General features: G+C 48.9%; 32 protein-coding genes and 2 pseudogenes. 28 read left to right on the top strand and 6 right to left on the bottom strand.

The features are described from left to right. Positions 1–112 precede the first annotated feature (112 nt). Together LQV63_RS27990 and acnA are read right to left on the bottom strand one after the other, a co-directional pair. Positions 113–535, bottom strand: a pseudogene (locus LQV63_RS27990) (hypothetical protein); the annotation flags it as partial. Between the two features lie 238 nt (positions 536–773). After that, positions 774–3,500, bottom strand: coding sequence for an aconitate hydratase AcnA (gene acnA, locus LQV63_RS27985; RefSeq protein WP_233699175.1), 2,727 nt, complete (start codon positions 3,498–3,500; stop codon positions 774–776). A gap of 347 nt (positions 3,501–3,847) precedes the next feature. Between acnA and LQV63_RS27980 the strand changes: the two genes are divergently transcribed. The 15 genes from LQV63_RS27980 (at position 3,848) to LQV63_RS27910 (ending at position 20,213) form a co-directional block, all read left to right on the top strand. Further along, positions 3,848–4,843 carry an amidase domain-containing protein gene (locus tag LQV63_RS27980; RefSeq protein ID WP_233699174.1) on the top strand — a complete coding sequence of 332 codons (996 nt, stop codon included), beginning with the start codon at positions 3,848–3,850 and terminating at the stop codon, positions 4,841–4,843. 140 nt (positions 4,844–4,983) lie between these two features. Further along, positions 4,984–6,099 carry a D-alanine--D-alanine ligase gene (locus LQV63_RS27975; RefSeq protein ID WP_233699173.1) on the top strand — a complete coding sequence of 372 codons (1,116 nt, stop codon included), beginning with the start codon at positions 4,984–4,986 and terminating at the stop codon, positions 6,097–6,099. A gap of 257 nt (positions 6,100–6,356) precedes the next feature. Continuing rightward, positions 6,357–7,061 carry a response regulator transcription factor gene (locus LQV63_RS27970; RefSeq protein WP_233699172.1) on the top strand — a complete coding sequence of 235 codons (705 nt, stop codon included), beginning with the start codon at positions 6,357–6,359 and terminating at the stop codon, positions 7,059–7,061. Next, on the top strand, positions 7,058–8,536 hold the full coding sequence (locus LQV63_RS27965) for a sensor histidine kinase (RefSeq protein WP_233699171.1): 1,479 nt from the start codon (positions 7,058–7,060) through the stop codon (positions 8,534–8,536). Before LQV63_RS27970 ends, LQV63_RS27965 begins: the two co-directional genes overlap by 4 nt. Continuing rightward, positions 8,533–9,603, top strand: a complete 1,071-nt coding sequence (locus tag LQV63_RS27960; RefSeq protein ID WP_233699170.1) for a LolA family protein — start codon at positions 8,533–8,535, stop codon at positions 9,601–9,603. Before LQV63_RS27965 ends, LQV63_RS27960 begins: the two co-directional genes overlap by 4 nt. Before the next feature lie 27 nt (positions 9,604–9,630). Then, a complete protein-coding gene (locus LQV63_RS27955; protein ID WP_019421055.1) occupies positions 9,631–10,110 on the top strand; it encodes a PH domain-containing protein in 480 nt (159 codons plus the stop codon). Continuing rightward, positions 10,103–11,566 (top strand): PH domain-containing protein, encoded by a 1,464-nt coding sequence (locus tag LQV63_RS27950; protein ID WP_233699169.1) that lies wholly within the window; start codon positions 10,103–10,105, stop codon positions 11,564–11,566. The genes LQV63_RS27955 and LQV63_RS27950 overlap by 8 nt, the downstream gene beginning before the upstream one ends. A gap of 117 nt (positions 11,567–11,683) precedes the next feature. Beyond that, positions 11,684–12,598: an aminoglycoside phosphotransferase family protein gene (locus LQV63_RS27945; RefSeq protein WP_233699168.1), complete on the top strand. Its 915-nt coding sequence runs from the start codon at positions 11,684–11,686 to the stop codon at positions 12,596–12,598. A 358-nt stretch (positions 12,599–12,956) separates the two neighbouring features. Then, positions 12,957–14,183, top strand: a complete 1,227-nt coding sequence (locus tag LQV63_RS27940; RefSeq protein ID WP_233699167.1) for an acyl-CoA dehydrogenase family protein — start codon at positions 12,957–12,959, stop codon at positions 14,181–14,183. Between the two features lie 43 nt (positions 14,184–14,226). After that, the gene (locus LQV63_RS27935; protein ID WP_233699166.1) at positions 14,227–15,003 is read left to right on the top strand and encodes an SDR family oxidoreductase; all 777 of its coding nucleotides are present in this window, start codon (positions 14,227–14,229) and stop codon (positions 15,001–15,003) included. A gap of 77 nt (positions 15,004–15,080) precedes the next feature. After that, a complete protein-coding gene (locus tag LQV63_RS27930) occupies positions 15,081–16,166 on the top strand; it encodes a phosphotransferase family protein (RefSeq protein WP_233699165.1) in 1,086 nt (361 codons plus the stop codon). A gap of 123 nt (positions 16,167–16,289) precedes the next feature. Beyond that, positions 16,290–17,069, top strand: coding sequence for an enoyl-CoA hydratase/isomerase family protein (locus LQV63_RS27925; RefSeq protein ID WP_233699164.1), 780 nt, complete (start codon positions 16,290–16,292; stop codon positions 17,067–17,069). Between the two features lie 69 nt (positions 17,070–17,138). Further along, positions 17,139–18,824: a long-chain fatty acid--CoA ligase gene (locus LQV63_RS27920; RefSeq protein WP_233699178.1), complete on the top strand. Its 1,686-nt coding sequence runs from the start codon at positions 17,139–17,141 to the stop codon at positions 18,822–18,824. 125 nt (positions 18,825–18,949) lie between these two features. After that, a complete protein-coding gene (locus LQV63_RS27915; protein ID WP_233699177.1) occupies positions 18,950–19,513 on the top strand; it encodes a TetR/AcrR family transcriptional regulator in 564 nt (187 codons plus the stop codon). Between the two features lie 304 nt (positions 19,514–19,817). Next, positions 19,818–20,213 carry a DUF3221 domain-containing protein gene (locus LQV63_RS27910; protein ID WP_233699163.1) on the top strand — a complete coding sequence of 132 codons (396 nt, stop codon included), beginning with the start codon at positions 19,818–19,820 and terminating at the stop codon, positions 20,211–20,213. A 392-nt stretch (positions 20,214–20,605) separates the two neighbouring features. Here LQV63_RS27910 and LQV63_RS27905 read toward each other — a convergent pair whose 3' ends face one another. From LQV63_RS27905 to LQV63_RS27890, 4 genes are all read right to left on the bottom strand, one after another. Then, positions 20,606–22,666: a methyl-accepting chemotaxis protein gene (locus LQV63_RS27905; protein ID WP_233699162.1), complete on the bottom strand. Its 2,061-nt coding sequence runs from the start codon at positions 22,664–22,666 to the stop codon at positions 20,606–20,608. Between the two features lie 257 nt (positions 22,667–22,923). Then, entirely contained in the window at positions 22,924–24,117 is a 1,194-nt protein-coding gene (locus LQV63_RS27900; RefSeq protein WP_233699161.1) for a hypothetical protein, read from the bottom strand. A gap of 27 nt (positions 24,118–24,144) precedes the next feature. Then, on the bottom strand, positions 24,145–24,858 hold the full coding sequence (locus LQV63_RS27895) for a YiiX/YebB-like N1pC/P60 family cysteine hydrolase (protein WP_233699160.1): 714 nt from the start codon (positions 24,856–24,858) through the stop codon (positions 24,145–24,147). A 191-nt stretch (positions 24,859–25,049) separates the two neighbouring features. Further along, positions 25,050–26,312 (bottom strand): esterase/lipase family protein, encoded by a 1,263-nt coding sequence (locus tag LQV63_RS27890; protein ID WP_233699159.1) that lies wholly within the window; start codon positions 26,310–26,312, stop codon positions 25,050–25,052. A gap of 1,729 nt (positions 26,313–28,041) precedes the next feature. On the opposite strand from LQV63_RS27890, the gene hflX reads away from it, so the two are divergent. The 13 genes and pseudogenes from hflX to LQV63_RS31875 form a co-directional block, all read left to right on the top strand. Next, a complete protein-coding gene (gene hflX / locus LQV63_RS27885; protein ID WP_233699158.1) occupies positions 28,042–29,313 on the top strand; it encodes a GTPase HflX in 1,272 nt (423 codons plus the stop codon). Positions 29,314–29,434: 121 nt separating this feature from the next. Then, entirely contained in the window at positions 29,435–30,805 is a 1,371-nt protein-coding gene (locus LQV63_RS27880) for an MATE family efflux transporter (protein WP_233699157.1), read from the top strand. Positions 30,806–30,956: 151 nt separating this feature from the next. After that, a complete protein-coding gene (locus LQV63_RS27875; protein ID WP_233699156.1) occupies positions 30,957–32,234 on the top strand; it encodes a helix-turn-helix domain-containing protein in 1,278 nt (425 codons plus the stop codon). After that, on the top strand, positions 32,231–32,425 hold the full coding sequence (locus LQV63_RS27870) for a hypothetical protein (protein WP_233699155.1): 195 nt from the start codon (positions 32,231–32,233) through the stop codon (positions 32,423–32,425). The genes LQV63_RS27875 and LQV63_RS27870 overlap by 4 nt, the downstream gene beginning before the upstream one ends. 276 nt (positions 32,426–32,701) lie before the next feature. Then, positions 32,702–32,881, top strand: a complete 180-nt coding sequence (locus tag LQV63_RS27865) for an aspartyl-phosphate phosphatase Spo0E family protein (RefSeq protein WP_233699154.1) — start codon at positions 32,702–32,704, stop codon at positions 32,879–32,881. A gap of 33 nt (positions 32,882–32,914) precedes the next feature. Beyond that, positions 32,915–34,660 (top strand): hypothetical protein, encoded by a 1,746-nt coding sequence (locus tag LQV63_RS27860; RefSeq protein ID WP_233699153.1) that lies wholly within the window; start codon positions 32,915–32,917, stop codon positions 34,658–34,660. Positions 34,661–34,703: 43 nt separating this feature from the next. Continuing rightward, entirely contained in the window at positions 34,704–39,989 is a 5,286-nt protein-coding gene (locus tag LQV63_RS27855; RefSeq protein ID WP_233699152.1) for a polymorphic toxin-type HINT domain-containing protein, read from the top strand. Positions 39,990–39,999: 10 nt separating this feature from the next. Further along, positions 40,000–40,374 carry a hypothetical protein gene (locus tag LQV63_RS27850; RefSeq protein ID WP_233699151.1) on the top strand — a complete coding sequence of 125 codons (375 nt, stop codon included), beginning with the start codon at positions 40,000–40,002 and terminating at the stop codon, positions 40,372–40,374. A gap of 290 nt (positions 40,375–40,664) precedes the next feature. Beyond that, a complete protein-coding gene (locus tag LQV63_RS27845; RefSeq protein ID WP_233699150.1) occupies positions 40,665–41,174 on the top strand; it encodes a hypothetical protein in 510 nt (169 codons plus the stop codon). After that, the gene (locus LQV63_RS27840; RefSeq protein ID WP_233699149.1) at positions 41,175–41,474 is read left to right on the top strand and encodes a hypothetical protein; all 300 of its coding nucleotides are present in this window, start codon (positions 41,175–41,177) and stop codon (positions 41,472–41,474) included. It abuts the gene before it with no gap. A 359-nt stretch (positions 41,475–41,833) separates the two neighbouring features. Continuing rightward, positions 41,834–42,658, top strand: a complete 825-nt coding sequence (locus LQV63_RS32205) for a polymorphic toxin-type HINT domain-containing protein (protein ID WP_233699176.1) — start codon at positions 41,834–41,836, stop codon at positions 42,656–42,658. Between the two features lie 63 nt (positions 42,659–42,721). Then, positions 42,722–43,147 carry an SMI1/KNR4 family protein gene (locus LQV63_RS27830; protein WP_233699148.1) on the top strand — a complete coding sequence of 142 codons (426 nt, stop codon included), beginning with the start codon at positions 42,722–42,724 and terminating at the stop codon, positions 43,145–43,147. Positions 43,148–43,569: 422 nt separating this feature from the next. Continuing rightward, a pseudogene (locus LQV63_RS31875) lies at positions 43,570–45,783 on the top strand (polymorphic toxin-type HINT domain-containing protein); the annotation flags it as partial.

Here is a 45,783-nt window from a genome sequence, read left to right as displayed (position 1 = left end):
ACGTTGAGCACTTCTCTCTGCACTTCACCCAGATTTGGAATTATGCAAAATGCTCGTATTAAAAAGATTCCTTTGTTGGCGTTCGGTACCGCAAGCGGAGGCAGCCCTACGCTACGCGTATGGCTGCGGGCAGCAGAACAGCCCCGATTAGGGCGACTGCCGGTGACGGCCAGAAGAAGATGCTGATGACCATCATGAGGAGGCCCAGCGTCCAATAGGTCATCGCCGGGCCGCGCATCAGCTTCGTGAAAGGGGAGACCATCGTCTCATTGACGCCTGAAGCGAGCAGAACCCGGCTCATGGCTACGATAATAGATATGATGAGTATCGTGCCCAGCAACTCTTTTATGGCGTAAATAAAGCTTGTAAAAATACCGCTTACAGCCGAACTGATGGAAGAGGTTGCAAGCAATCCGAGTATGAATATCCCGGCCATGCAAATCATCGTCGTATCGCGTCTCATGACAAGAAAGCCGATGATGAGTCCGATAAACAGGAGGTACACCCAATGGATTCCGATTAAAGCAACACTCATCTTTTCACCTCCATAATGGGCTAAAGGCTTGGCGATTCGTGTTTTATCCTATGCAAGAGCCTATCCGTTGGGAAGCGGGATAAGTTCTGCCAACAGTGTTTTTTTGAAGTGGAAGCGGGCAAGCAACGGCTTGTCATGTTCGATAACATGTCAACCGTTTTTCACGTTAAAAAAGCACCCTCGGACCCAAGATCCGAGAGTGCTTTCGCAATTCCTATATTAAGGCTGTTCATTAGTATTACGCGTGCGAGCTCTCCTGTGCGATCATTTGGCGCAATACAGTTTGCAGAATACCGCCGTTATGGTAGTAGTCCACGTCTACCATGCTGTCGAGGCGGGCGGTGGCAGGGAATTCGAACGTCGTGCCGTCTTCGCGCGTCGCGATGACTTGCAGTGTCTGTCCGGGTTGAATGTCGTTCGACAGCCCTTGAATATCGAACGTTTCGCTTCCGGTCAGTCCGAGCGTCTTCCAGCCTTGGCCTTCCTGGAATTGCAGCGGGAGCACGCCCATGCCGACCAAGTTGGAACGGTGAATGCGCTCGAAGCTTTCCGCGATGACGGCTTTCACGCCAAGCAGGAATGTTCCTTTCGCTGCCCAGTCGCGGGAGCTGCCTGTTCCGTATTCTTTGCCTGCGAGGACAATGAGGTTCGTGTCGTCCCCTTGATATTTCATCGATGCGTCGTAAATGGACATCACTTCATCCTGCGGCAAATATTTCGTAACGCCACCCTCGGTGCCTGGAGCGATCTGGTTGCGGATACGGATGTTCGCGAACGTACCGCGCATCATCACTTCATGGTTACCGCGGCGGGAGCCGTAAGAGTTGAAGTCTTGACGCTTGACGCCATGGTCAATCAAATATTCACCCGCAGGGCTATCTGCCTTGATGTTGCCGGCAGGGGAAATATGGTCGGTCGTTACGGAATCGCCGAGCAGCGCCAGCACCTGTGCCGCCTTAATGTCCTTAATGTCGTTCAGCTCGGAACCGAGGTTCGAGAAGAACGGCGGATTTTGAATGTATGTCGATTTGGCATCCCATTCGTACAATTCACCTTCCGGAACCGGAATGTTGTTCCAACGCTCATTTTGCGTAAATACGTTCTCGTATTTATCGCGGAACATAGCTGGTGTAATCGCTTGGGCAACCGCCTGTTTAATTTCTTCGGAAGAAGGCCAGATGTCCTTCAGGTATACAGGCTGATTGTTCTGATCGAAGCCAATCGGCTCGTTCGCCAAGTCGATGTTAACTGTGCCCGCAAGCGCATAGGCAACGACAAGCGGAGGAGAAGCGAGGTAATTCGCCTTCACTTGCGCATGCACGCGGCCTTCGAAGTTGCGGTTACCAGACAATACGGCCGCCACCGTCATATCCTGCTCGGTAATTGCCTTGCCTACTTCATCTGGCAGTGGACCGGAGTTCCCGATACATGTCGCGCAGCCATATCCGGCAACATGGAAGCCGAGTGCTTCGAGAGGGTCGATTAGGCCTGCTTTCTTCAAGTATTCGGTTACGACCAGCGAGCCCGGCGTCAAGCTGCTCTTCACGTAAGCCGGCTTCTTCAAGCCGCGCTCGACCGCCTTCTTCGCCACCAAGCCGGCACCGATCATGACGCTAGGGTTGGACGTGTTCGTGCAGCTCGTAATCGCTGCGATGACGACCGCACCGGTTGTCAATTGGCTCGTTTCGCCGTTCGGGTGGGATACCGGAACTTTTTGTTCAATTTTGTCGTCGCTCAGACCATAGCCGCCTTTGTCGATCGGCGTGCGTACGATATCGAGGAACGCTTTCTTCATTTCAGTCAGCTCGACGCGGTCTTGCGGACGCTTCGGACCGGCCAAGCTCGGTACGATAGAGCTCAAGTCCAACTTGATGATGTCAGAGAAGACCGGATCCGGCGTGTCTGTCTCACGGAACATGCCTTGCGCTTTATAGTAGGCTTCAACGAGCGTGATTTGCTCATCAGAACGACCAGTTAATCGCATGTAGTTCAACGTTTCTTGATCGACAGGGAAGAAGCCGATCGTCGCACCGTATTCCGGAGCCATATTCGCTACGGTTGCACGGTCCGCCAAGCTGATGTTGCCAAGTCCGGGGCCGAAGAATTCGACGAATTTGCCGACAACGCCCTTTTTACGCAGTATTTGCGTTACAGTGAGCGCTAAGTCGGTCGCTGTCGCGCCTTCTGCCAAGCTGCCCGTCAATTTGAAGCCGATAACTTCAGGCGTGACGAAGTATAGCGGTTGTCCGAGCATTCCGGCTTCCGCCTCGATACCGCCGACGCCCCAGCCCACAACGCCAAGACCGTTAATCATCGTCGTATGAGAGTCGGTACCGACGAGAGAGTCTGGGAATACTTCGGTAGCGCCGTCGATTTCCTTTGTTGCGGCAACGGATGCCAGGTATTCCAAGTTAACTTGGTGTACGATCCCGGTAGCCGGAGGTACAGCACGGAAATTATCGAATGCCGTTTGCGCCCAGCGCAGGAAGCGATAACGCTCTTCATTGCGCTCGAACTCGACGTTCATGTTATATGCTAATGCATCCTTCGTACCGAAAGCATCGACCATAACGGAGTGGTCGATTACGAGATCAACCGGCACGAGCGGATTGATCCGTTTAGGATCTCCGCCTGCTTGCTTCACGGTATCGCGCATCGCGGCTAGATCCACGACGACTGGAACCCCGGTGAAATCTTGCAGCACGATGCGTGCGGGAATGAACGGAATTTCCTTATTCTCATCACGTCCATCCGCCCAGTTGGCGATTTGATTGACGTGTTCCTTCGTAATCGCGCGTCCGTCGAATTGACGAACTGCCGCTTCAAGCAGCACCTTAATGGAGAAAGGGAGTTGATTGACGGAACGGTAGCCTTGGGATTCCAACGCTTCCAAGCTGAAATAACGGTACGCCTTGCCGCCGACGCTAAGTTCGCGCTGAGCGGAAAATGCATCTGTTCTTGCCATAGAAAAAACCTCCTTCTTGGTTTTGCAGGTTTTGCTTCCGTAATATACTGCGTGATTGCATCTGGTTGTAAAGTAGTGTAGGTTGTTTCTCTTTCTGTCTTTGTTTCATTAGATGGAACACGATTTCATAATTTCTTCACACCTTCAGTATATCGTGTTCCAGTGAGGCCGTAAAGAGCTATTCCTGCAAAAAAATGCCCCATTTGTGGCTAATATAACTTCTAATTGCAAACGTTCGACATGTGCTTGATAGTTCCTGCATACAATGGATAGCAAAATGCCGCTGCTTCAAGACAGCCTGTCCAGCAAGTGAGGCTACGCGGCGTGTCGGACAAGGAGGCAGTATTATGCGGCAGGATTGGAAAAATACTCTCTATTTATATGTAGATCAGCATAATCGAACCGAAGTCGATGACAGACAGCATGCCGTCTCGGCCCCTATTGCGGATATGGATTATGTGCTTAAAGCGAGCGATCGGGCGAGAAGGCTCCAGTCATGGTATCAAGAGCGGGGCACATCCCCTTCGAAGAGCGAGACGAAAGCCAAGCTCATACGGACGCATGAAGGCGACGGGGAAGTGACAGTCGACGTCGAGTTCCACATTCAGCGCATTTGTGAGCAGCAGGGCGTGTCGCTCTTTGATGAGCGGATTGAAAGGGAACGTTTGACTTTAATGAAGGATGGCGACGGCTGGATTATCGGGCGTGTGGAGACGCCAGCGCTCGAGCGGCGCGGCAAGCGTCTCAATGGAGAGGCGCGCGAGTACGAGGAACGTGGATTTCGCTCCACGCCATTTTTGAACCGTGACGTTCTAGGCGGTGTCCGGACGGCCCGGGCTGTGCCTTACCGTCGCGATAAGGCAGTAGAATATGCTGAGCAGTGGTGGAATGAAGCGAATCCGCGTTTTCTTTCATTTGAAGTTGATTGCACAAATTATGTCTCCCAATGTCTCTTTGCAGGGGGGGCGCCTATGAACTATACTGGTAAAAGAGAAACGGGCTGGTGGTATAGAGGCATGGTGAACGGACAAGAGGCCTGGAGCTTCAGTTGGGCGGTCGCCGACAGCTTGGAACGGCATTTGACGAACAGCACAAGCGGTCTAAGGGCTGAACCGGTCAACCATGCAAGCGATTTGCAGCTGGGGGATGTTATCGCCTATGACTGGGATGGCAACGGCCACTACCAGCATAATTCGATCGTGACGGCATTTGATGTGAGCGGCATGCCGCTCGTAAATGCTCATACGACGAACAGCCGCCATCGCTATTGGGATTATCAGGACTCCTATGCCTGGACGGAGGCGACGCAATATCGCTTTTTTCATATTGCAGATGCTTTCTAGTCAGAATGCGTTCTAATTAGTGCATGTTCTAAAGGGCGATTTTTTGAACAGCTTCTAACTATACACTTTGACCTGTGGAGCGTTAGACCCGGATCTTTGGGAGAGGACAACAGGCGCTCGAAGCGCTGACGGAGGGAATTATGGGACAACAACAGAAATTGCGCGTCGGCTTGGTGTACGGCGGCAAATCGGGGGAGCATGAAGTATCGCTCTCGACGGCATTCGCCGTGATGGGGGCACTAGATTACGAGAAATACGAGATCGTTCCTTTCTATATTACGAAAATGGGAGAATGGCGTGTCGGCGAACTGCGCAGCGCGCCATTTCATGATAAAGCCGAGCTTGCGCTCGAATCTTGTGCAGGACGTACCGTGCATGCGATGGAGATACTGTTCGCCCGCTTGGATGGGGCGCGCGGTACGGCAGGCGAAGCGAACTGCGGAGTGGACGTCATGTTTCCGCTCCTTCATGGTACGAATGGCGAAGATGGAACGATTCAGGGCCTGTTCGAAATGGCGAATATGCCGTATGTCGGCGCTGGCGTGTTAGCATCTTCCGTCGGGATGGATAAAGCCGTGATGAAGCAAGTATTCGCTCATGCGGGTCTGCCGCAGTGCAAATATGTACATTTCATCCGGGCTGGCTGGGAGCATAATCAAGCGGATATTATCGCACAGATTGAGAATGAGCTCGGCTATCCGTGCTTCGTCAAGCCGGCTAATCTCGGTTCTTCTGTCGGCATTTCCAAAGCGCGCAATTACGGCGAGCTGATTCAAGCAATCGAAGAGGCGCTCCGTTATGACCGCAAAATTGTAGTGGAGGAATTCGTTGATGCGCGCGAAGTGGAAGTGAGCGTACTCGGGAACGACGAAGCTCAAGCATCCGTGCCAGGTGAAATCGTCTCATCTAACGATTTCTACGATTACAAGGCGAAGTACATTGATGGCAAATCGCAAATTGTCGTTCCGGCTCCGCTTGACGAGGAAATGCTTGATAGGCTGCGCAACATGGCGGTGCAGGCGTACCGCGCTATCGATGGCTCAGGTTTGTCCCGCGTCGATTTCTTCGTGCGCCGCTCGGATATGCGCATCTTCATTAATGAAGTGAACACGATGCCGGGCTTCACGCCATTCAGCATGTACCCGCTCATGTGGAAAGAGACGGGCATCGCCTATAGCGAACTGCTCGACCGTCTGATCCAGCTCGCGTTGGAACGCTTTGAAGTGAAGCAGCAGTTGAATTACGAGAGTGTGTAATTGTCATTATAAGTTATCATTCCGGGTGGTTGCCGTTATGCGGCAGCCGCCTTTTTCGTGCTGCGGGGAGAAGAGTATCGAATGATAGATGAGGAATATTGCGTTTCATGGCAATGGCGAACATTTACAGTTAGGCGGCAGCCGACTCGGCGAGATGAACACCTTATAATAGAAGAAACCCGTTTTATAAAGAAAGTATTAAATTCAGCGAAGCTTTCCCATAGAGCGATATACTGTAAAGCAAGGAGAGGACGAACATGTCAACACACCTATTGCTTGTTGAAGATGATAGAGAGATTGCCCGTATCGTGCAGGACCATTTGCGAAGACAAGGCTATAAAGTAACGTGGTCCTCCACGGGGTTGGAAGGATGGGAGGATTTTCACAGCGGCTCCTTCGACTTGGTTATGGTCGATTTGATGCTGCCGGAAATGGACGGGTTCACCCTGTGCAAAAATATTCGCCTGAGCAGCAATGTTCCGCTTCTTATCATAAGCGCACGCCACGAAGACGAAAGCAAGGTGAAAGGGCTGGAGCTGGGTGCAGATGACTACGTCACCAAGCCGTTCAGCCTATCCGAGTTATCAGCGAGAATCAGCTCGCACTTGCGGAGATTTCGCAGATATGAGAGTGAGGAGGTTCAGCCTCGCTTCAAAAAATACGAGGGCGGCCTCATTATTGACGAAGATAATCAACTCGTAACGTTGCGCGATCAACCGATTGCACTGACGTTGAAGGAATGGGCATTGCTGCAGCTGCTGGCCCAAAATCCGCAGCGGGCATTTTCAAAAAAGGAATTGTATGAGCATGTGTGGCATCAAGTGAACATCGAGGGCAACAACACGGTATCCGTTCATGTTAAAAGTCTCCGCACCAAGCTAGGCGAGGACATTCGCGACCCGCTATATATACAGACCGTGTGGGGGACGGGGTATCGCTTTATCGGCGAGTTGGCGACATGAAAATCAAGCATTGGCTGATGGTGTCTTTTCTCGTCGTCATGCTGCTGCCGGTCGTTGCCGGTCTCGTATTTTTTCAGCTCATTCAGGCCTATGACGAGCGCCAAGAATTCAAGGAATACGTAGAAGTGACGGGACGTCTGCAGGAGATAGAGCCGCTGCTGCAGGAAGCCGATCTGTACCGGGTTCAGCCTGCTGAGAGGTTCCAAGCTGTGCAGAATGCAGCGAGCAGCTCGCTGAAAATAACCTTGTACCGTGCGGACGGCATCACCGTATATTCTTCGATGGCGGATAACCTTGCTCCGAAGCTATATCGGGTGAAGGCCTCGATTCTGTACGAGCATTTATACGAATTGCGCAAGTCCCATCGTGCCTATACACTCAAAAAACCTTTTTTTCACCAAGATGATCTGATTGGCTTCTATGAGATTACGATAGTCCGGGATCAGTGGCTGGAGGCATTTCAACATCGCACGTTGCTCGTTGCCATCGGATGGGGACTGTTCTTTCTGCTCCTATACGGAGCGGCGTTGTACGTCATTCACCGCAAGCTGAATCGCCCGATGCAAAGGCTAATGAGGCAAATGACGGCGTTCGCGAAGGGCGAAGCCGTGCCGGATACGGTCAACATGACGAAGGATGAGATGGGCGAGCTCATCGCCCGTTTCCATTCGATGCGTGCCCAGATTGAACGCGCGCGCCAAGATATCGCGGAAGAACAGCGGGAAAGAGAGTATATGGTGGCCTCGCTGTCCCATGATTTGAAGACGCCGCTGACCTCGCTCCATGCCTATGCGGAAGCTTTGCAGCAGGAGGAGGAGTTATCTGAGGAAGAGAAGCGGGAATATTACGCCGTCTTGTTCGACAAGATCGAGCACATGAAGCGGATGCTGGACAACTTGACGATGTATACCGCGTTGAAATCATCCGCACAGCTGGAAGAACGGGTGGAAGTGGATGGGGACGAAATGTTCGACATGCTCTTTTCGGGATATGAAGAGTTGTGCACGCAGCGTGGCATCCGGCTTACAACCGAGTGCAAGGTAACGGGTTCTTACTTGATGAATGCGCAGCAACTGATTCGGCTCGTCGATAATCTTATGAGCAATGCGATCCGTTATACGGAGAGCAAACAGTCTATTTGGCTGGGGGCATATTCACCGTCCCATCCACTCCCGTCTTGGATATTCCCTACGTTAGCCGATGAGGTTCAAGAATGGGGAGGCGATAGTCTGCTCATGCTCGTGCAGAATCAAGGCGAAACGATTGCGAAAGACCAGCTGGAGCGGATATTTGCGCCGTTCTATCAGGCGGATTCCTCGCGGACGAAGGCTCATGCGGGCAGCTCTGGTCTTGGCTTGAGTATTGCGAAGATGATTGTAGAGAAGCATGACGGCAATGTCCGGATCTGGTCGGAGGCTCCATTCGGCACTCTCGTGGCATGTCGTTTTCAGGTAAATAAGGAGGTTCCATCATGATGATGCGTAGCGGACTGAGCTTACTATTAGCCAGCAGCATATTAATAAGCGGATGCCAAGGAGGGACCTTGGGCTTGCAGCTGTCCGGCGAGCAAATCGTCGACAAGGTGCTGGAGGAAGGGAAGGGCAAGATCTCTTATTATGCCGAGAGCACAAGCGTTACCTATGAAAATGGAAAGCGGCAAGACGAATTCCAGATGAAGGAGTGGCTTGACGCGAATACGGACAGGAAGCGGGTCGAGGTGACGACTAATCATGACAGCTCCGTATCGGTGAACGACGGCAAGCAGATTGTCGTATTGGACCGTACGAAGGGGGAAGCTTACCGCATGCAACTGCAGGATCAGATGCAGCCGTTGACGCAGCGGGAGCAAGTAAAGTCGCTGCTGGAGATGCTTCAGGGAACCCACAAATTTGAGACGATAGGGGAAGAAAAGGTTGGAGAATGGAATACGCTCCATTTCAAGGCCACTGCCAAGAAAAAGAGCGATCTCTTTCAGCGGATGGAGCTATGGATTGATCCGAAATCATGGATGGTATTGAAGAGCGTCTTTGAGAGCGGGCCTGTGACATCAGAAAATTTGTACACGAAGTTGGACCTATCCCCTGAATTCACTGACGATGTGTTCACATTAGAGATTCCGGATGGTGTCACAGTACGGGAGCTCGACGATATGAATCCGATGAAGAACGTTTCGCTTCCGGAAGCGAAAGCGGCGCTGGGTCAATCGTTTCTGCAATGGACACAGGCCGAAGGGAATCTGGCCGGCATCGAGCTTTACGACATGCAGGGGGAGTTGAAACGAACAGAGATTACGCTGAATTATTGGAAAGACGACAAGCCATATTTCATGATGAGTGTTTTCCCTGCCCCTGAAGATGAAGGCGATAAGGACGACAGTTATTACGGTGAAAAAGTGAAGGTCCGCGGCAAGACGGGAACGTACTCAGATACGCTGCGTTCGGTGACTTGGGACGAAGGTGGGCTGCGATACACCATTTATCCTGATCAAAATGGCATGACAAAGGAGCAGGTGCTATCCATTGCAGGCGAACTGAAGCAATAATACATCCGTCGTGAAGGAGCGTTTTTTATGTATAACAGACTATCACATAGGCTGCATCCCGATTACGTAAAGGTAGCGCGGATTCGCGCTTTTCTTACCCATCTTGTTCTTTTCGCCATGGTCGTGGCCTATGTTATCGTTGCGCGTGATCAAGGGTGGGTGTTGTATCCGGCCCGGATTGCATTGGTTCTATTTCTTATTACGTTTATATGGTACATTTTCATCTCGCCGGTGCTGACCTACAGCTATTTCAAATACGAGGTGCGGGAAGAGGAAGTGGAGATTCAGTCAGGCATCTTCTTCCGCAAGCATATCCTGGTGCCCATGACTCGCGTGCAGCATGTGGAAAAAGCAAGCGGACCGGTGCTGCGCAAATTCGGGTTGGCCAAAATATCGATCGCAACCGCGGCTACGACTCACGAAATTGAGGGTCTGCAGGCGGCTGCTGCCGAAGCGCTGAAGCAACGTATTGCAGTACTCGCCCGGGTGGAGGACGACGATGAATAAGGATACGCGCCTGCATCCGTTGTTTATTTTGTTTTCTTTGGCGGACACGGCAAAGAAGCTGTGGCCGGTACTGCTTATATTTCTTTTTAAAGGCGCGCAGAATCCCAATCGAATTCTAATTATAGGCGGCGGCGTCCTGTTTCTGTTCCTCATGGCAGACGTAATCAAGTGGCGCAGGTTCACCTATCGGATGGAGGCGGACAAGCTGATTATCCGTCACGGGTTGTTCATGCGGGACGAAAAGACGATTTACTTCAGCCGCATCCATTCGGTGCGGGTGGAGCAGCCGCTGCTGCAGCGCCTATTCGGCATGGCGCAGCTGAAGATTGAGACGCCGGGCGGCAGCGCGGAAGCGGACGGCGTCCTGCCGGCGTTGACGCGGGAGGCGGCTGACCAGCTGCGCAGCATGCTGATGCGGCAAGGCAAGGGAGCGGAGCCGTCTGGCGAAGCCGGAGACGCGGAAGCGGAAGCTCGGGAGCCGCGGGAAGCAGGCGCTGCTCCGCTTCCAGGCTATGCCGTCCGCATGACGACGGGGCAGCTGTTCGTCGCGGCGCTCAGCACGATGAACTTCGGGCTTGTGCTGGCGTTCTTTGCCGGAATCATCTCGTTTGCCGATGATATTGCGAAATTTATCATCCCGCGGAGCGTGTTCGATAAGCTGCTGCAATTTTACGAGACGAGCGTGTCCGGGCCAATGTCCATCCTCATTACAGTTGCGGGGACGCTGCTCCTATCGTGGCTCTTATCGACGGTGCTGTACATCGTCAAATATTATGGTTTTACGGCAGAGCAACGGGATGGGGACATCCTCATTACGAACGGACTATTCGAGAAAAAAATGAATATCTTCAAGCCGGAGCGCGTGCAGGCGATTGTCGTGAAGGAAGGCCTGCTCCGGCAGGCGCTGGGCTATGCTGAGATCGAAGTCCGAGTATTATCAGCAGATAAGAAGGAGGCGCTCATGCTGCATCCGTATGTTCCCGTTCGCCAAATTCCGGAGCTTCTGTCCCGGATCATTCCGGGCTTTGACATCGGCTCCGTGCAGCACTGCGCGCCCCGGCGGGCTTGGTGGTACTATTTCCGTTTCCGGCTGCTGTTCCTGGCACTGGCCTTCCTGGGACTGTACTGGTTCCAAGGGCCGTTGGCCTATTGGATGCTGCTGTTGCTTCCCGTGCTGCTGCTGACGGGCTACTTGAGCTTCCGCGACGAAGGGGTGGGACTGCAGGACCGGCAGCTTATCGTGCGGAACCGGATTATCGCCCGGAAGACCTGCTATGTGCTGCGTCCACAGATCGTGGCGCTGAAGCTGGGCCATACGTATTTTCAGGAGAGGAAACAGTTGCTGTCCCTGACGGCCCATCTGCTGAACGGCGATTCTTATTCGCTCACCTCTCTCGAAGAGCGGGATTTGCAAGAGGTATGGCATTGGTACCGCAAGAGAAAAGGTAGAGTGTAACGTGTCGTCGATCTCCAATCGCGTATGGGAAATATAGTGAATGAGAATGAATCGTTGAGCTAATGGATGCTATACTATATTTAACGGTTTTAAGAAATCGCGGGGAGGTATAGCAGGGTGAATAAAACCTTTAGCGAAATACCGGATGCCTGTACATGGAACATCGTAGAGGCTGTTCATAAAGGTTGGTCAAAAGACAAGAAATATTATATTAAAGCTATAGACGGCAGAGAATTGTTGCTTAGAATGGCGGATATATCCCAATATGAAAATAAGAAACGGGAATTTGAATCTGTAACTAAGCTTGATCATATTAATATTCTAATGTCCCGGCCAATTGATTTTGGAATTTGCAATAACGGTCAGTCCGTATACTCTTTATTCACTTGGGTCGAAGGAGAGGATGCGATACAGGTTATTCCTGCTCTAAGCGCTAAGGAGCAATATCGGCTTGGCGTTAAAGCAGGGGAATTTTTAAGCAAAATGCATCAAATCCCTGCGGAGAACAATCAAACGCCTTGGGCAGAGTATTATAATGGAAAAATAAATAAATATATAACGAATTATAAAGCGTGTGGTATTCATTTAGAGGGTGCAGATAAAATAATCTACTATATTGAACAAAATCGATATCTATTAGAAAACCGTTTCCAGTCTTTTCAACACGGTGATTATCATGTTGGAAATATGATTGTTACAAAATCTGGCGAACTGGGTATCATTGATTTTAATAGGTTTGATTATGGTGACCCATGGGAGGAATTCAATCGTATTACATGGTGTGCAGGCATGAGTGGAATATTTGCATCGGGCCGCATCAATGGATATTTTAATAACGATGTGCCCGATTTATTCTTTAGATTAATGGCTTTATATATTGCAAGCAACCAACTTTCAGCAATTCACTGGGCGATTCCATTTGGAAAAGAAGAAGTTGATATTATGCTGGAACGAGCCGGAGATGTTTTGAAATGGTATGATGAATTTCAAACATACATACCGGACTGGTATTTGCCAAACTATGCTGAATGAGCATGATCTTGATTAGTCACGAATCGGTTTTTTTAATAAATCGATGGTCATGTCTCTTTTCTTACGTAAATAAAATGGAAGTGTACAACAAGCGAGCCTTGGATCTTATCCGAAGGCTCGTTTGTTGTTAGGGGAGAGAGACGATAGTTCGAAATCGGGAGAGGATTAATAAAACGGGGGGATGTAAAAGAGTTTTTCACGTTTTTTGATATTGTGACGAGAAGAGCGTCACGTGACAGAGAAACGGTGCGCGATTTGGAGAAAGGAATCTCTTGAATATTTTGGAAAACTAATCTATAGTGATTATAACGTCAACATACTATCCGGTCAGTATGTTGACCGAAGGGAGGAAATTTCAATGAACTTTGATTACTCCGAGAAAGTGCAGTCCTTGCAGAAATCGTTGCTGGAATTTATGAATGAAGTGGTGTATCCGAATGAAAAGACGTACGAAGAGCAGTTGCATCAGGCCGGCAGCAGGTGGACGGTTCCGCCAATTATGGAGCAGATGAAGCAGCAGGCCAAGAAAGCCGGCCTCTGGAATCTGTTTTTACCAGACAGCGAATACGGAGCAGGCCTTACCAATCTAGAATACGCGCCGCTGTGTGAAATCATGGGCCGTTCGCTCATCGCGCCCGAAGTATTCAACTGCGCAGCTCCAGATACGGGTAACATGGAAGTCCTCGTTCGGTACGGTACTCAGGAGCAGAAGGACAAATGGCTCATTCCTTTGCTTGAAGGGGACATCCGTTCATGCTTCTCGATGACGGAACCGGATGTCGCGTCATCGGATGCGACGAATATCGAAGCGACAATTGAGCGTAAAGGGAATGAGTACGTCGTTACCGGACGCAAATGGTGGTCTTCGGGTGCGGGCGACCCGCGCTGCAAGGTGGCGATCGTGATGGGGAAGACCGACGCAGGCGCGCCGCTCTACGAGCAGCAATCGATGATTTTGGTGCCCATGGATACACCCGGTGTCCGGGTTGACCGCATGCTTCAAGTGTTCGGATATGATCACGCGCCGCACGGTCATGCGGAGATTGAGTATGACGAAGTGCATGTGCCTGCCGATTCAATCCTGTGGGAAGCAGGCAAGGGATTTGCCATTGCGCAAGGACGATTGGGACCGGGGCGCATCCATCATTGCATGCGTCTGATCGGTGCGGCGGAGCGTGCGCTCGAGCAGCTGTGCAAGCGTGTGCGGCAGCGCATGGCATTCGGGAAGACGCTTGCTAAGCAGGGCGTAATTCAAGATTGGATTGCCGCTTCGCGCATCGAGATCGAACAAGCGCGCCTGCTGACGCTGAAAGCGGCTTATATGATGGATACGGTCGGGAACAAGGCGGCTAAGGCGGAGATTGCCATGATTAAAGTGGTAGCGCCCAATATGGCATTGCAGGTGCTGGATCGGGCCATTCAGGCGCTGGGCGCCGCCGGTGTCAGCGAAGACTTCCCGCTCGCTTCGCATTGGGCCAATGCGAGAACGCTGCGTCTGGCGGACGGTCCGGATGAAGTGCACAAAGCTGCGATTGCCAAGCTTGAGCTGAGAAAACACGAAAACATGAAAGCGGTTACGGTCTAAATGGATCTGTATATCGGCGTCGTAGATGAAGGGGGTACGGAGGATGAACGCCAAACAATTATTTGATTTGACGGGCAGAACCGCGATTGTTACTGGCGGCGGCCGCGGGCTCGGGGCACAGATTGCCCAAGGGCTGGCCGAAGCAGGGGCCAATCTTGTCCTGTGCTCGCGGAATGTGGAGACTTGCGAGGAGGCCGTAACGCGGATTCAACAGGACACGGGCGTGTCATGCGCGGCTATGGCTTGTGACGTAAGAAATCCTGAAGATGTGCGGCGAGTTGTGGAACAAACGGCAGCAACGTTCGGGCGCATCGACATTCTGGTCAATAATAGCGGCGCCTCATGGGGTGCGCCCGCGGTCGATATGCCGCTGGAAGCCTGGAATAAAGTAATGGACATTAACGTGACCGGAACGTTCTTAATGTCGCAGGCGGTTGGCCGGGTCATGATCGAACAGAACGGCGGCAAGATTATCAACATTGCTTCCATAGCTGGGCTAAGCGGAACCGATCCAAAGTGGCTGGACGCTGTCGGCTACAGCGCGAGCAAGGGAGCGGTCATCGCGTTTACGAGAGATTTGGCGGTCAAGTGGGGCAAGCATAATATTAATATTAATGCGATTGCGCCCGGTTTTTTCCCGACCAAGATGACCCGGGAGATCCTTCATCATGGAAGCGAACAAATTCTCGGGCTCACTCCGCTAGGGCGACTTGGCTCTGACAGCGATCTCAAGGGCAGCGCCGTATTTCTGGCATCAGACGCTTCCAACTACATGACTGGCGCAGTGCTGACGGTTGATGGAGGCATGTCAGCAATGTAGCTTCGTATTGGAAAACGGCGGCATTTCTTCGACCACGGTTTGAAAGTAATCATACGATAAGGGGGCTTGCATAAACGATGTCCAAGCAAGATGCATTACCGAAGGACACGATTCCCGTTCGGAAGGGCGAAGAACTGAATTTCGCTGCGCTTGAGACGTATTTGCGGGATCATCTGGACATTCCGTCTGGCGGTTCGATGGAAGTCGAACAGTTCGGGGCGGGTCATTCCAACTTAACCTATCAAATTCGCATGGGAGAGTGGCAGGCGGTTGTGCGTCGTCCTCCTTTCGGCCCAGTTGCGCCCAAAGCGCATGACATGGAGCGCGAATACACCATCCTCGACCGGCTGCATCCATTTTTTACGCTCGCGCCCCGTCCGTATTTATACTGCGAGGACATCTCTGTTATCGGCAGTCCGTTCTTCGTTATGGAGAGGCGGCACGGAGTCATTTTGGATCGAAGCTTTCCGCCGCATGTGGAATACACGCCCGAGTTGGGGAGAAAAATTTCCGAGACGATGGTGACAACACTCGTGCAGCTGCACGAGGTGCCTTACCAAGAGACGAACCTGACAGCGATCAGCCAACCGGACGGCTTTATGCGGCGGCAAGTCCATGGCTGGGTGGAACGGTATGAGCGGGCGAAGACAGAGGAGATTCAGGAAGCGGAGCAGCTTAAAAATTGGCTTGTCGACTCACTGCCGGCTTCACAAGATCCGACTGTCATTCACTATGATTATAAGCTGAACAATGTGATGTTCTCCGGCAGCAATATAAGTGAAATGTCTGGCGTGTTCGACTGGGAGATGGCGACGATTGGAGATCCGATGGCCGATGTCGGTGCTGCGCTCAGTTATTGGTTCGAGCAGGATGACCCGCCGGAGCTGTTGCGCGGCTTGGGTCATCTTCCGTTGACGATTCGATCGGGATTTATGACGCGGGATGAATTCATGGAGGCTTATGCGACCCGAAGCGGACGCGATGTGTCGGACGTTCATTACTATTTGACGTTTGCTTATTTCAAGCTTGCCGTCATCTGTCAGCAAATTTATTACCGTTGGAAAAAGGGGCAGACGAAGGATGAGCGGTTTGCCCGCTTCAATGAAACCGTGCAAGCGTTGGTTGCGCATGCTTTGCGGCAGACTGAACGACGGGAGCGGTAGGCAAACGCGTTGTCCAACATAGATGGGCAGGATGCAAGCGATGAATGCATATTCCAAACGGCGCTTTTGAGAGATACGAGGTTTGCTTGCGAAAGAAATGAAACGAAGGAGGTTTGAACGAATATGGGTAACGAACATTTGCTGGCACATAAGGATGGGCATGTCCTGTCACTGAAATTAAACCGTCCGGAGGCGCTGAATGCGTTCAGTGCGCCGATGATTCTGGGATTAATCGAGGCGTTAGAAGAGGCGAGAGCGGACGCGGACATTCGGGTTATCTGCATTTCGGGTGCGGGGCGTTCCTTCAGTGCGGGCGGCGACGTGAAGACGATGGGCGATGCAACCCCAGAGAACGTATACGATCATATCGGGAAGCTCAATAAGTTAATCCAATTAATCAAGGAAATAGAGAAGCCTGTCATTGCGGTTGTGCATGGATTTGCGGCTGGTGCGGGTTTTAACTTGGCCTTGGCATGTGATTTGATTCTGGCGGCGAATGGCAGCAAATTTACGATGAGCTTTGCTCAAGTGGGGCTGATTTCCGATGGAGGAGGACTCTTCTTCTTGCCGCATTTGATCGGAATACACCGGGCCAAAGAACTGTTATTCAGCGCAGAGCCGATTGAGGCGGAATATGCGCACCGCATTGGCATCGTCAACCGGCTGTATCCGCTTGAAGAACTGGAGGCAGGCGCTATGCAATACGCCTCCCGTTTGGCAAAGGGGCCTAGCAAGGCATACGGAATGATCAAAAAAATTGCCGATCAGTCATTAGCGTCCAGCTTGGATCATATTCTTGAGCGGGAGCGGACTGCACAGGCGATGATGGTTACGACCGAAGACCACCGGGAAGGGGTGCAGGCGTTTACAGAAAAGCGGCAACCGTCATTTAAAGGCCGCTAGCAGAATGGCTCTATCCGTTGGCAGTTCCAGAGATTTCGAGATTCGTATGAATGAGGAGGCGAATTTTTGGTGATACGTTCCTATTTTGCATATTGGCCTGCGCGCATGCCTGCTACACTTTCGGTTCCGGACACGACGCTGAGCGACAATTTGGAAGTTACCGCCCGCCGCTACCCAGATAAGACAGCCATCATTTATTATGATAATTTTTTCTCCTATCGAACTTTACTGGAAGAAGTAAACCGCATGGCCGCTTATTTGCTCCATCTGGGTGTTCAGAAAGGCGATCGTGTGTTGTTGTACATGCAGAATAGCCCTCAATTCATTATCTCCTATTATGCGATTTTGCGGTCCGGCGGCATCGTCGTGCCGATCAATCCGATGAATCTGACGGAAGAGCTGTCTTTTTTTATCGAAGACGGCAGCGTGAGAGTCGGCCTGGTCAGTCAGGAGCTGTATCCGCGTATCGAACCGCTGCTTGCGTCCAGCTGTCTGGAACGCATTATTCTCGCTACTTATTCCGACTACTGCAAGATTGCAGGCGCAGAAGTGCCGGACATCTGCAAGGCCCCGCGGCTCGAAGCGGCATCCTCGCAAGTCATTCCATGGACAGAAGCTATGGCGGCCGCAATCGAACCGCGGCCTTTCCCGAAGACGGAGGCGCGTGATCTGGCGGTTCTGCCTTACACTTCCGGCACGACAGGCAAACCGAAAGGCTGCATGCATACCCACAAGTCGGTGCAGGCCAATGTGATATCAACCGCATTCTGGGGCGCACTGACGCCTGAATCGAAGGGATTGGCGACGCTTCCGTTATTCCATGTGAGCGGAATGATTCACAGCATGCATGTGCCTATCTATATCGGTTCCACCATGGTAATTATGACGCGGTGGGAGCGAAATACGGCAGCACTGCTGATTGAACGCTACGGGTGTACGCATTGGACCGGGATCAGCACGATGATCATTGATTTTTTGGCCAATCCACGCTTGCATCAGTACGACATCAGCTCGCTTACGGTCATTAACGGAGGTGGAGCGGGGCTGCCGGAAGCCGTCGGCGAGAAGCTGCACCAAGCAACCGGTATTCGGTTTGTAGAAGGATACGGTCTGTCGGAAACGATGGCACAAACGCACTGCAATCCGATCGATCGGCCGAAGCTGCAATGTCTCGGCATCCCGGCGTTCGACGTGGACTCCCGCATCATTGACCCTGTGACGCTTGAAGAGAAAGGACCTCATGAAGTAGGGGAAATTATTATCAACGGACCGCAATTATTTCAAGGGTATTGGAATAATCCGGAGGACACAAAGAAAGCTTTCATAGAAGTGGACGGTAAACCGTTTATCCGTACCGGGGATATCGGGCGATATGACGAAGAAGGATACTTCTTTATCGTCGATCGTGTGAAGCGCATGATTAACGCTTCCGGCTTCAAGGTATGGCCAACGGAGGTGGAATCGATTCTTTACAAGCACCCGGCTATTCAAGAAGCTTGTGTCATCGGTGTGCCGGATGAGAGAAAGGGCGAGGAAATCAAAGCCTTCGTCGTCCTGTATGAAGACAAGCGCGGTACGGTGGAAGCGGGCGATATTATAAGCTGGGCGCAGCAGCATATGGCAGCTTACAAGTATCCCCGCATTGTTGAGTTCGTTGCTTCGCTTCCGATAACCGGCAGCGGTAAAATTTTATGGCGCAAATTGCAGGAGGAAGCGTGGGATAAAGCGAAAAAAGAAGGCGCTAATTCCATGTAAAGAGGACGTTGCTTGCAAGTTTGGCTTATTAGTCCCATTTGTTTCCTTTACATGTCTCTATTTTTCAAGATAACATAGAAACAGTTCATTCGACATGAGGAGGAGAATCCCGCTTGGAGCCGTCCATGAAAGATAGAATCATCAAGCACAGCATCGCGCTTTTTGAAAAGAAAGGATTCAGCGAAACGTCGATTCAGGACATTGTCGATACGCTGGGCGTGACAAAAGGAACCTTCTACTATTACTTTACCAGCAAAGAACAACTGCTTACGCAAATTCATCTCCAGTACATTGATTATATTCTTGAGCAGCAGCGCCGCATTATCGAGCAACCGGACAAATCATGGAAAGAGAAGCTTTCTGATGTCATCCAGATGTTGATTCAACAAATTAGAGACCGGGGAGGAAGCGCAAGAATCTTTTTCCGTGAACTGCTCCATATTACAGGCGACGACCTGAGCGACATGACGGGAAAGCGGGACCAGTTCCGGTTCAACTTTCAATTTATTATCGAACAGGGAATGGCAAGCGGAGAGTTCCGCGATGATTTGCCGGCAGATATGATGACGTTCAGTGTGCTCGGCGCTTGCAACTGGTGTTACACATGGTTTAATCCGGATGGCCCGATGAGTGATGCCGAGGTCGCGTCCATCTATACCGAAATGTTCCTCAACGGGATGAAAAAGTAGCCAGTCCCTTTCCGATTGGGAAGGGATTATCCTTTTCGGCGTGTCGCTTCTTCCTGTGGGAGGGGAACGCGCCGTTTTGCCATCGCAGGAATTTGTGGGGGATGAACTTCCAATCCTTTGCTCGTATAGCAAAGATAAAATGGACATGACACCCATCTGTTAAGAGCACGTAGGAGCTTATTCCTAAGTGCTCTTTTTATTATTTTATGACAAATTTATGAATTATATGTAAAAATAAAGGACTTATTGCTTGTAGAATAGAAATAAGGAAATGTAACCAAAAATTACAAGGAGGTTCATGACTATGATCACACAAAAAAAAGTAGTAGCTGTAGCAACCATTCTTACTTTAGGTTTAGGATTTACAGTAGGATTCACACCGGCTTATGCGCATTCAGTTGATTCTTCACCGAAGAGCACTTCTATATCATCTGTCGAGACACAAGAACAATCACCCTTTACTGGATATATCATGTCCATTAGCGACAAGTATATGACTGTTGCAGATACTCCCACAAAAGAAGAAGCAGTGCAAGGAGATTGGAGAGAGCTAGTCGATCAAGGCAAAATAGTAGTTGTCCCTATTCCAGAAGATGGAACATATGTAGTAGGAGATAGATTGAATGTCTATTTCAAAGCAATGACTAAGTCACTTCCACCAATTGCGATTTTACCTACTATTGAAAAAATTGTAGAGTAATCTAGGTAGAAATCTAGGCTTTAGTTAAGTTATTTCAATGAAAAGAAGACGAAGAGACCACAGAGGCGTAAGCCGCCAATGTGGTCTTTTTTGGTGGTCTGTCAAGAGCTTTGTTTAATCAATTTAGTCGACCTTAAGAACGTGCAACTAATTCGAAACTGTGCTTTTCGACTTGGACAAGGGTCGAATGGAACATACGAACTGCATTTGTGCAGTTGAAGACGCTCCCCTCCGCTATTTCATCAACCGTTTGACCATACCATAGAGCGAATCTGGGCAATGCTGGCATCGTGGTTACTGACCGAAGGGGAGAGTGATTGGAAACTAAAAATTATACCTTGGTATAGCGGATGCTCTATAATTCACGAATCCTATCAAGGAGTATCCCGTTATCATTCGGTTTTGAATTTCGAAGCTGCTTCTCTCAGCTCTTTGGTCAGATTGTCAATTTTCTCGATCATGTCAGAAAGCTGCTGAACCATGGCCGATTGCACCTGAATGGTCGCTGTCACTTCCTGCACGGAAGCCGACACTTCTTCGCCCGAAGCCGATAAGTTCTGGGCCAACTCCATGACATCGTCCTTATCCTGCTCCATATCGGCCATTTCTTGCGCCATGCCATTGATTTGCTCCGATATATCCATGACGTTCTCCAAAATAACTTGGAAGGATTGCTGCGTCTGGCCGACGTAATCGTCCTGCTTGGCAGATACTTCTTGCAGCTCCTGCACACTATGGTTGGTTTCATCGACCAGATGCAAGTTCTGCTCGATGATGGCATTAATGTCGTTGGATTGCTTAGCGCTCAGTTCCGCCAGCTTGCGAATTTCTGCAGCGACCACGGCGAACCCTTTGCCGTGCTCTCCGGCGCGCGCGGCTTCGATCGAAGCGTTCAACGCCAGCAAATTCGTTTGGCTCGCAATCTTCGCGATGGCTTCCGTAATCATGCCGATCTGTTTGGAGCTTGCTTCGAGCTTCTGCGTCATGGCAGCGATTTTGCCTACCTCTACTTCATTTTTGTCGTTGATCTGGATAAGGTTCTCCACCACTTGATTCCCGGTATGAAACACTTCGATAATCTGCTCGGATCTTTCCTTCACAGACATGGCCGTCCCGTTTATGTAGACGATCTTCTCGCCAAGCCCGTTGAACTTGTTGACGATATGCTCCGTATCTTGGGCTTGCGATTCCATCGCTTTTGCAATTTCCATCGTTGTGAGGGACGTCTCGTGAATGGATTGCGTGGTTTGCTTGGAAGCGGAATCCAGTTCGTTCGTGCTGGTATTCAAATGCCGTATCGAGTTGTTCATGTTGGCAATAAGGCGTTTGTTCTGATCGACCATCAACGTAAAGCTGTCCGCCAGGTCTTTGAATTCACTCTCATATTTTCCAGCGGCCACAACCGTCAGGTCACCTGCAGCCAATCTCTTGAACAGCCCCGTCAATCTTATAATCGGATTGGTAATCGAGCGGGAGATCAACAGACCTGCTCCCAAGGAAAGCAGCAATGCCACCACGGTAATGATGCTAATGCTCAGCAGCAATTGATTGAGCGGACGCTTGATATTTTCGTAGCTGTCATGCACGACTACAACCCAATCGGCACCGGGAATCTTCGTGTAACGAATATAGTTGTCTGGATCGTCGATGTCGCCGCGCAATATGTCCCCTGTCGGGGCGCTGCCCAGCACTCCGGCAAATTTGGCAGCTTCTGCTTTTTGCCCCACTATTTTCTTATCTGCAGAATGGTAAATGACCGTTCCGTTCCGGCTCATAATAAAGATCTTTCCTTGGTCAGCTCTGCCTGCATCTTGCAACTGGTTTACAAAAAATGAGGTGTTTACGGTTGCAATATAGACGCCCATCACACCGTCATCCTCCGCTTGAATGGGTTGAGCGAATACAACGACCTGATTGCCCGTGCTCTTGGAAATAATCGCATCGCTTATGAATGCTTTCCCGCCCATGGCCGCTTTGAAATATTCGCGGTCTGTACGGCTTTGCTGAATGGCGTCTTGAATCGAGCTTGCAATGACGAGGCCGTTGGCATCGATAATTTGAAACGCTTCGACTCCATGGCTGCCCTGGCTGCTTTTTGCCAACAGTTCATTGGCTTTTACAAAGAGAGGATTGTTATTCGAGAAAAAATCAGCCTCAGGCAACTCATTCTTCGCACGCAGCTGCAGCAAATCGACAAACGTGCGATGAATCGAGCCCAGATAAATCGATTGCTCTTCGAGCCGCACTGCTGACCATAATCCTTCTCCAATGCGATCGGCATTGAGCTGCATGCTGTTCTTGCTTTCCTTCAAGAGCAAATCGGAACTGAACCAAAATAATAGAGAGCTGGTTCCAACTAACATAACTACGGCTAAAGCGCTGATGAGCAGCGGCAGTTTGATTTGCAGCGACATGTTGGCAAAGCGAATGTTCCATCCTTTTCGTGTTGGCATGTTTGTCAACTCCTGCTGTGATTAGTATGCATCTTTGGTGTACCCATTAGCGATATGTTACGGGTGATCTCCTCCTTTATTTTCTCGGTTGGGTATTGCAGGTGAAGGGCTGACGAATGGCACAATTACGGGGGCGTATGTCTATTAAACATAAATTAGTGTCTGTTGATCTATTGGTAAATTAGACCAATATAATGAAGCTGTGGCTCCACAAAAAAGCTGCCCCAAGGTCTATGACCCCGAGGCAGCTTTTCCACTTACAGATCACCCAGCATTTGAAAATCATACAGGTAAACTTCAGGCGAGATGACGTCTCTCAAGTTAGGAATGAGTAACTCCGAGACCAGCGTACCGTCCGCTAGCTGATATTTTTCTACTTTGTGCGTACGCTTGTCTTCGTCGAAACGGTACAGATAGAAATACGGTCCCCGCACATAGCCCATCTCATCGTTCAAGTAGGCTTTCCGCTCGAAGCGGGATAGGGAATAGGCAGTTCCCACGGTGTTGGTTTCAAGCGAGAAGGGGAAAATCGTCCCGTACCCGTCCACATAATACAACGTATCCTGCAGGAGGCCGATACTGTTCGCGCTGAGCGAGAAGAAAGCATTATCCGGCTCTTTGCCGTACATATGAAGCGGATACGTTTGGGTGTCGCGGGTGCGCTTGTCGATTTCCATGACTTGAAGCTCGATGCGGTCGTCATCGGCACGGGTGCAGTAGACGACGAACAGCTTATCTTGGTAAGAGATCATGTCGCTCTGCACATTCAGCGAGCCGGTGTACATGTCCCGCACGGGATACTTGGATTGAATCAGCCGCCCGTTCTCTGGCTTCAGTACGACCAGATGCAGGCCTTGGAGAGTATCGTGGTTGGAGGTCAAGGCATATACGGCATGTTCGTCGCTGCCTTGGGCTTCGACGAATTCTCCGATTTCCTCGCAATAATGATGGCCCGCATCCCCCCAGCGGAAGGTGGAGACGTATGCGGAATCTGGACCAACGCCCTTATTGAATAGGGAATAATACTGATTGCTGCCGGTAAGATAGCCCGACATCTGCCGGTATCCCGCACTGACGGAGCAGGGGGAGGCATATGACTGTGCCTTCAGATCATTGTTCTGAACATGTACCTCGTTCTTCCGTTGAACGACGAGGCTGTCGGCACCGGGAAGCTTGACGGGAGCGTTCCATTCCAGGCCTTCTCCAGCGATGGTCCGGATATCTCCTTTCTTGCCGATATACAGCAAATATGATGTTCCCTTGCTGTAATACTCCTTGGTTAAGGAAGTCGAGTAGTAGACAAGGGCCATGGCTTCATCGAGCTGGAGGTCGGATTGATCTAGGTTGGTGGAAGAATTGGTGCTGCATGAGAGCAGGAAGCAGGTGATGGCGAGCGTTAAGAGGATGAAAAGACACAATCGTGTGACGGCTCGCAGCGACGGTTTTCCCATAATGGATTTCATCTCGAAGCGGAAGAATTAATAACTTTTCAAGGTGACGAACAAAGAAGAATCCCGAATATCCACTGGATAGACGCCAAGCCCGCCGTCCAGATCGATGTCGATATTGGCTTTTTCTTTGAAGGCGCACCAGACCAGCTTGGAGCAGTTCTTGTCTCCTGTGCACGAAGTCAACCGGTTCGTGGCGAAATTATACGAATAGTCTTCACCCAAACGGCCGTTCGCCCAATCGGCAGCTTGCGCTCTGGCAGTCGTGCTGGCGTGCTCTTTCTTGAGCGTAATGATTTTGGAGCCTTTATCGACGCGCTTGTCGATCAGCTTCACTTTGCGAACACCGGTGCTGGGCACGGATTCCACGATATAGTCTGGGGTGTAATAGATGCCGACGTGGCCATGGGGAATGCCGGCTGTTGAGGCGGTTTCGAAGAAGACGTCGCCTTTGCTGCTTGAGGCGAGCGGATACACGCCTGAACCTTTGTCAGCAGAGTAGATGCCCTCTTGCGGCTCGGGAACTTTCAAGCTTAATTCTTCGTACATTTGGCGGGCGATGGCATCGCTTGATTGCTTCGTGACGCTGGAAGCGTATTCAATATCGGATGCAAGCTGTTCTTTCGTGACATTCGGATACAATTCCAGAATGCGGTCCATGATGTCGTCTTGGCCGAGGGCGCTGATAGGGGCAGGCAACACCAGCACGAGCAGAATAAGGGCAAACACAAACTTTTTCATCATATTCCTCCTTAGACATTAAAATATGCTTACACGGCCATTATACAGCCATTGTGGAAATATATTCAATAAATATACAAATATTTAACACATACTTCTGTCGCTGAAAAATAAATTTCTCAAACTTTAGTAGGAAACTATCAGGGGGCAGAGCAGATGTTCATGCCAGAAGATTGAGCGGTCATGATTGAGGGTCAATGTGGCTTGAGCCATTGCTCGATCAGATTAGCTGAAGACATTGCCCAGCCGAGCTCCAAATGATTGTGCCGTACCGTTGCATTGCCGGCCACATTGCCGATGCCTTGAACAGAGGCTGCACTTTGGAGGAAGACGACGCCATCGCTTGGGCCCGTGTGCTCACTATGAATGATGGAGATGTCGTTCTGATTGCCCGACAGCAAATACGTCTCGATTGTCGCCGGAATGCCCGCCGCCAAGATCGTATTGACCAGCGAACCTTGACGTATAGCCGCATCGATGCCGTCTCCACTCGTGAAAAATCCTTGACCGCCATAGTAGGTCGTATACCAATCCTGCTCATCGAGAGGTAGCGGGTAGACATCCGCCCATTTGGCCAACATTTGCCGCTGTCCCGGGAAAAAGTCGCCTTGCGCCGTGGCGTAGACGGATAGCTCGGGGTGATGCCGCCACAAGCCATAACACATCATCTGCGTATGCGGGGAAGGGGCATTCGTATTCCCGCCGCATGCCGGAATAATGCCGAAATTGAAGGTCCATCCGTGGCGGAAAATGAAATCCATGCCTTTGTTCGGATTGCCGATCAGGATCAACTTGCGAATGTCACCGGCATAAGGGGTGCCGCCAGCTTTGGTGACCGAGGAGGCGTACATTCGGGAGGCGAACGCGCCTTTGCTCCAGCCGATGACGTCGACCTTGCTTGCGCTCGTAACGTCCTTGATGACGTTGATCGCATCATGGATCAGTTCGGCGGCATAGTAGTTATCCCCGTGCTTATGTCCGAAATTGATCGCAAATACTTTGTAGCCTTTGCTAACCAAAAATTGCATCAGCCCGGTGCTCGGACAAGCAGCGGCGCCGCAGGCGTTGGAACCGGCCTCGTTCGGATTGGCCCAGGCCCGATCGGCGTTGTCGTTGGCGCCATGAACGAGAAGAACTGGCGTCTGCACCGGATTCGTATCGAACTGTGGAGCATAGTAGAGCAAGAAGCGGCTGGAATGCGGCTGCTTCACTCCGCCGAAAAACGTCAGCCGCTGGCCGTTCTGATCGCCCCGTCCATCTGTTGGATAGTCTTCTGCGGCGAACAGCGGGCTGTTGTCCTTCCAGCGCTCCACCTTGCTCCAGCCATTGCTGACGCTCGCATACGTCTGCTCCAGCACGAGCTTCGTCCCGCTTCCCTGTACTGAAGAGAGCGGTGCAAGCAGCGCGCAGAGGAGCAGCACAGCGGCTGCAATGGCAGGCAAACATCGTGTATGCATTGACATCCTCCTTTGATTGGCGGCTGTCCACATATTATGGTTGGCGTACAGCCGCTTTGTTGTAAGAAGCGCCGCATGGCGGCACCAATCAGATTATATAAGAAAGCGGTTGCAAAATGGTTGCACGTGGTGAAAAAGGTAATGTGGATAGTATGGGGATTTTAGGTAAACAAGGGTGAGGGAGTTCGTCTATGAACTTGTCGTTGACCCCTAATAGCGCAAAAATCCCGGGAGATCGACGACAGCCGATTTTGCTACCATGGCCTGTAGTATCAAGGATAATTATGTTACATAGTTTTGGGATACATAGTGTTTTTCTTTGTTGCTTTTTTTCGGAAACGCTGCCACTAAAGCTTTTTTACGGGGTATGTAACGTACCTATAAGGAATTGAATGCCTAACTAGCTATGCGGCCCGTATGAGCGGTTCTTTGGTATGTAACGTACCTATGAGGAATTGAATGTGCTGCTCGCTCTCTTGGACTTTTTGTAGGCGATAGGTGAGTATTTAGCCACTTAATATTATCTGCTGAATAGACTCACTACCGCTTCGTCTGTGTTGATAGTCTAGACTCCATTGGATTCTGTCCAATGAAACAGCACGGTTATAACTTGGCAGAGAGGTTTCATTGGAATTCGTCCAGTGGATTGGGGCTCATTTAGCGGAAATCTCTATAGATCGGTGAAATCCGCTGTACGAAATACAGTCAAAGTGCTGTTTGGACGTAAAGTCTGTACATTTCACTGTATGATTTCCAGTGGAATATGCGAGTTACCTCCACCTGTGCTGCAAAATGCGTATGGCGCTCCTTTTTCATTGCCATCCACCCTTTTTCAGCCTTTCTAACACGTACTACTAGCACCACTTATGCCTGGTTGCACCACTCATAAGCCATGCAATGTCCGCCACGCTGCTGGCTTCACATCACCACTTAGCGCCGGAATTAGGCCCGCCCGTGACTATTGCATTGCGTACCACGTGGCCACTCCTCCGCACACCATGCTGGATACAGTGAAAATGGCCACTTGCTCTGGCGATTGCGCTGTGCTAAGATAATGGTAACTTTTACAGAACGGAGGGTTCCCAATGATTGATAAGGCAGCCTTCTTCCATTTCGGAAGAATCCGATTGAACGTTTTTGACACTAACTGAATAGTGCTCAATGGCTCTGCCTGTGTGCAGAGTAATCGGGATTGGTCTGCCTATTTTTAGGGAACCCTATATACTGCATGACAGAAGAGGGAGGACGAATTGACCCTCTTTTTTTGTGCCCTTAAAACATAGTACCTGCCAAGGATGAAGCGCGTACCGTCAGTATCTTGATCGAACGCTCCGCCTGCTGCCGTCTTTAATCGACTTGTCTTACAAGTGCAAGGACTGCAACGGGGCGGTGCTCATGGATCTATCGACGGTAGCCAAATTACTGATTGGGTGATCGCCACTACGCCGCTCGTTGTGCCTCATACAGAGGGACTGACGCCAGCGGATGCAGTGTGTTTTGTCACCCGAGTTCGTAATTGATCTGCGCGCATTAGCGACTCTTTTTTTCCGTTTACTCGAAGCACAGGCGACACGTCTGTGTTTTTTTGCGTTCATTCGGTATTCAACGCTCAGGATGGAATCAGGTTAAAAAGGCATTTCTTGAACAACCTCTTTATGCGCGAAAAGCTCGCGAGCATAAGGGGCATAATTGAACATTATCTACAAGTAAAGTAACGGAGGAATCACATATGGAACAACTTACCGTAGAACCACAAAAGGCGATACTCGCCGGAGTCAATTTGAATCACCAGCCGGATTTCGAATATTCCATGGAGGAGCTTGCCAACTTGGCTGCTGCCTGTGATGTGGAAGTCGCAGGCGTCGTGACGCAGAATCTGAGCAGGGTCAATACGTCGCATTACATCGGCACCGGCAAGCTTCAGGACGTGAGGGCGTTGATGGAGCTGCACCAGGCTAATATGGTCATCTTCAACGACGAGCTGTCTCCTTCCCAGATTCGCAACTTGGAAAGCGAGCTCGATTGCAAAGTTATCGATCGGACGATACTCATTTTAGATATTTTCGGCGATCGGGCGCGAACGAGAGAAGCGCAGCTTCAGGTCGAGGTGGCGGAATTGCAATACATGCTGCCGCGCTTGGTTGGCCTGCGTGAATCCCTTGGCCGTCAGAGCGGCGGTGTCGGCACGAAGAACAGAGGCGCGGGCGAGAAGAAGCTGGAGCTCGACCGCCGCAGAATCGAGGAGAAAATCAACGCGCTGAACAAGGAGCTGGAGGTGCTCGTCGCCCACCGTCAGACGCAGCGCAAAAAGCGCAAGAAGACCGAGGTTCCGGTCGTGTCGCTCGTTGGTTATACGAATGCGGGCAAGTCTACCGTCATGAATGCGTTGGTGGAGCTGTACACAGAGACGAAGGACAAATTCGTCTTTGAAAAAGATATGCTATTCGCCACGCTGGAGACGTCCGTGCGCAATATCGAGCTGGAGGACAACAAGACGTTCTTGCTGACGGATACGGTCGGCTTCGTCAGCAAGCTGCCGCATCATCTCGTGAAGGCATTCCGTTCGACGCTGGAAGAGGTGAAGGATTCGGAGCTGCTCGTCCATGTCGTTGACTTCTCCAATCCGGAATACGAGCAGCACATCCGCATTACGAACGAGACGCTGAAGGCGATTGGCGTCGAGGACATTCCGATGATATACGCCTACAATAAAATCGATCTGAAGGAAGGCGATATCCCGCAATCTCAGGATAACATTGTGTATACGGCCGCCAAGCAGAAGCAGGGCATCGATGAGCTTATCGGGGCGATTCGGGAGCGGATTTTCAAAGATTATGTAAAATGCGAGATGCTCATTCCTTACGATCAAGGCCAGCTTGTCTCGTACTTGAACGAGCATGCAACGATTCTCTTGACCGAGTATGAGGAGCATGGAACGAAGCTGACGCTCGAATGCAGACAGAGCGACTACTCCAAATACGAACTGTACGTCTGCAGTTAAACAGCTAACAGCTCAGAACAGCCCGATCTTACGGTGAAAAATAGGGTAGCTAGTCCATGAAATATCTGGTACGATATATTCCGCTTACACGAATTGATGCTGCAGACAGGTGGAACCTCAAGTGAAAAATTGGAAGAGTATTTTGTTGTTAGCGATCCCATCTTTGCTGTCCTTTGCGACGCAGACGGTAATCGGAACGATTAATCTGATTATGGTGGGGCATTTGGGCGCTATCATTATTGCGATTGTGGGCGTCGTTAACATTATCATTTATAATACGTTCGCCTTATTCTCTGGGATAGGCCATACCGTTAACTATCTAGTTGCCCAGAACTATGGCGCGAATGAAATGAAAAGCGGGATTCGGCGCACCTACATCGCCCTTTACATTAGTGTGACGGTCGGCATATTGCTGTTCTTGATTGGCTTGTTTTTCTCCGACAACATCCTATACTTGGCCAGCGGCTCGAGGGAAATTACCGAGCTGGGAACCTACTACTTGCAATTGCGGATCTTTGCGCAGTCCTTCGGCATCGTCTCGTTCTCGCTGCATGGCTTTTTGCGGGGAATCGGTGATACGAGAACCTCGATGATACTGTCGATTGCGAGCAACGTTACGATTGTGGCGTTGGTGTACGTGTTGACGTTTGGCCATTTCGGGTTCCCGGAGCTGGGGCTGAACGGAGCGGGCTACGCGATATTAATTGGCGAAATCGTCGGCATTATTTTGGCGCTGTATGTGTTCTTTGTAAGGAAGCATAAGCAATTCAACACGCGGTCCAGAGTGAAGGTGCGTCTAAGCGAATTGAAGCAGCTCGTTAGTGAAAGCTTCAAGCTCGGAATGCAGGAATTTTCGATGAGCGTGTCCATGTTTATTTTCACGATGTTCGTCGCACGGCTTGGGACGACGGCACTAGCTGCCAACGAAATAGCCCTTAACGTGATGGCCTTCGGGTTCATGCCTGCGTTTGCCTTCGGCTCAACGGCGACGATTATGGTGGGGCAGGAAGTGGGGCGCGGAGATCCGCTGCGAGGCAGGCGCGTGGGGACCGATGTTGCCATAATGGGCTCCATATTTATTTTGCTGCTTGGCGCGGCGGAGTTCATATTTGCAGAACCGATTGCGAAGCTCTACAACAATACCGACCCGGAAGTATTCCATCTGGCAGCGGTGCTGATCATGACTTCGGCATTTTTGCAGTTGTTCGATGCGCTGTACAACTTTTATGCGGGCGCTTTGCGGGGCATAGGGGATACAACCTTCCTCATGCGCGCTTCGCTCGTCACCAGTTGGCTCATTTTCGTGCCGCTTGCGTACGTGTTTATTTATGTGTTCGACTGGGGAAGCATCGGCGCATGGATGTCGCTGTACTTATATTTGATGGTGCTCGGCATATCGTTGATGGTGCGTTTTTACCGTACGGATTGGGGAAATATACTCATCAAGAAGACGGTGCAGGAACGGAAGCAGGAGAATTCCTTGAGTGTATAAAGATGGACGTCCTAAAATAACCAAATAGAAATGTAATGAAAACAACGCGTTGAGTAACATGCGTTGTTTTTCTTTATATTTGATTTACATAACAATCTTGAAATGGTAAAGTGTAGGTGACTAAAGGTTCCATATTAAGGAAGGTGAGGCTGTGAGTTCCGTCAGTACGGTGGTTTCAACCTTGGGGGAACTGATTCAACGCTATCGAAATGAGCAGGCAATGACGCAGACCCAGTTGGCCGATTTAGCAGGGATTAACAAAGGAAGCATTTCCAAAATCGAGAACGGGGATTTTAAACGGCCCGATTATAGAACGATACAACCTCTCATTGCAGCGTTGCAAATTCCCCTCCATGAAGTGATCGAGCATTATGCATTAACTGACCCGCGGTCAGAGACGATGTTCGAATTGCTGCAGCAGTCCGTTCCCTATCAAGACAGTTCATTAACAGTTAGAATAGCTTCTCATTTTTTGGCTTGCCAAGATGAAGTAAGCGACATATTGCTGCAAAAGTTATTTCACTTTACCCAACAACTAACAGGCCCGACCGAACTCCAACTTGCGTTATTCGAAATTGTTATCAGTTATGCCAGAAGCCACGGAATGCAGCTGCACGTTGCAGAAGGCATGCTTCATAAGTATTTAGTGGAACGAAATGATTTCAGCAAGCTGGAGGAGACTTTTCAATCGGGGAAATATGTTTTGCAATACATCGAGTTCTTGTCTAGCGAGGAACAGGTCACTTTGTATTACAAGCTGGGCGTGCATGCGTATAATTTGAGAAGGTTTAGCGAGTGTATCGAGCTTTGCAAGAAGGCTGTCATTGAAGATCGAACCGAGAGCAGCTTTAAAGCGTACTCAACTCTGCTGATATGTTCCTCCTATTTTCATCAAAAGCAGTATGAACTTGCAGAAAAATACTTGAAGACATTCAGCTTGTTCAGCTTTCCTTTTGTCAAAGAAAATGTAGAACTAATGACGGCCAAGCTCCATGAAAAGAAGGGGGATATCGAATTAGCAATTGCACAACTGCAGCAATGCCTAGAATCTTCTTCCGATAAAATTAACATCGTAAACGCACTTCTAACTCTATACCTCTCGAAACGCGACCTGCAATCTGCACATCAATTATTTGACCGTGAACAAGATCTTATCACCGCAGAACGATTGAATCCTACACTAGGTGCTGAGCATGCACATTACTTGATGAATAAAGGAAAATATTTAAAAATAGTCGATAAATATAATGAGGCAATCGATTGCTTTATCCAAAGCGCAACCATATTCGCGAACATATGTGAGCAAAAATACACGTACGAATGTTTAGAGCTAATCTTTCAACTTTCAAAGAGTATGGATGACAGTACAGTTGAAATGAAGGTGAAAAAACTATTTGCCGAGCTAAAAAATGAGGAGGTCGTAGTATGAAAAAAATGATATCTAAGTTGTGTATCGCGATTATAACGGCTTCTCTTCTTTTATTGCCAACAATGGCAAATGGTTATGAGAGTGTAAAACATTATCATGCAGTTACTCCCGGTGATGGTCCCTCTATACCTTGGTCAAAATCTGGAACTATTGCTGCATTTAGCGGCGGGGATGTCATTGCACCGTGGTGATAACCCGACCATGTAAGGGCGCTGCTCTAGCGCCCCTTTTTTGTAACAATCGAACTACAATGAATGCAAAAAAATGTAGAATACAGTCGAAAAACTCACATCATTTATAAAAACAAGATTCTGAGCAGACTGTAATATAATGACAATGACATGCAGTTGCTAGATGATAGCCCCTCTAGCGGAAAGCTGTGATCTCACTATTAAAAGGGGGAAAAGGTCATTGATCGTTTTTACTTCGATAGCTCAGTCAATGAGAAAAGCGTTGCGGATGAAGTGTTGTTATGCAAAATTGAGAAAACGCGCCAGAAACTGAGACAAGCCATTGATAGCGGCAAAACATTCACAGATGGCGATGTAATCGAGCTTAGCCAGCAGCTAGACGAGTATTTGGTTGAAATTCAGAAGAAAAAACTCATCAAAAAAGCGATGACAGAGATTTCCGACAACTTGGTTTAGGCACACCACTATTTCTTTTATAAGGAGGAAACTATGAGATCCATATTCAGGAATTGGTTGAAGGTGGCCCTCATTGCCTGCTTCATCCTTGGCACGAACCATTCCATTTATGCGGCAGAGGTGCGCTACGATTACAATCAGAACGGCCAGTTGTACAGAACGGAAGGTGGCAAGGAGGCGTACGATCTGAATTACGATAGCAACGGGAACATGGTTGGGAAAAGAAAAGGGTACAGCCAGCTTCAAGACTCGACCATTAACAATGTGCAAAATGCTGTGTTTGCGCATGGAGATCAGCAGCTAGGCACGCACTGGCTGAAAGTAACGGAAGGAACGGCTAACGCGCATTATGCAAGAATGCAGGCAGGCTCGAACTACTATCAAAAAATAACGGCTTCGAACATGAGCCGCGATGCGATCGCGGGTGTAAAACAAGAGATTCCAATCTCCGTTCTCCCCCATCAAGTCTTGCAAATGAAGGCCGCCGTGGAGGCAAAAAACTTGACTAACGCAACAATCCAACTGCTGGCCTCCTATCGCACGGATAAAGGCTACACTAAGCCCAGAATCGTACGGTCTTATTCATCTAACACGAATGGATTTATAACGTTGTCGGGCACGGGGGCGATAGTTCCGGAACATGCAACGCAAGCGATGATCTATATTGTAATTCGTGCCGAGGGGGATCAGGCCGCCGGGGAATTGAACATAAGAGGCGTCTACGCTATGGTCGGCCATAACGACAATCATCTGATAAACGGCGATTTTCAAACTGTAGGCACGGGGGAAGAGCCGGTATTGTGGGAGCGCGCCATGGATCAGGTCCGGCAGGCGCACATTCAGTTGCAGCGCAACAACCGCAATCAATATGTGAAAGTGTCGGGTTCGGGCATCGGTAAAGACGGGTTTCTTGGAGTGACACAAAAATTCGAGACCAAAAGCGTCTCCTACCATGTCAGCGCCGCCGTGAAGATCGAACAGCTCAACGGTGCGGCAGCTGAAATTGCCGTCGACTTTTACAAGAAAGACGGGACATGGATCGAAAGACAGGTGGTGCGGCAGCATCCTTATCTGACGGCAGGCAAATTCATTACCGTATCCGATACGATAAGAGCGCCCTTGAAAGCGGATTATGCCGCGCTAATGGTTGGAATCAAAGGGCTGAGTAATGAAGCCGCGGGAACCATTTATGTGGACAATGTGCAATTTCGGTTAGGCACATTCAAGGGGATATTATCCAACTTCTTGTTCGATTACAGAAGCGAGGATGATCCAACGGTGAACGGTTGGGAGATCATCGCGTCTGATTCGAAGAAAGTTCAAGCGGATCTGAAATATATGGATGGAAAAACGCTTCATGTCATCACTGCAAAAGACCTGAGCGGATGGGAGGCGGCTGGAATTAGCCAAGAACTATCTGTAAATAACATCACGAAATATCATTTAAGGGTTGGCGCGAGTGTGCGTCAGCTTAAAGGAGCAATATTCATGGTCTCAGTCCAATTTTATGACCGCAACGGCGCGCCAATTCGATTTATAGGCTTCAAGGAGCCGACATACGATTCCGTCACCGGGGATGAATACGTAACGAAAAGCACAACTAGTTATACGGTGCCTAAGGATGCGGTAACGGCCCGTGTGAACGCGGTCATACGTTCTGAGTCCCTGAGCGGGGAAGGCAAAGTGTTAATCAACTTCATTCACTTCATGCCATCAGGTCCGCCTCCGGACGATCCGATCAGTGTGCCAACACCGCCCAAGCCGCCCGCAACCAGCTAAATCAAATAAACGACTGAAGATCACGCTTTTAGGAGGATAGAGCATGAAAAAATGGATTGCCGTTATTCTTGTATTCCTATTGACGATAACTGGAATGCCTGTTGTATCTGCGCAAGAGTTTTTCTCTTCTGCAGGGCCGCCCCTGCATTCGCCTTCCGTCACTTCCAATGTATATGGGGCTCAAGCAACTTTCGCAGATTTTAATCCAGAAGAGCTGATTACCATTACATCCGTCACCGAGAGGTTTGGCGTGACAAGGGATTGGGTGCAGACGGAGCTGCTCAACGGTTATCAGCTTCATCAAATCTATCAAGGCCTGCAAGCTCAGCGGCAGGGTAAAGACTATGAAGAGTTCATGAACCATACCTATCCGAAGCCTTCTCCGGATCCTCTTATAGCTCATCAGGAACAAGTGAAGAGTGTATCGGAGGCTGTATATCAAGCCAGTGTAACGGAGCAAGTATACGGCAAGAAGGAACGGTCGGTAACGGATCTGGTGTACGGATTGCGGATGTTCTCCGGCAGCGATCCTTATGATGAAATCGCCTTGCGTAATAAGCCGATTCGGCTGGATCAATCTCCTTACTCCGTTGGGTCTGTAAATGATCATATCTCGACTGTTGATGGATCGCTGCGCGTGGAAGAAACGGATCTGGTCATGCCGGGCCCGAACGGCTTGGACTTTGCGCTGCGGAGAATCTATGACAGCTCTTTGGCGAAGGACGATATTTATGTGGACAGATGGAATGGGAAGAACAGTACGCAGGAAACACAGGAAGAACAAATATTCCATCTCGGCAAAGGGTGGATCTGGGATATTTCGTATATTAAGAAGGTCAACAACAACCGCTATATCTACATTTCGGGCCTTGGCACCTACAGCTTATCCGAAAATGACCGACTGCTCGGATATCCATTCCGCGATTTGGACTTTAGTGATACGGACAAGTACCTACAGACAGGAGATAGAGCCTCCTATGAACTCCATAATCTGAAGACGGGAATCACGCAGTATTTTAACCATGTCGGCAAACTGATATTAATTGAAGATAAGTATGGCAATTGGATTCAATTTTCGTATAAGTACGAACCGGATGTTGGAGAAGTTCTATATCGGATCCAAAGCTCGGCCAGGGAGCACCGATACTCGAACGCAATGTATATTTCCTATCATAGAGACCATACAATTTCCATTGAAATCGGGGATCGGAAGGTCACCTATAAGAAAAAGAGAGTCAGTAAAATAAAGAATGATGTGCTCTCCCGGGAGCAAGATATCTTAACGGAAGTAATCGATCCGCTTGGGCGTTCGACCAAATATGATTACGGCGTGTGGAACTGGCTGAACTTTAATCTGGTTGATTCATACAAATATCTGACTGGAAATGATCGCATCATATTCTGGGGGAAGAACGAGACCATCGCGCTGGGGGTAATTGAACACCCAACCAAGGCCATTACGGAATATGGATTCGATAGTGTCATTTATCGGAAGATCGGGGAGTATGCAGAAGAGCAGGTTATAAGGTACAAAGCACGTCGTAACTACTATAGCTCACAGCAAAATACGAAGAAGAATGAGCTGATATTGAGATATAACAATGGGGATGTAGGGCAGTATTTTGATCAAAACTTCGCGTTTTCTGTAGAGGTTTACGACAAATTTAAGACTGTAACCTATACGTACGACAAACAGTATACGGATTACCTCTCTCCTTCGGTAATATATAACACGAGGAAGGCTATTGCAGACCAGCAAACAAACAACAGTCAGGTGTTTACGTACAGGTACGATACAGCTCGAAGAAATCCGAATCCGATCCGCATCGAGGAGACGAATTATCAAGGAGGAGCTTCATCCGCGTCCCGTGTTACAACACGGACGTATGATCGCAATGACTGGGGCTTTATTGAATCCGAGACGAATCCGCTAGGAGCAACAAGCCGTTACGAGTACGCCATCGTGTCGCTGAGGAAGTTCGGCTTGATGAACAGTGTCCTGCCGATAGATCGGGACATGAACCTGCGTTCCGAGTATGAATATGATGAGGAACGCGGAGGATTAATGCAGGCGCTCTCCAAGAATGACAAGGGAGAGATTGTTCAGCAGCTAAATTATGAGTATGACTATGCCGGCAATCCGCTCAAGATTCGAATCAAGGGAGATACTTCCGAGACCGTTGTTTATCAACAATTCAACCCTGATTTCAAGCGATTCTTTTTAAGCGGGCAAATAGTAGGCGTTAAGAACGTTGACGGCAGCAATGAAGTGGTCGAAAGCAGTGTGGACTATATTCCTGAGACAGGGCTTCCGACCAAATTTACAGACGGCAATGGAAACAGTACCGCCTATACGTATGACAAAATTGGGCGAATTACGGCCGAAGTCAATCCGGATGGAACGAAGACAACAATCGTTTATGATGATCAAGCAAATAAGATGTTCATCACCGATCCGAATGGGCTGCGAATCGAGAAGCATTTCGATCCGCTCGGCAATCTTATCGCCGAAACCAACGGGCGTGGTATTGCCGAACATGCGTATGATGAGAACGGCCGGCTCATTCGAAAAGGGAAGTTTGGCGGACAGCTTCAGATTGAATATGAGTATGACGCCTGGGATCGCGTCATCAAGGAAAACTTCCTTTACGGAGTGAATCGTATCGTCTATGACGATGCAGCCAACACGAAGACGACGATCGACGGGGCCAACAACGCCATTCGTGAAACGTACGACATCATGAACAGGCTCATAAAGAAAGAAGAAATCAAGCCATCCGGTCAGGCGGTGGTATTGGCCCGTTACGAATACGATTATGCGGGGAACGTCAAGGTTGCGTATGACGGGAACAACAACGCAACGAAATATGAGCACGATGTATTGGGACACGTGATCGCCGTAACGGATGCCGGAGGGAAAACGACGCGTTATTCTTACAGCTTGAATGGCGATTTGGTGCAAGTCCGATACGCGGATGGCAATACGAACAGGAAACGATATGATGACATCGGCCGTTTGCTGGAGCAAACCGACCCGATGAGGCAAAGCAAGCGTTTCTATTATGACGGCTACGGCAACGTGGTAAAAAGCATTGATCGGAAAGGTCAAGCTCAACAATTCGGCTATAATAACCGGAATCTCTTGGTCAGCAGCATTGCTGCGGGTGAAACCATTTCGTATACGTATGATGCGGCAGGCAAACGAACGGCGATGACCGATCAGACGGGGACGACGAGCTACGTGTACCATCCGTCGGGCGAATTGGCAACTATCACGTACCCGGATAGGACGGTCCTGTCATTTGATTATGATGCACGCGGGATACGAAAGGAACAATCCATTGCTGCAGGTCCATATCAGTTAAGGACTCAATCGCAATTGAACCTCATCCTGCCCATTCCAAGGCAAGTGGATGTGATAGATGGAGCAGGGGGACAGCTCGGCCAATTTACTTACACGTATGATGGCTCATATAACCGCGTATCCCAATTGCAGTCCTCGATAGGCCTGAATGAATCGTTTGCGTACGACGGATTGAACTTGACTGGCATTCAGCAGAAGCAAGGCGAGGCCCCATTCGCTCAGTATGCGTATACCTATGACAACAACCGCAACATAACGGGCAAGACGGATAACGGCCCTTCGTTCCAGTTCACGTACGACCCGCTGAACCGGATTAAGACGTCGAACCAGTTCAATGAAAGGTACACGTATGATGTCAGAGATAACCGGAGCACGTTAAAGAGCGATAAGGTGCCGGATATCCAAGGCGCAAGTTATACCTATGACAGCCGGAACCGCTTGACGCAAGTCACGACAGAAAAAGGAATAACAGTCTCCTATCGCTACAACGGAGATGGCCTCATGGTCGAGCGCAGCGAAGACGGCGTGACCACCCGCTACTATTATGACGACCGGGCGCTCATCGTGGCGGAAGGCACCGTGAACCCGGACGGAACGGTGGGCATCACAGCGGCTTACGTGCACGACGCGAGTGGCAAGCTGCTGGCTCGCCAAGTGCCGGGACAGAGCGGGCTGCAATATTACTTCACGAACGGCCACGGGGACGTCACGGAAATCCGCGACGCTCAGGGGAATTTGCTCAATCGCTACACGTATGATATCTGGGGCAATCCGCTGACGGAAGAAGAGCAGGCACCGAATATATTCCGCTACTCGGGCGAGTATTGGGACAAGACGACGAACCTGCAATACCTGCGGGCCAGATGGTATGATCCGAGTATCGGGCGGTTTATAACGGAGGATCCGTTTGAAGGGGAACTGACGAATCCGCTCAGTCTGAACCCGTATACGTATGTAGAGAATAATCCGCTGACGAAGATCGATCCGACCGGGAACAGCGCTTGGGAGTTATGCGCGGGCTCCTTACTCTGTTTTTCAGCCGGAACGAAAGTGAAAACGGAACAAGGACTAAAACCGATTGAAGAAATTCAAGTGGGAGATAAAGTCCAAACGAGAAATGAGGAAACCGGGGAACTGGGTTACAACCCTGTAGAGGAATTGTTCCAAAGGGAAACGGATGAAACCTATCATGTAAAAGTAAACGGAACCACCATCATAACAACGGCGGAGCATCCATTCTGGATAGCTGGCCAAGGTTGGGTCGAAGCACGTGATCTGAAGAAGGGGGACAAACTGGTCGATCTCGATGACCAAGAAGTTCCCATTGAAGACATTGACGTCAAGAAAGAGCGAATCACGGTATATAATTTCAGAGTCCAAGGCATACACAATTATTTCGTAACGGACTTGAAGATATGGACGCACAATTGCGGCGGTCGTGACGGCGCGCTGTCTGGAGGGAGAATGTCCTCTTCCATTAGTGCCCCAAGAGTCGGAGGCGGAGGGGGTTACTCGCGCCCGGCGAATGTGAGCCGCGGACCTGCCGGAGCTAAGATAGAAATACCGAAAAATGCAGAACAATTCTATAAATCAGTTTTGGATAAAGGCTTGAAGTCTAATAAGGGCATGGGTAATGTATCGAAACTAATTAATTCAAATAACCCGAATGATTACCTTAACGCAGCATTAAAAAGACAAAACTTAAATAAAGCTCCAAATAGTTTTAAAGAAAAGTGGTCTGAAGCGGGTTATGATTTTGAAGTACGGGCACATCCTGCGGACCCTCTTTATGATAAGACAGGGAGTATTTATAGGGTAGCCAGAAGGCAACAGGGAACGGTTCCAGGTACTAATCAAGGTTACGGATGGGAGTACCTTGGTAGTGATGGAAAATGGTATCATACAAGCCTTTTGAAGGCTGGTAATGATGCTGCGGCAAAGGCTACTCATATACAATTAAAGTAGGTGTATAAAGATGGATCTAGCAGATGTAAGACAAGTTGTCCGAGAAATTAATGATTATATAAAAAGAGGCCTGTGGTTTGATTTTGAAATAAAGCAATATCAAGATGGAGAGATTTCATTATATGGCGGTTTAAGCCTTAGCTATCCAGATGTTGAAATAAAATTTAAGGATGTATTTTTCGTATCTCTTCCAATGATGTGGAAGACGGACACAAAAGATACAATCTTAACAGTGCTTGAAGGTGAGGCTGAAAGAGAGATTAGTGAGAAGTTTCAAGTTGAGTATTTACATTATATTTTTAAATTTACGCCTGAAGATTATCCAAGTAATTTTGGATGTTTAATTGCAGCGAAGGAAATATCATATAGTATCCTAACAGAATAACAAATCATTCCTAGTAACTTTAGATACTCACTTGGGTACTATTTATGATAGTAGGTACAACAATAACGATACCCCAATGAAATTAAAAGGTTGTGTAAAAATCTAGAAGTCAAGAGAGTACAAAAATATAGACAGTTTACTTCTGGACAGCAAGATCGTACAATACAACCAACAAACCAAACACTAACTAATTCAAACACTTGATAAACTTTCAAAAGCTCTTTCCAACTTGAACCACGAGTAGGAATGAGCTTTTTTGTATGCTCAAAATCAAAGGAGGACGAAATTAAATGGCAAAACGTGAAAAGGTAGTAACAGAAGAATTGAAGAACCAGCAACCAGCACTGGGAGAAGAAAAGGAAGTACGGTCTATTGCTCAAGCCTGCGCAATATACGAGCAGCTTATGTATGAAATTCGTGGTCATTGTCAGAAAGCTAGGGAATTACGCGAACAGGCGAAAATGTTACAGGAATCAGGGCGTACAGATTTTCAGGTTAGCGAAGAGATTCAGCAGTTGTTGAACCGTGCGGAGCATTTGAATGCGGTAGCAGAGCAAAAGGATGGACTGCCACGCCAGCAAGCATTACAACTCATAGACAGACTAGAGCAAGAAGCGTCCGATTGCAGACAGCTTGTGCAGTATAACCAGAGAGTTCTAGTACGGCAGCAGCAGGAACTTGAAGATGCAAAGGCAGCAGCGGCAAAAAAATGGTTCAGGATGCAGAGGAGCGTCTGGCACAAACAAGGCGAGTATTGGCTGAAAAAGTGGCTCAACTTGCAGAACTGGAGGGCTAAGTGAATGAATAACGGGATATCTCAAAAATATCAAGGCGTGATGCGCGATCTGTTGCAGCAGCATAAGGGAACGGGCAAACGAATTGAACTGATTACGGAGAAGGGAGCCTATACGATGCAGGCAGTTGATATTATTGATAAAAAGACTAGTGAAATAAAAACTAGACGATACTATGGACCCGACGAAAAAGCGGTCAGAGATGCCGATTATACGAATCACGGTAATTCTAAACAACATCCAGAATGGCCACATGAACATATCTTTCAATGGAATAATGATGGATCTTTTAAAAGGATTCCTTAGGGAAGGAGGACTACTTATCACGTACGAGGAATTAATTGAGCGAGTAAAAATGGGTGAGGAATTTCAATTTTACTTGCGTAATGAAGGCTATTGGATTAGTTAAAATCTTAAAGGTTATTATTTAACTAGAGAGAAAGATTGCTTTTCACAATCTTTTTGTTCGACAGATGAATTATTCAAGAACGCTAAAATTAATGGTAAGCCAATTTTTGAATTATGGGATGAAATAGAGATTTAATGTAATAAATACCTTGATAGGCTATTGCCTTTCAAGGTTTCTTTTTATCTGGGGGTTATAAAGCGATTGAAACGATTGAAATAGGGGATAAAGTACTGCGAAGAATGAAGAAACGGGAGAACTGGCGTACAAGGAAGTCGAGGAAACCTTCCAGCGGGTAGCCGAAGAGACCTACCATGTCACCGTAGCTGGCACGACGATGATCACGACCGAAGAGCATCCGTTCTGGGTTCCAAGAATAGGCTGGGTGGAAGCAAAGGACTTGAAAGTCGGAGATCGGCTGGTCGATAATGAAGGCAAAGAGTACCCGATAGAGAGCATCGAGATCGAAAAAGAGAAACGAACGGTCTACAACTTTAAAGTCAATGGATATCATAACTACTTCGTAACGGATTTGAGTATTTGGACGCATAACTGCGGGTCAGGGGCACGCAGCCTGGGTGGATTAGGCACAGTGGCACGCTCATATCCGCCAACTGGTGGCGGGGGGACCTACAATCGCCCGGCCAATGTGAGCCGCGGACCTGTAGGAGTCAAAATAGAAATATCATTACCGAAGAATGTAGATCAGTTCTATAGATCGAGTTTGAAAAAAGGGTTGGAGTCTAATAAGGGTACGGGTAATATTGCTAGCTATAAAGGTCAATCTTTTCATTACAGTCAAGAATCAGTTAAAAAAGGAGGAAAGAGCATTGCTGACCAAATAACCGAGCGTGGATGGAACGATAAGAGGATTGGTGAAGCAATAAATAAACCAGCCGGAACAGTGAACTGGACAGATCAAAGAAAAGGGAAAAATAATGCTCCTGTCACTGCTTATTATCACAAAGATGGAGGCTATGTTGTGAGAAGTAATGCTACTGGTGAGATTATTCAAGTAAGTCAAGTCGGTGACCCTAATTGGAGTACTTACTGGTCACCAGATGCGATAAAATGGATTAAGTAGTATAATAGCGGATGGTAGTTTTGAATTATCATCCGCTTACTAAGTTATTAGGTAGGTGTAGCCATGAATAAAAACATTGAATGGAAATCTGACTATTGCCCTGCTGACATAAATATGATTAAAGCAGTTGAGAAGAATATTGGAATTGTTTTTCCTGATGACTTTCTTCACATAGCCAAAGAATATCACGGTGGAGAACCATCATCAAAAACAATTATTGTAAATAACAAGAAAATTATATTTGGTTATTTATTGACTTTTTTGGCATTTGATGAACTTGATATCTTAGACAAATATAACTCAGAGAAAGATAACTTGCCCCCAAATTATTTCCCTTTTGCAATTGATGAAGAAGGTAATATGTTTTGTTTTGATTATAACGATAACGTTCCTCCTAGAATCGTATTTGTTGAAAAGAAAAATGATGGTTCAATTTCTAGTTTGATAATTGCGCAAAATTTTCTGGATTTTATCCAACTAATGAATTAGTATTCGTGGGGGGACCCAGTACGGAATGAAACCATCATATTAACTAATAACACATATAACCCATGTAATACCTTAATACCCGTATACAGTTTTCGTCATATCATTTGTACGTACATAAATGCTCGAAAAGTATAACCGAATGTAACGATATACCGTTACATTGAATAGGTCGATTATGGTCAGATACCACCATGATTGACCTTTTTTTTGTTACCTTCGTTTTCTTGCGGTTTTTCAAATCTGAGATATAACAATGGGGATGTAGGGCAGTATTTCGATCAAAACTTCACGTTTTCTGTAGATGTGTACGACAAATTTGAGACCGTAACCTATACGTATGACAAACAGTATACGGATTACCTCTCTCCTTCGGTAGTATATAACACGAGGAAGGCTATTGCAGACCAGCAAACAATAGTCAGGTGTTTAAGTACAGGTACGATACAGCTCGAAGAAATCCGAATCCGATCCGCATCGAGGAGACGAATTATCAAGGAGGGGCTTCATCTGCTACCCGTGTTACAACACGGACGTATGATCGCAATGACTGGGGCTTTATTGAATCCGAGACGAATCCGCTCGGGGCAACAAGCCGTTACGAGTACGCCATCGTGTCGCTGAGGAAGTTCGGCTTGATGAACAGTGTCGTGCCGATAGATAGGGATATGAACCTGCGCTCCGAGTATGAATATGATGAGGATCGCGGAGGATTAATGCAGGCGATCTCCAAGAATAACAAGGGAGAGATTGTTCAGCAGCTAAATTATGAGTATGACTATGCCGGCAATCCGCTCAAGATTCGAATCAAGGGAGATACTTCCGAGACTGTTGTTTATCAGCAATTCAGCCCTGATTTCAAGCGATTCTTTTTAAGCGGGCAAATCGTAGGCGTTAAGAACGTTGACGGCAGCAATGAAGTGGTCGAAAGCAGTATGGACTATATTCCCGAGACGGGGCTTCCGTCGAAATATACAGATGGCAATGGAAACAGCACTTCCTATACGTATGACAAACTCGGGCGAATTACGGCCGAAATCAATCCGGATGGAACGAAGACAACAATCGTTTATGATGATCAAGCAAATAAGATGTTCATCACCGATCCGAATGGGCTGCGAATTGAGAAGCATTTCGATCCCTTGGGAAATCTGATCGCCGAAACCAACGGGCGTGGTATTGCCGAACATGAATATGATGAGAATGGCCGAATCATTCGAAAAGGGAACTTTGGCGGACGGCTTCAGATTGAATATGAGTATGAAGCCTGGGATCGGGTCATCAAGGAAAACTTCCTTTACGGAGTGAATCGCATCGTCTATGACGATGCAGCCAACACGAAGACGACGATCGACGGGGCGAACAACGCCATTCGTGAAACGTACGACATCATGAACAGGCTCATTAAGAAAGAAGAAATCAAGCCATCCGGTCAGGCGGTGGTATTGGCCCGTTACGAATACGACTTTGCGGGAAACGTCAAGGTTGCGTACGACGGAAACAATAACGCAACGAAGTATGAGTATGATGTGTTGGGACGCCTTATCGCCGCAACAGATGCCGAAGGGAAGACGACGCGTTATTCTTACAATTTAACTGGCGATCTGGTGCAAATTCAATACGCGGACGGGAATACGGTCAAGAAACGGTATGATGACATCGGCCGTTTGTTGGAGCAAACCGATCCGATGAACCAAAGCAAGCGTTTCTATTATGACGGCAACGGCAACGTGGTGAAAAGCATCGATCGGAAAGGTCAGGTTCAACAGTTTAGCTATAATAACCGGAATCTCTTGGTCAGCAGCGTTGCTGCGGGTGAAACCATTTCGTATGCATACGACGCGGCAGGCAAACGAACGGCGATGACCGATCAGACGGGGACGACAAGCTACGTGTACCATCCGTCGGGCGAATTGGCATCCATCACGTACCCGGATAGGACCGTCATGTCATTTGATTATGATGATCGCGGGATACGAAAGGAACAATCCATTGCTGCAGGACCGTATCGCTTAACGGCCCAGACACAACTGAATCCAATCCTATCTATTCCAAAGGATATCAAAGTGCTGGATGGAGCAGGGGGGCAGCTCGGCCAATTTACTTACACATACGATAGCTCGTATAACCGCGTATCCCAATTGCAGTCCTCAATAGGCCTGAATGAATCGTTTGCGTACGACGGATTGAACTTGACTGGCATTCAACAGAAGCAAGGCGAGGCTCGATTCGCTCAGTATGCGTATACCTATGACAACAACCGCAACATAACGGGCAAGACGGATAACGGCCCTTCGTTCCAGTTCACGTACGACCCGTTGAACCGGATTAAGACATCGAACCAGTTCAATGAAAAGTACACGTATGATGTCAGAGATAACCGGAGCATGTTAACGAACGACAAGGTGCCGGATATCCAAGGCGCCAGCTATACGTACGATAGCCGGAACCGATTGACGCAAGTGAAGATAGAAAAAGGAAAAATGGTCTCCTATCGCTACAACGGGGATGGCCTCATGGTCGAACGTACCGAAGACGGCGTGACCACCCGCTACTATTATGACGACCGGGCGCTCATCGTGGCGGAAGGCACCGTGAACCCGGACGGAACCGTTGCCATAGCGACGGCTTATGTGCAC

The sequence above is a fragment of the Paenibacillus profundus genome, from assembly GCF_021369635.1.
Classification (GTDB): Bacteria; Bacillota; Bacilli; order Paenibacillales; family Paenibacillaceae; genus Paenibacillus_B; species Paenibacillus_B profundus.
The sequence above is the reverse complement of the archived record's forward strand: the minus strand, read 5'-3'. Positions and strand labels throughout refer to the sequence as shown.

Excerpts from the sequence above, each read along its gene's own strand:
- acnA (WP_233699175.1), bottom strand. The coding sequence starts at position 3,500 with ATGGCAAGAACAGATGCATTTTCCGCTCAGCGCGAACTTAGCGTCGGC.
- LQV63_RS27980 (WP_233699174.1), top strand. The coding sequence starts at position 3,848 with ATGCGGCAGGATTGGAAAAATACTCTCTATTTATATGTAGATCAGCAT.
- LQV63_RS27975 (WP_233699173.1), top strand. The coding sequence starts at position 4,984 with ATGGGACAACAACAGAAATTGCGCGTCGGCTTGGTGTACGGCGGCAAA.
- LQV63_RS27970 (WP_233699172.1), top strand. The coding sequence starts at position 6,357 with ATGTCAACACACCTATTGCTTGTTGAAGATGATAGAGAGATTGCCCGT.
- LQV63_RS27965 (WP_233699171.1), top strand. The coding sequence starts at position 7,058 with ATGAAAATCAAGCATTGGCTGATGGTGTCTTTTCTCGTCGTCATGCTG.
- LQV63_RS27960 (WP_233699170.1), top strand. The coding sequence starts at position 8,533 with ATGATGATGCGTAGCGGACTGAGCTTACTATTAGCCAGCAGCATATTA.
- LQV63_RS27955 (WP_019421055.1), top strand. The coding sequence starts at position 9,631 with ATGTATAACAGACTATCACATAGGCTGCATCCCGATTACGTAAAGGTA.
- LQV63_RS27950 (WP_233699169.1), top strand. The coding sequence starts at position 10,103 with ATGAATAAGGATACGCGCCTGCATCCGTTGTTTATTTTGTTTTCTTTG.
- LQV63_RS27940 (WP_233699167.1), top strand. The coding sequence starts at position 12,957 with ATGAACTTTGATTACTCCGAGAAAGTGCAGTCCTTGCAGAAATCGTTG.
- LQV63_RS27935 (WP_233699166.1), top strand. The coding sequence starts at position 14,227 with ATGAACGCCAAACAATTATTTGATTTGACGGGCAGAACCGCGATTGTT.
- LQV63_RS27930 (WP_233699165.1), top strand. The coding sequence starts at position 15,081 with ATGTCCAAGCAAGATGCATTACCGAAGGACACGATTCCCGTTCGGAAG.
- LQV63_RS27925 (WP_233699164.1), top strand. The coding sequence starts at position 16,290 with ATGGGTAACGAACATTTGCTGGCACATAAGGATGGGCATGTCCTGTCA.
- LQV63_RS27915 (WP_233699177.1), top strand. The coding sequence starts at position 18,950 with ATGAAAGATAGAATCATCAAGCACAGCATCGCGCTTTTTGAAAAGAAA.
- LQV63_RS27910 (WP_233699163.1), top strand. The coding sequence starts at position 19,818 with ATGATCACACAAAAAAAAGTAGTAGCTGTAGCAACCATTCTTACTTTA.
- LQV63_RS27905 (WP_233699162.1), bottom strand. The coding sequence starts at position 22,666 with ATGCCAACACGAAAAGGATGGAACATTCGCTTTGCCAACATGTCGCTG.
- LQV63_RS27900 (WP_233699161.1), bottom strand. The coding sequence starts at position 24,117 with ATGGGAAAACCGTCGCTGCGAGCCGTCACACGATTGTGTCTTTTCATC.
- LQV63_RS27895 (WP_233699160.1), bottom strand. The coding sequence starts at position 24,858 with ATGATGAAAAAGTTTGTGTTTGCCCTTATTCTGCTCGTGCTGGTGTTG.
- LQV63_RS27890 (WP_233699159.1), bottom strand. The coding sequence starts at position 26,312 with ATGCATACACGATGTTTGCCTGCCATTGCAGCCGCTGTGCTGCTCCTC.
- hflX (WP_233699158.1), top strand. The coding sequence starts at position 28,042 with ATGGAACAACTTACCGTAGAACCACAAAAGGCGATACTCGCCGGAGTC.
- LQV63_RS27870 (WP_233699155.1), top strand. The coding sequence starts at position 32,231 with ATGAAAAAAATGATATCTAAGTTGTGTATCGCGATTATAACGGCTTCT.
- LQV63_RS27860 (WP_233699153.1), top strand. The coding sequence starts at position 32,915 with ATGAGATCCATATTCAGGAATTGGTTGAAGGTGGCCCTCATTGCCTGC.
- LQV63_RS27855 (WP_233699152.1), top strand. The coding sequence starts at position 34,704 with ATGAAAAAATGGATTGCCGTTATTCTTGTATTCCTATTGACGATAACT.
- LQV63_RS27850 (WP_233699151.1), top strand. The coding sequence starts at position 40,000 with ATGGATCTAGCAGATGTAAGACAAGTTGTCCGAGAAATTAATGATTAT.
- LQV63_RS27845 (WP_233699150.1), top strand. The coding sequence starts at position 40,665 with ATGGCAAAACGTGAAAAGGTAGTAACAGAAGAATTGAAGAACCAGCAA.
- LQV63_RS27840 (WP_233699149.1), top strand. The coding sequence starts at position 41,175 with ATGAATAACGGGATATCTCAAAAATATCAAGGCGTGATGCGCGATCTG.
- LQV63_RS27830 (WP_233699148.1), top strand. The coding sequence starts at position 42,722 with ATGAATAAAAACATTGAATGGAAATCTGACTATTGCCCTGCTGACATA.